Here is a 56,347-nt window from a genome sequence, read left to right on the forward strand (position 1 = left end):
ACGACCTGTTCGCGGTGAACGGCATCCTGTTCAACCACGAGTCCCCGCGCCGCGGCGAAGCCCCCCAGCGACCACGGGCCGGGTACGGAATGGGGGGAGCGGTTGCAATCGGGTGGGTGCCCGGGAGTTGCCCGTGCCCGGTCGCGCTAGCCGACGCCCGCCCGGCGAGGCCACCCGCGCTGGCCGACGCCCACCAAGCCCCGCCCCGCACACCGCATATCGTGGAGGGCATGGCCGAAGACATCACGCCCCCCGCCGTCCAGGCCCGCGGCCTGTGGAAGCGCTACGGCGACCAGATCGCCGTGGCGGGCGTGGAGTTCGACCTGCCCGCCGGGCGCTTCATCGGGCTCGTGGGCCCCAACGGCGCGGGGAAGACGACGACCCTGTCCATGGTGACCGGGCTGCTGCGCCCCGACGCCGGCACCGTGACGATCGGCGGGGCCGACGTGTGGGCGGACCCGGTGGCCGTGAAGCCGAGGATCGGCGTACTCCCCGAAGGGCTAAGGCTGTTCGAGCGGCTCAGCGGACGCGAGCTGCTGGCGTACCTGGGACGCCTGCGCGGACTGCCCGGCGCCGAGGTCGACAAGCGCGCCGGTCAGCTGCTCGACGTACTCGACCTGGCCGGTGCGCAGCACAAGCTCGTCGTCGACTACTCCACCGGTATGCGCAAGAAGATCGGCCTCGCGGCAGCGCTCCTGCACAACCCCGAGGTCCTCTTCCTCGACGAACCCTTCGAGGGCGTCGACCCCGTCTCCGCACAGACGATCCGCCAGGTGCTGGAGCGCTACACCGCGTCCGGCGCCACCGTCGTCTTCTCCAGCCATGTGATGGAGCTGGTGGAGTCGCTCTGCGACTGGGTCGCGGTGATGAACGCCGGCCGTATCCGCGCCCACGGCCCGCTGGCCGACGTACGCGGATCCGCTCCCACGCTGCAGGACGCCTTCCTCGCCCTCGTGGGCGCGAACGGCCGCGACGCCGGCCGGAGTCTGGACTGGCTGGGCGGGTCGCCGCGATGACCGCCCTGACCGGGACACCGCGATGACGACGGCCGCCCTGACCGGGACCTTCGCGTCCCTGAAGCTCGCGCTGCTGCGCAACGGGCTGAAGCAGTCGACGGGCCGCCTCGTGCTGTTCGTGCTGAGCGCCGCCCTCGTGGCCCTCTTCGCCGCCGCCCAGCTCCTCGGCCTCGTCCTGCTCCGCGGGAACGCGCACGCCGGCGCCCTCGCCGTCTGCCTGGTCGCGCTGCTCGCGCTGGGCTGGGCGTTCCTGCCGCTGTTCTTCCCGTCCGGCGACGAGACCCTCGACCCGACGCGCCTGGTGATGCTCCCCCTGCGCCCGCGCCCCCTGGTCGTCGCGCTGCTGCTGACGTCCGTGATCGGCATCGGGCCCCTGTTCACGACGACGCTCGTCGCCGGTTCGGTGATCGCCGCCGGCGAGGGCGCCGCGGCGACGGGCGTCTCGGTGCTCGCGGGCGTCCTCGCGCTGCTGGTCTGCCTGGCGCTCGCGCGGGCCGTGGCCACCGCCAACGTGCGCCTGCTGACCAGCCGCAGGGGCCGGGACCTGGCCCTGCTCAGCGGGCTGGTCGTGGCGGTGGGCATCCAGGCCGTCAACCTCGGCATCCAGAAGCTGAGCGCACCGGGAGCCGGCCTCGGCGAACTCGAGCCCGTGGCACGGGTGCTGCGCTGGGTGCCGCCCGCGTCGGCCGTGGACGCGGTCCGCGCCGCGCAGGACGGCCAGTGGGGGCGTACGGCAGTGGGGCTGGCGCTGACGGCCGCGGCGCTCGCGCTGCTCCTGTGGTGGTGGGAGCGCGGCCTGACGCGGCTGATGACGTCGCCGGACTCCTCCACGATCCAGGCCGCGGCACCCGCGACGGCACGGCGCCGCGCGTCCGTCCTCACCCGCTTCCTGCCCGCGGGCCGCGCGGGCGTCGTCGCCGAGCGCACGCTGCGCTACGCCTGGCGCGACCCGAAGACGCGCATCGCCTGGGCGACGGCGATCGGCGTCGGCCTGCTCATCCCCGTCGTGGCGGCGGCGCAGGGGCACGGGAACATCTATCTGTCCTGCTGGGCGGCCGGGATGCTGGGCCTGCAGATGTACAACCAGTTCGGCCAGGACTACTCGGCCTTCTGGATGGTCGCCCAGACCCTCTCGAGCCGCGCGGACGCCGACGCGGAGCTGCGCGGCCGGTCGCGGGCGCTGCTGCTGGTGGCGCTGCCGTACGTCACGCTCGTCGTGCTGGGCTCGGCGGCGCTGTTCGACGACTGGGGGGCGCTCGCGGAGGCGCTCGGCATCTCCTTCGCGCTGCTGGGAGCGCTGGTGGGGACGGGCGCGGTGGCGTCGGTGCTGGTGCCGTACTCCATCCCGGCGGACAACGGCTTCAAGAACGTGGCCCCCGGCCAGGGCATGGTCGCGAGCCTCAGCATCTTCGGCGGCATGCTGCTGGGCGCGGCCCTGTGCGCGCCGCTGCTGGCGCTCACGATCTGGCTGCACGTGGCCGGACCGCACGGCTGGCTGTGGCTCGTCCTCCCGGTCGGCGCGCTCTACGGATACGCGCTGATCGACGCGGGTGTGCGCATCGGGGCGCCGAGGCTGGCGCGCCGTCTGCCGGAGATCCTCACGGCGGTCAGCCGGGGCTGACCGCGCGCGACGGAGCCGCACCCCGCTGGATGGGGCGCGGCCCGCCGCGGGGACCGGTGAGCGGCGGGTCAGCTCACCAGTCGCACCAGGGCACCCAGTCCACGTTCTTGACGTAGCGCGCCGTGACGTAGTCGCCGTCGCGCAGCTTGTACCAGATGCCGTTGCCCATCACGTCGTCGCCGCACTTCTTGCAGACGAGGTCGATGATCGTGCCGCGCCCGATGTTGCCGCGCCACGCCCCGTTCACATGGCTCGGAGCGGAACGGATGTTGACGCCGCCCTGCGCGATGACCACGCCCCGCGGGAAGTCGTCGTCCCACGTCTTCACGGACGCCGGCTGCGCGGCCTCGGCCGCCGGCGCCACACCGAGCATGCCGCCGAGGACCATGGCGCTCGCGGAGGCGGCCACCAGCACTTTCTTACGTTTGAACACAGTTGCCCCTTGACAGTCCAGCAGACGGGATCGTTCACCCCGCCCGGTTTGTATGACTATCTGACCGATGGACACTGTTTTCCTCGCCAGGAGCGACTGTTTCCCTCGTTCGGCAGACCGGCATCACACGTCTGGCAGCGTGTCGCGTCCGGTGCGTCCGAGGGCTGACGGACGCTCAGCCCACCGGGTGCAGGACCTCGTTCAGGAACGGTTCGATCGCGTGGCGCCAGCCCGCCGGGGAGTCGTAGTGCACGAGGTGGCCGGCGTCGGGGATCTCCGCGTACTGGCCGCGGGGGAGGACGCGGACCATCTCCATGGCCTCCGCGCGGCCCAGTTCGCCGTCGAGGCCGCGGACCACCAGCGTCGGGCACTGGACCTGCGCCAGCTCCTCCCAGTGCGCGTCGTGCACCCAGGTCTCGCGGGCGACCAGCATCTGGCGGCGGGAGAAGACCGGACGCCAGCCGTCCGAGCGCTCCGTCATCACCTCGGCGTAGAAGGCGCCGCGCTCGACGCGGGGGCGCTCCAGCGTGGGATCGTCCTCGGCGAACCACTTGCGGACGTCGGCGAGGGTGGCGAACGGCAGCGGCCAGGAGCGGAACCACGCCTCCCACTCCCGCTGGGACTGCGCGCCCAGCGCGGACGCCTTCATATCGCAGATCACCAGGGCGTTGACCAGGTCGGGGCGGCGGGCGGCCAACTGCCAGGCGGTGAGGGCGCCCATGGAATGGCCGACGAGGGCGACGGGCGCCAGGTCCAGCTGTTCGATGACGGCCTCGGCATCGGCGACGAAGGCGTCCCGGTCGTACGGCCCGTCGGCGGGTTTGTCGCTGCGGCCGTGGCCGCGCTGGTCGACGGCGATGGCGCGGTAGCGCTCGGCGAGCCAGCGGGCGGTGGGGGCCCAATGGGAGGCGCGGCCCATCAGGCCGTGCAGTAACAGCACACCGGGCCGCGCGGAGCCGCCCGGACCCGGATCGGGATCGGGCTCGGCCTGGCGGGGCCCCGGCAGGCCCTTGGGCGGATCGCCGTACTCCCAGGCGGCAAGGCGGACTCCGCCTGCTCCCGTGACATCGATGCGACGCACCATCTGTGCCGGCACCCCCATTCTCCTCGTCTCAAGCTGCCTCAAGCCGGACGTATGCATCCGGCATATCCGCGGATCGGGATCCGGACAAGCCTCAGGCTATCGAAACTTCATTCGAACAACCGTCCCTGGAGCCCATAACCCCACTTTCGAGTGACCACGCCACAGGGTTCACCGGACCCTTCGTGGGGATTGATGAAACCGGGAGGCGGACCGAGGGGAGGCCGCCGTGGGGGACGACCCTGGGAGCTCGGGGCTCCGGGTCGGCACAGGGGAGGCGGGGCCCCGGCGACGCCAGGCGCCGGGGCTCCCGTTATCGGTACGCCGCATCTGCCTGCCCCTTTCCCTGGCCCGGGAGGAGGGCTTGGCCCGCACATGGCCGGCCCGGGCCGGAAGACGTCAGCGAACAGGGTCGCACGGCTCGGCCCCACCCGCTGCCCCTTCCGCCGGGATTCCGGACGGATTGACCCAACCTCTTCGTCTCTTCACCGCTTCGCCCGGGGCCGAGGCCGGGCCCGGGGGCCGGGGGCCCGCGCCGCCCCGGGGCGCGGCGGATGCCTAGCGCTTCGCCACGAAGACGTGCGAGGCGATCTCCGCGTCCAGCTCGGCGGCCTCGCCGCCACTGCCCACCAGTACCCCGCCGGCGGCGGACGTCACGCTCACCACGGCGCCCGGCTGCACGCCGGCCCGCCGCAGGGTGTACATCAGCTGCGCGTCGGTCTGGATCGGCTCGCCGATCCGGCGGACGACCACGGTCTTGCCGTCCGTGCCCGGTTCGAGCTCGGTCAGGCTGACCATGCCCTCGTCCAGGAACGGGTCGGCGGCGTACTTCTCGCCCAGCTCCTCCAGCCCGGGGATCGGGTTGCCGTACGGCGACTCCGTCGGGTGCCGCAGCAGCTCCAGCACCCGGCGCTCGACCGCCTCGCTCATCACGTGCTCCCAGCGGCAGGCCTCGGCGTGCACCTGCTCCCACTCCAGGCCGATCACGTCGACCAGCAGGCACTCGGCCAGCCGGTGCTTGCGCATCACGCGTGTCGCGAGCCTGCGGCCCTCGTCGGTCAGCTCCAGATGGCGGTCCCCCGCGACCTGGACGAGACCGTCCCGCTCCATGCGCGCGACGGTCTGGCTGACGGTCGGACCACTCTGGTCGAGCCGCTCCGCGATCCTCGCGCGCATGGGGACGACGCCCTCTTCCTCGAGCTCGAGGATGGTACGGAGATACATCTCCGTGGTGTCGATCAATCCGGACATGCGTGCCCCTCGAATATGTCGTGCGGTGGCCCTGCCTCCCAATTCTTGCGCATCCCGCTGACAATCCGTCGTCGCCGGAGCGAATGCGGAGGCGCACCCGGCCGCACCCGACAGCGCGACGAGGCGACGAACAGCCCGCCGGAGCGAGTGCGGAGATACGCCCGGACGGCACGACCAGGCGACGTGGGGGGCCGCCGCGGCGCAAGACAGGGGGCTGCGATGCCCCTGCCTTGCAGCGTACCGGGCACCGGGGTCACGGGCGATGGTGTTGACTGCGGCCCATGACTTCCAGCGTGGACGATCTCTCCGGTCGGTACTTCGACGCCGCGATCGAGCGGCTGCGGCAGGTCAGGGACGAGGAGTCCGGCGCGGTCCGGGCGGCCGGCTCGATGCTCGCGGACGCCGTCGAGTCCGGCGGCCGGCTCTGGGCGTACGGGGCGGGGCACTCGGCGCTGCCCGCGCAGGATCTCGTCTACCGGGCCGGCGGTCTGGCGCTGGTCAACCTGCTCACCGTGCCGGGTGCGGCGGCGGACGTGGTGCCGGCGACGCTGGGCAGCGCGCTGGAGCGGGTCGAGGGGCTGGCGTCGGTGGTGCTGCGCACGAACGGCATCCGGGCGGGCGACGTGGTGATCGTCATCTCGCTCTCCGGCCGCCAGACTCTGCCCGTGGAGATGGCGCGCGGCGCCCGCGACCTGGGCGCGAAGGTGATCGGCGTCACCTCCGTGCGCTACGCCGCCCACACGGCGCCGGCGCACGCGAGCGGCACGTTCCTGAAGGACAACTGCGACCTGGTGATCGACAACAAGATCCCGCTGGGCGACGCGGAGCTGGACCTCCCCGACATCGCCCCGGCCCCCTTCGCCCCCGCCTCGACGGTCGTGATCAGCGCGATCCTCCAGGCGGTGACGGCGGAGGCCTCCGGCGCCCTGTCCGCCCGCGGCATCCGCCCCCCGGTCCTGCGCAGCGGCAACGTCGACGGCGGCCTGGAGTGGAACGACCAGGTCTTCACCGAGTACGCCGACCGCATCTTCTACGTCCGGTAGCGGCGGCCGCCCGATGCGCCTCGTGATCGACACGGCCCGCAGACAGGACGCCCCGGCCCTCGCGCACGCGCTGCTGGCCGCCTGGCTGGAGACGTATCCGCGCCCGTCCGCGGGGATCGACGAGGCGTGGATCCGGGAGCACCGCGGTGACGCGGTCGACGATGACGGCATCGCCCAGTGGGAACGGTTCGTCGAGGACACCGGCCGGCGCCCCGCTCACAGCTTCTGCCGCGTCGTGCGCCGCGGGGACGCGATCGTCGGCTTCCTGTGCGGCCGCCGGGACGAAGAGACCACCCTCGGGCCGATGTACCTGCTCCGGCAGGCGCAGGGCCAGGGCATCGGGCACCAGTTGATGGCGGCCTTCCTCGACTGGGCCGGGGACGCGCCCGTCCGGCTGTGGGTCACGGCCTACAACGAGCGCGCCGTCGGCTTCTACCGGCGGTACGGCTTCGAGGACACCGGCGAGCGGCACCTGTGGCGGGACCGGCTGCCGAACATCCGTATGTGCCGGCCGGGCGGCCCGTCCTGAGGGCCGCCCCCGCCCTCACCCCAGCAGCTCCGCCAGGTCCAGTGCCGACGCGACGCGGACCGCGACGTCCTCCGCGTACTCCGCGTCGCGGCGGGTGAAGGGGCGGCGGGTGGGGCCGCGGAGGAAGGTGGCTACGCCCAGGGTGCGGCCGCGGCTGCGGAGGACCGTGCACAGGGCGTGGGTCGTGCCCGGGGGCCATTTGCGGGCCACCGCCCAGCCCTCCGCCACCGCCGGGTCCGCGCCGGAGCAGCTGGCGCGTACCGAGCAGCCGCGGTCGACGGCCTGCGGGGCGGGGTGGCCCGCCGGGTAGCGCAGGGGGAAGCCGTGCGGGCCCGTGGGCAGGCAGGGGCCCGGGCCCTCGGCCGGGGTCGCCGCGGCGCGGACCAGTCGGCGCTGCGGCGTGTCCGGCTCGCCGCCGCCCTCACCCGGCGGCACGAGGTCGATCAGCGCGTGGTCCGCGAAGCCCGCGAGTGCGAAGTCGAGGTAGACCGTCGCCGCCTCCATCGGGTCCACGCACTCCGCCGCGGCCCGCGCCGCCCGGTGCAGCTGGTGGTCGCGGAAGCGGGCCACCGACGCCTCCTGCTCGGCGGTCTTCGCCTCCGTGACGTCGTGGAACAGCCACCCCACGCCCAGCGGCACGGCCTGCTCGGCGAGCGGCGAGGCCAGGCGTACGAACGCGCTGCGCCAGCACCGCCGCCGCGGTCCGGCGTCCCCCTCCCCCCGCACCACGATCCACAGATCGGCCGGCGCCGGCGACGCGCCCTGCGCCAGCACGTGCTGCAGCGCGGACTCCAGCTCCTCCGTGCCCTGCTCCAGCAGCTCGCCGAAGGGCCGTCCGAGCAGCGCCGAGCGCCCCATCCGCAGCGCCCGCGCCGCCTGCCCGTTGGCGACGGCCGGCCGCAGGTCCACGTCCACGAGCACGACGCCCCAGGCCGCGTCCTCGAACAGCGCCTCGCTCAGCGCGATCGACCGCTCCAGGTCGATCTGCGCGTGCACCTCGCTGAACGCGCAGTACACCCCCGCCGGCTGCCCGCCCGGCGTCGTCACGGCGGCGGCCTGCACCCGCACCAGCACCCGCCGCCCGTCCTTGGTCAGCAGCGCGAACTCGAGCACCTGCCGGCCCGGTGCCGCCATCACGCCCAGCAGCCGCCCCTGCACCTCCTCCGCGTCCCCGGGGCGCACCGCCCAGCCGTCCAGCCCCCTGCGGCCCACGGCCTCGGCGGCCGTCCAGCCCAGCAGGTGCTCCGCCTCGCGGTTCCAGTGGGTGACGACGCCGTTCGCGTCGAAGGCGCACAGGGCGGCGTCCATGCCGTTGAGGAGGGCGGACAGCAGATCAGGGGTGTCGGCGGACGGCGCGGCGCCGGGCTGCGCGGGCCGGGACGGCTGGGAAGGCTGTTCACCGGTGCGGTTCGGTTGGCGCGTTGCACTCATCCGTCACCCCCACGTGACACGTCTGCCTACGATCATTCAAACGGAAGGTGACGTGGACCACACCCCGTTCGCCCAAATGTTTAATCGGTTGAGACCCCCCGGAGCCGTGCCTAGTGTGTGGGGCACACGAGAAGGGAGGTGGTTCGGCGAATGTTTGATTACCGGACGCGTGAGGTGACTGCGGGCTAGCGTCCGCCGTCGCGAGAAGTACGCGCAACGCCGGACAGGGACGCGAGACATGCGTCCAGCCGGCCCAATCCCAAGCAGTTCACCGGCCCGCGGCCCCAGCCGATTCGTCCGATCGGCGCCCCCGTCCCTAGGCGGGGAAGGGTCCGCGGGCTTCTGCGTGCCGGCGCGTCACGGGCAGAGCCGCTCCACCCGCCACCCGTCGTCCTCGCGGACGTACCGCAGCCGGTCGTGCAGCCGGTTCTCCCGGCCCTGCCAGAACTCCACGGTCTCGGGTACGACCCGGAAGCCGCCCCACTCCGGAGGCGCCGGCACCTGCTCGCCCTCCGGATAGCGCTCGTCCAACTCCGCGTACAGCCGGTCCAGTTCCTCGCGCGAGGCGACCACCGACGACTGCCTGCTCGCCCACGCCCCGAGCTGCGAGCCGTGCGGCCGGCCGCGGAAGTAGGCGACCGTCTCGTGCCGGGGGGTGCGCTCCGCCCTGCCGGAGACGATCACCTGACGGGCGATCGGATGCCAGGGGAAGAGGAGCGAGAGGTACGGGTTGGCGGCCAGCTCCCGGCCCTTGCGGGAGGTGTAGTTGGTGAAGAACACGAAGCCCGCCCGGTCGTACTGCTTCAGCAGCACCGTCCGCGAGCTGGGCCGGCCGGCCGCGTCCGCCGTGGAGACGATCATCGCGTTGGGTTCGAACACCCCGCCGTCCACGGCCTCCTTGAACCACCGGTCGAACTGCCCGACCGGCTCGGCCGCGAGCTCCGCCTCCAGCAGCCCCGCCGTTCGGTACTGCTCGCGCATCGAGGCGGGGTCGTGGGCAGGCCCGGCGTCGGCAGGATCGGGGACGGGTCCGGAATCAAGGTGTCGCACGCCGCATATCTTGCCGTACGAACGCCACTGACCACACAGGGCGATGGGCGAGTCTGCCCACTTGGCGCCCGTGGTAACCCTGCGTGCGGAAAGCCGGACAGTGTGCCTCATGTCACGGCGACACGCATGTGTGCAACTCACCAAAATCCGACGGCGTGACTCTGTGAAGTCCGGACATGGCCGGGATATCGTTGCCAGGCCCGTGCGTGGGTGATGTCTGTTCGCACGGGGCAAGAGCCGGTTGTACGGCGGGCGGGAACGCGAGCGCACACAAGCCGCGGAATCCCGGGTCCCGCCGGCCATACAGACGTGACCATCACAAGGGGAGCCGCCTGATGTCCGACTTCGTACCCGGACTCGAGGGAGTAGTCGCGTTCGAGACGGAGATCGCCGAGCCCGACAAGGAGGGCGGGGCGCTCCGCTACCGCGGTGTCGATATCGAGGACCTCGTGGGCCATGTGTCCTTCGGGAACGTCTGGGGCCTGCTGGTCGACGGCGCCTTCAACCCCGGTCTGCCGCCGGCCGAGCCGTTCCCGATCCCGGTGCACTCCGGCGACATCCGGGTGGACGTCCAGTCGGCGCTGGCGATGCTCGCCCCGGTGTGGGGCCTGAAGCCGCTGCTGGACATCGACGAGGCGCAGGCCCGGGACGATCTGGCGCGGGCGGCCGTCATGGCCCTGTCGTACGTCGCGCAGTCGGCGCGCGGGCAGGGGCTGCCGATGGTGCCGCAGAAGGAGATCGACAAGGCGCGGACGATCGTCGAGCGGTTCATGATCCGGTGGCGGGGCGAGCCGGACCCGAAGCACGTGGCGGCGGTCGACGCGTACTGGACCTCCGCCGCCGAGCACGGCATGAACGCCTCCACCTTCACCGCCCGCGTCATCGCCTCCACCGGTGCGGACGTCGCCGCCTCGCTGAGCGGGGCCGTGGGAGCCATGTCGGGGCCGCTGCACGGTGGTGCACCCTCCCGTGTGCTCGGGATGATCGAGGAGATCGAGCGCACGGGGGACGCCGAGGCGTACGTGAAGGGCGCGCTGGACCGCGGCGAGCGGCTGATGGGCTTCGGGCACCGCGTGTACCGCGCGGAGGACCCGCGCGCCCGTGTGCTGCGCCGCACCGCCCGCGAGCTGGGCGCGCCGCGCTTCGAGGTCGCCGAGGCGCTGGAGAAGGCGGCGCTGGAGGAGCTGCACGCGCGGCGCCCGGACCGGGTGCTGGCGACGAACGTGGAGTTCTGGGCGGCGATCGTGCTGGACTTCGCGCAGGTCCCGGCACACATGTTCACGTCCATGTTCACCTGCGCCCGTACGGCGGGCTGGTCGGCGCACATCCTGGAGCAGAAGCGCACCGGCCGGCTCGTCCGCCCGTCGGCGCGGTACGTGGGCCCGGGGTCGCGCTCGCCGCGCGACATCGAGGGCTTCGAGGACATCGCGAACTGACGCGCGTCGCGGCCCGCGGCCCCCGGCCCCCCGCGGGGTCGGGGGCCGCGGCGCGCTGGCTAGCATTGCGGTCCATGACGCCTCTGGATCCCGCCCGTTCGGCCCTCGTCCTCGTCGACCTGATGGAGCGCATCGTCGCCCTCGACCTGCACCCGCGGCCGGGCACGGACGTCGTGGCCGCGTCGTGCGCGCTGGCCAAGGCGTTCAAGTCCGCGGGAGCGCCGGTCGTGGCCGTCCGGGTGGAGCGGCCCGGGGTCGCGACGCAGCCGCCCGGTTCGGACCTGGTCGCGGAGGTCGCCGAACTCGCGGACGCGGTCGTGGTGAAGCACACCATCGGCGGCTTCCACGACACGGACCTGGACGCCGTCCTGCGCCGGCACGGCGCCCGCACCCTCGTCTTCGCGGGGATCGCGACGAACCTCGGCGTCGAGTCGACGGCCCGCGCGGCCTCGGACCACGGCTACGACCTCGTCTTCGCCGAGGACGCGATGGCGGCGCTGACGGCCGCCGAGCACGACGCGGCGGTCCGCTACAGCCTGCCGCGCTTCGGCACGGTGGCTCCTTCGGAGAACGTGCGGCTCGGCTGAGGCCGGATCACAGCTTGCCCCACACCACGCGTATCCGGTGGCCGATGACGCCGGCGACCTGCTCTACGAACTCCGGTCGCAGTGGCGGCCAGTTCCAGAACTCCAGGCCCAGGTAGGCGAAGGCATGGTAGTCGTCCGCCCATTCCCATTCGGCCAGCGGGACCGGGCGGGCGCACGCCGGGCACGTCACCTCGGCCGCGCCTGTGGCGTGCCAGGTGTCTACGGCCTGGGTGAACGGGACCTGGGCGCCGTCGATCTCCTCCCACTCGTCCGTGTAGAAGAGGGTCTCCGCCGCACACCGCGGGCAGGTCACCGACTCAGCGTCGCCCTGCCCGCCGTGGAAGACGGTCCGTCCGGTGTGGACGGCGAGCCCGTCCGAGGGGTTCCTGTCCTCGTCCTCCTCCTCGACCGCCTTGGCCCAGTGCGGTCCGGGCGGGTGGCCGAGCGGCTGCCCCAGCACGCAGTCGGTCTGCCCGGCCGCCACGACGCCCTCGCCAACCAGCCACGCCACGGCCCGCGCCGCGAGTGCGTCGGCCTCGGCGGCTGTCGCGTCCAGATCGACGATCGTCTGGAAGTAGTCGCCCATCGGTCCCTCCCCAGGAGTGCGTGCACAGAACGCTAGGGGATGCCACCGACAACCCGGCGCCTCACCCCGCCCGCAGCACGTCCTCCAGCAGCCGCGCCCACTGGGCCACCACCCGGTCCCGCCGCGCCGAGTCGTCCGACAGCAGCGTCGCCAGGCCCAGGCCCCGGGCCAGGTCCAGGAAGCCCTGGATCGTCTCGCGGACGCCCGGGACGGACTCGTCCGCGCCCAGCAGCTCCACCGCCATGCGGTGGGACTCGCGCCCCACCCGGGCCTCCAGGGCCGTGACGCGGGGGCGGAGCTGGTCCTCGTTCGCCGCGGCCACCCAGAGCTGGAGGGCGGCGCGGAAGAGCGGTCCCGTGTAGAGGGTGACGATCGCCCGTACCGCCTCGTGGACGGTGGAGCCGCCGACCACGCCGCGCAGGGCCACGGAGCGTTCCGCGGCGACGTGCTCGACCGCCGCCGTGAACAGGTCCTCCCGGGTGGGGAAATGGTGCTGGGCCGCGCCGCGCGAGACGCCCGCCCGTTCCGCGACGACCGTGACCGTGGAGCCCGTCCAGCCGTACTCGGCGAGGCACGCCACCGCCGCCTCCAGCAGCCGCTGCCGGGTCGCGCGGCTGCGGTCCTGCTTCGGGGCGTTCGCCGTACGGGCCGTCACCGCGCCCACGCCGGGTCCCGTCGCTCCAGGAACGCCGTCATGCCCTCCCGGGCCTCCGCCGAGGCGAAGAGGCGGGCGGACAGCTCCGCCAGGTCCTTCGTGTCGCGGTCGAAGGCGCGCAGCACGTCCGCCGTCGTCAGCCGCTTGGACTCCGCCAGCCCCTGCGGGGAGGCCCGGCGGATGCCGTCCAGCACGGGCGCGAGGACCTCCGCCGGATCGCCCGCCAGGGTCACCAGGCCCGTACGGGCGGCCTCCGCCGCGTCGAACCGCTCACCGGTCAGGTAGTAACGGGCCGCCGCCCGCGCGTCCATCCGCGCCAGCACCGGCATCGAGATCACCGCCGGCGCCAGCCCCAGCCGCGCCTCCGTGAACGCGAAGGACGAGCCCGGCCCCGCGGCCGAGACGTCGCACGCCGCCAGCAGCCCGAGACCCCCCGCCCGTACGTGCCCGGACACCGCCGCGACCACCGGCTTCGGCAGCTCGACGATCGTGCGCAGCAGCCCGGCCAGCCCCAAGGGGCCGGCCGTCGCGCCACCGGAGACGGCCTCCGACAGGTCCGCCCCCGCGCAGAACGTCCCCCCGGTGTGGGTAAGCAGCACGGCCCGTACGGCGTCGTCCTCCGCGGCCGCCGCCAGCGCCTCGTACAGCTCCGACACCAGCCGCGCCGACAGCGCGTTGCGGTTGTGGGGCGAATCGAGCGTGACCACCGCGACACCGCGGTCGTCGCCCACCCGCACCAGGAGGTTCGCCGACGTCATGACTTACTGCCGCTCCTTTCGCGGGCGCGGAGTTCGCGCCGCAGAATCTTGCCGCTGATGGCGCGCGGGATCGCGTCCACGAACTCCACCCGCCGCACCTTCTTGTACGGGGCGACCTGTCCGGCCACGTATTGGACCACATCGTCCGCGGTGAGCCGGTGGCCCGGCTGCGGGACCACGAACGCCTTCGGCACCTCGGTGCCGTCCTCGTCGTACACGCCGATGACCGCCGCGTCCGCGATCCGCGGGTCGGTGAGCAGGACGGCCTCCAGCTCGGCGGGCGGGACCTGGTAGCCCTTGTACTTGATGAGCTCCTTGACCCGGTCGACAACGAACAGCCAGCCGTTCTCGTCGACCCGGCCGATGTCGCCGGTGTGCAGCCAGCCCTCCTTGTCGATCATCGCGTCGGTCTCCTCGGGCCGGCCGAAGTAGCCCTTCATCACCTGCGGACCGCGGAACCACAGCTCGCCGTCCTCGTCCGGCCCCAGGTCCTCCTCCGTCTCCAGGCTGACGACGCGCATCTCCGTCGACGGCAGCAGCTTGCCGACCGCCCCGGCCGGGAAGTCCTCGCTGTGGCGCGGCACGTTGTGGGTGCCGGGCGACAGCTCGGTCATCCCGTACGCCTGGAGGACCGGCGGCACCCCGAGCCGGGCCGAGCACGCCTTGGCCAGTTCGGCGTCCAGCGGGGCGGCGGCGGACAGGATGAACTCCAGCGCGCTGAGGTCGTGCCGGTCGACCGCCGGGTGCTTGGCGAGCGCCAGGATGATGGGCGGTACGGCGTACAGGCCCTGGATCCTGTACTTCTCCAGCGCCCCGAGGAACGTCTCCAGCTCGAAGCGCGGCAGGACGACCACCGTGGCGCCCTTGCGCAGGGGGCCGTTCATCAGGGCGGTCAGCCCGTAGATGTGGAAGAACGGCAGGACGGCGAGGATCCGGTCGCCCGGATCGGCCGGCATCGTCGGGTCGAGCTGGACGAGGTTCGTGGCGATGTTGCGGTGGGTCAGCATCACGCCCTTGGGCGTGCCGGTGGTGCCCGAGGAGTACGGCAGGACGGCGATGTCCTGCGCGGGATCGATCTCCACGACCGGCTCGGGCGCCGTGGAGCCGAGCATCTCCAGCACCGAGCGGTGGCCTGTCGAAGGATCAGCCTGGTCGCAGACGAAGATCTCCGCGATGCCCCCGGCCTGTTCGGCGGCCGTCCGCGCGGTCTCCAGCAGCGGCGAGACGGTGACGATCCACCGGGCGCCCGAGTCCCGCAGCTGCTTGGCGAACTCGGCGGCGGTGGCGAGCGGGTGCACGGTGGTGACCGAGGCGCCGGCGCGGGTCGCCCCGTAGAAGACGGCCGGGTAGGCGATGGTGTTGGGGCTGTGCAGGGCCAGCACGTCGCCCTTGCGCAGCCCGGTCTCGGCGAGGGCGGCGGCGATCCGGCGGGTGAAGCCGTCGAGCTGGGCGTAGCTGACGGTGGTGCCCGCGACGCCGTCGATCAGCGCCGGGATGTCGCCGAACTCGGCGGCCCGGCCGAGCACGGCGTCGTGGATGGGCAGGTCGACGGGGGCCACGGGGTCGTACTCACTGCGGAAGATCCTCATTGTTCTCCCTCTCCTCAGCCGCGCCATGTGCGGTGGTGTGCCGAAGCATGGCCGACTTCAGTACGACTTGGGCAGCCCCAGGGTCTGGTGGGACACGTAGTTCAGGATCATTTCCCGGCTGACCGGCGCGATCCGCGCCACCCGCGAGGCGGTGAGCATCTGGGCGAGCCCGAACTCGGACGTCAGGCCGTTGCCGCCGAGGGTGTGCACGGCCTGGTCGACGGCCCTCGCCGCGGCCTCGGCGGCGGCGTACTTGGCCATGTTGGCGGCCTCGCCGGCGCCGACGTCGTCGCCCACGTCGTACAGGTGCGCCGCCTTCTGCGTCATCAGCCGCGCCAGCTCCAGCTCGATGTGCGCCTGGGCGAGGGGGTGGGCGATCGCCTGGTGTACGCCGATGGGCCCGCCCTTCCACACCTGGCGGGTGCGGGCGTACTCCACCGCCTTCGCGAGGGCGTTGCGGCCGAGGCCGAGGGCGAAGGCGGCGGTCATGACGCGCTCGGGGTTGAGTCCGGCGAAGAGCTGCAGCAGGCCCGCGTCCTCGTCGCCGACGAGGGCGTCGGCGGGCAGCCGTACGTCGTCCAGGGTGAGCTCGAACTGCTTCTCCGGGGCGTGCAGTTCCATGGGTATCTGCGAGCGGTGGAAGCCCTCCGCGTCGCGCGGGACGATGAACAGGCAGGGCTTGAGCCTGCCGGTGCGGGCGTCTTCCGTCCGGCCGACGATGAGGGTGGCGTCGGCCATGTCGACGCCGGAGATGAAGACCTTGCGGCCGGAGAGCAGCCAGTCGTCGCCGTCCCTGCGCGCGGTCGTGGTGATGCGGTGCGAGTTGGAGCCGGCCTCGGGTTCGGTGATGCCGAAGGCCATCTTGCGCGTGCCGTCGGCCAGGCCCGGCAGCCACTGCCGCTTCTGGGCCCCGGTGCCGAAGCGGGCGATGACGGTGCCGCAGATGGCGGGCGAGACGACGAGCATGAGCAGGGGGCAGCCGGCGGCGCCCAGCTCCTCCAGCACGATGGCCAGCTCGGCGATGCCGCCGCCCCCGCCGCCGTACTCCTCGGGGAGGTTGACGCCGAGGTAGCCGAGCTTGGCGGCCTCGGCCCACAGCTCGTCGGTGTGCGCGCCCTCACGGGTGACGCGGACGAAGTACTCGCGCCCGTAGCGTGCGCCGAGGGAGGCGACGGCGGCGCGGAGGTCCTGGTGCTCCTGGGATTCGATCACGGGGGTCATGGCTGCGGCTCCTCGGTACGGAGAGAGGCTTCCTCGGTGACTACGGCGAGCAGGGCACCCGGCTCCACCTGCTGCCCGATCCGGGCGTGCAGGGCGGTGAGGGTGCCGGACGCCGGGGCTGCGATCCGGTGTTCCATCTTCATCGCCTCCAGCCAGAGCAGGGCCTGGCCCCGCGTGACCGGGGCGCCGGGCGCCACGCCCTCGGCGATCCGTACGACGGTCCCCGGCATCGGCGCCAGCAGCGATCCCGGCGCCGTCTGCGCGGACGGGTCCGGGAAGCGGGGTTCGGCGCGCAGGGCGACCGCGCCGAGCGGGGAGTCGACGTGCACCAGGCCGTCGGGGTACGCCGCCACGTCGAAGGGGCGGGCGACGCCGTCGGCCTCCAGGACCACGCGGCCGGCCGTGGCGTCCAGCAGCCGCACGCCGTCGTGGCCCTCGGCGTCCAGGCCCGCGCGGGTGAGCCGGTAGCGGACGTCCACCACCTCGTCGCCTGCGCGGTACGCCTTGCACTGCGGCTGCGAGGGGACGTTGCGGAAGCCACCGAGCCGGGCGGGCAGCGGACCGGCCGCGGTACGGGCGGCCCCGTCGGCCAGCGCGGCGGCGAGGGCGGCCACCGGTACGTGGGTGTCGCCGGGGCGGGTCAGGTCCGCGAGGTGCCGGTCGTAGAAGCCGGTGTCCATCGCCGCGGCGGCGAACTCCGGGTGCAGCAGGGAGCGTACGAGGAGGTCCCGGTTGGTGCGCGGGCCGTGGACGCGGGCACGGCGCAGGGCCTGCGCCAGCTTGCGCACCGCCGCGGCGCGCGTGGGGGCGTGGGCGACGGCCTTGGCGAGCATCGCGTCGTAGTACGGGGTGATCGTGTCGCCGGCGCCGTAACCGGAGTCCAGGCGCACGTCGCCGGGGACGTCCAGGCGGTGCAGCACACCCGTCTGCGGGGCGAAGTCCCGCGCCGGGTCCTCCGCGTACAGCCGGGCCTCGACGGCGTGGCCGCGCGGCTCCGGCGGCGCACCGGCGAGGCGTTCGCCCTCGGCGACGCGGATCTGCAGGGCGACCAGGTCCACCCCGTACACCAGCTCGGTGACCGGATGCTCGACCTGCAGCCGGGTGTTCATCTCCAGGAACTGCGCCGGGCCTTCGCGCGGGACGAGGAACTCCACCGTCCCGGCCCCGGTGTAGCCGATGGTCTTGGCGATGGCGGCGGACTGCTCGTACAGCTCGTCCCAGGGGCCGCCCGGAGCGGGTGCCTCCTCGACGACCTTCTGGTGGCGGCGCTGGAGGGAGCAGTCGCGGGTGCCGAGGGTCCAGACGGTGCCGTGGGCGTCGGCGAGGACCTGGACTTCCACGTGCCGGCCGCCCTCGACGTACGGCTCGACGAACACCTCGCCGTCGCCGAAGGCGCTCGCCGCCTCCGCGGAGGCGGCGGCCATCGCGGCGGCCAGAGCGCCGAGTTCGCGTACGACGCGCATGCCGCGGCCGCCGCCGCCCGCCGCGGCCTTGACGATGACCGGCAGGTCGGCGGGCGTCAGCGCGGCCGGGTCCAGGGGCGCGATGCCCAGGACCTCCTTCGCCCGGGTCTTGGAGGCCATGGCCTCGATCGCCTCCGGCGGCGGGCCGATCCACGTCAGCCCGGCCCCGGCGACCTGGCGCGCGAAGTCCGCGCTCTCGGAGAGGAACCCGTAACCGGGGTGGACGGCGTCGGCGCCCGCGGCCAGGGCGGCCTTCATGGTCAGGTCACCGCGCAGATACGTGTCCGCGGGCGCGTCGCCCGGGAGCCGTACCGCCGCGTCGGCCTCGCGTACGTGCGCGGCGCCCGCGTCCGCGTCGGAGTGGACGGCGACCGTGGCGATGCCGAGCTCGCGGCAGGTACGGAAGACGCGGCGGGCGATCTCGCCGCGGTTGGCGACCAGCAGGGTCCGGATCATCTGGGGGCTCACTCCTGCGGATGTCAGAGTCGGAAGACGCCGTAGCCGTCACGCACACCCCGGTAGGGCGCGTTGTGGATGGCGGACAGGCACAGGCCGAGGACGGTGCGGGTGTCGCGGGGGTCGATGACGCCGTCGTCGTACAGCCGTCCCGAGAGGAACAGCGGCAGCGACTCGGACTCGATCTGCTGCTCCACCATCTGCCGCAGCGCGGCGTCCGCGTCGTCGTCGTACGGCTGTCCCTTGGCCAGCGCGGAGGCGCGGGCGACGATCGACAGCACGCCGGCGAGCTGCTGCGGGCCCATGACCGCGGACTTCGCGCTGGGCCAGGCGAAGAGGAAGCGCGGGTCGTAGGCGCGGCCGCACATGCCGTAGTGGCCGGCGCCGTAGGAGGCGCCCATCAGGACCGACAGGTGCGGGACGGTGGAGTTGGAGACCGCGTTGATCATCTGCGCGCCGTGTTTGATGATGCCGCCCTGCTCGTACTCCCTGCCGACCATGTAGCCCGTCGTGTTGTGGAGGAAGAGCAGGGGGATGTCGCGCTGGTTGGCGAGCTGGATGAACTGGGCGGCCTTCTGGGACTCCGCGCTGAAGAGCACGCCCTGGGCGTTGGCCAGGATGCCGACGGGGTAGCCGTGCAGACGCGCCCAGCCGGTGGCGAGGCTGGTGCCGTACAGCGGTTTGAACTCGTCGAAGTCGGAGCCGTCCACGATCCGCGCGACGACCTCGCGGGGGTCGAAGGGGATCTTGAGGTCGCCGGGGACGATGCCGAGCAGCTCGTCCTCGTCGTACTTCGGCGGCTCGGCGGGGCCGGGGTCGGCGTACGCCTTCCGCCAGTTGAGGCGCCTGACCACCTGGCGGGCCTGGCGGATCGCGTCCGGTTCGTCCACGGCGAAGTAGTCCGCCAGACCGCTGGTCCGCGCGTGCATCTCCGCGCCGCCGAGGGACTCGTCGTCGGACTCCTCGCCGGTGGCCATCTTCACCAGGGGCGGGCCGCCGAGGAAGACCTTGGCGCGCTCCTTGACCATGATCACGTGGTCGCACATGCCGGGGACGTACGCACCGCCGGCGGTGGAGTTGCCGAAGACGACGGCGAGGGTGGGGATGCCGGCGGCGGAGGACCGGGTGAGGTGCTTGAAGAGGGCCCCGCCCGGGATGAAGATCTCCTTCTGCGACGGCAGGTCGGCGCCGCCGGACTCCACGAGGTGGATGGAGGGGAGGCGGTTGGCGTGGCCGATCTCGTGGGCGCGGAAAGCCTTCTTCAGGGTCCACGGGTTGGAGGCGCCGCCGCGCACGGTGGGGTCGTTGGCGGTGATGAGGCATTCGACGCCCTCGACGGTGCCGATGCCGGTGACCATCGAGGCGCCGACGGGGTAGTCGCTGCCCCAGGCGGCGAGCGGAGAGAGCTCCAGGAAGGGCGTGTCGGGGTCGAGCAGCAGCTCGATGCGCTCGCGGGCTAGGAGCTTGCCCCGCTTGCGGTGCCGTGCCACGTACTTCTCACCGCCGCCGGCGAGGGCCTTGGCGTGCTCTTGCTGGAGCTCGTCGAGCTTGGCGAGCATGGCGGCGCGGTTCGCGGCGTACTCGGCGCCCGAGGGGTCGAGGGCGGTGGGCAGGACGGTCACAGCAGCTCCTCCGGGATCTCCACGTACCGGCACCGCAGCCACTCCCCGAGCGCCTTCGCCTGGGGGTCGAAGCGGGCCTGGGACGCGACGCCCTCGCCGAGCAGGCCCTCGACGGTGAAGTTCAGCGCGCGCAGGTTCGGCAGCACCTGTCGTACGACGGTGAGCGCGGCGGTCTCCGGGAGGAGTTCGCGCAGCCGGCCGACGGTCAGCTCGTGGGCCAGCCACCGCCACGCCGCCTCGTTCCGCGCCCACACCCCGAGGTTCGCGTCGCCGCCCTTGTCGCCGCTGCGGGCGCCGGCGACGGCGCCGAGCGGGGCGCGTCGCGTCGGGCCCGGCGGCAGCGGCTCGGGCAGCGCGGGCTCGGGGGCGGGCTCCGGATCGCGGTAGACCCCCGGCGGGGGTACGGCGACACGGCGGCCGTCCGGCAGTACGGCGAGGTGCGGGACGTCCGCCTGCGGGACGTACGCCGCCTCGAACACGCCGTACGGGCTCGCCTTTCCCGGCGGGGCGGTCACATGGAAGCCGGGGTAGCTGGCCAGCGCCAGCTCGATGCCCGCGCCGCTGAACACCCGCCCCACGGCGTCGGCGTCGGGATCGCGGACCGCCAGCCGCAGCAGGGCGCTCGCCTCCTCCTGTACGGGCGCGTCGGCGTGGTCGGTACGGGCGAGGGTCCAGCGGACGTCCTTCACCCGCGCCAGGGCGGGGGCGAGTTGCTCCTTGACCAGGGCGGCCTTGGCGTCGATGTCGAGGCCGGTGAGGACGAAGACCGTCTCGTTGCGCCAGCCGCCCAGCCGGCTCAGGCCCGCCTTCAGCGTGGGCGGCGGGGCCTCGCCGCGTACGCCGTCGATGCGGACCCGGTCCGGTCCGTCCTGCGTCAGCCGTACGGTGTCGAGCCTGGCCGTGACGTCGGGGCCGAGGTAGCGGGCGGGGCCCGTCTCGTACAGCAGCTGGGCGGTGACCGTGCCGACGGTGACGGCGCCGCCGGTGCCGGGGTGCTTGGTGATGACGCTGGAGCCGTCGGCGGCGATCTCGGCGAGCGGGAAGCCGGGGCGGGTCACGTCGTGCTCGGTGAAGAAGGCGTAGTTGCCGCCGGTCGCCTGGGTGCCGCACTCCAGCACGTGCCCGGCGACCACCGCCCCCGCGAGGGCGTCGTGGTCGTCCGGGGCCCAGCCGAAGTGCGCGGCGGCGGCACCGGTGACGAGGGCGGCGTCGGTGACCCGTCCGGTGACGACGACGTCGGCGCCCGCGCGCAGGCAGGCGGTGATGCCGGCGCCGCCGAGGTACGCGTTGGCGGCGAGGACGCCGGGGTAGCGGGCGGTGAGGTCGTCGCCCTCGACGTGGGCGACGCGGGCGGGGACGCCTAGGCGGTCGGCGAGTTCGCGGACCGCGTCCGCGAGGCCGGCCGGGTTCAGGCCGCCGGCGTTGGCGACGAGCTTGACGCCGCGGTCGTGGGCGAGGCCGAGGCAGTCCTCCAGCTGGCGCAGATAGGTCCTGGCGTAGCCCAGGCGCGGGTCCTTCAGGCGGTCGCGGCCGAGGATGAGCATGGTGAGCTCGGCGAGGTAGTCGCCGGTGAGGACGTCGAGTCCGCCGCCGGTGAGCATCTCGCGCATCGCGGTGAGGCGGTCGCCGTAGAACCCGGAGGCGTTGCCGACGCGCAGCGGTGCCGCGGTCATCCGCGCGGCTCCCGGCCGGTGCCGGACGGGCCGACGAACGCCTGCACGATCTCCAGCCACCGGTCGGCGTCGGCGCCCTCGGCCACCAGCGCGGTGTCGTCCCGGTGCACCCGTCGTACGGCCAGCAGGCAGAAGTCCAGCGCGGGCCCGGTGACGCGCTGCGGCGCGTCCTCGGGTCCGTACGCCCAGACGTCGCCGCTGCCGTCGGCGGCGGTCAGTTCGACGCGGAACGGCTCCCCGGGCGGCGTCAGCCCGTGGGTGCGGAACGCGTTGTCGCGGGCCCGTACGCCGATCCACGCCACGTGGCGCAGCCGCGCGGTGGGCGCGCGCTCCACGCCGAGCGCGTCGGCGACGTCCAGCCCGTGGGCCCAGGTCTCCATCAGCCGGGCGGTCGCCATCGAGGCGGCGCTCATCGGCGGCCCGAACCAGGGGATCCGGGAGCCGGCCGGCGTCGCGGCCAGGGCGTCGGCGAGCGCGCGCCGCCCCGCGCGCCACCGGGCCAGCAGCGCGGCGGGCTCCTCCCGGGCCCCGGCCTCCGCGCCCTCGTCGACGAACGTGTCGAACCGGGCCACGGCCGCCTCGACGACCTCGGCGAAGCCCTCGGGGTCGGTGGCGGCGGTCAGCGACTGCGCGTCGGTCCAGGCGAGATGGGCGATCTGGTGGGCGATGGTCCAGCCCGCGGCGGGGGTGGGCGCGGCCCACGCGGCGGCGTCCAGGGGGCCGACGAGGGCGTCCAACTCGTCGCCTTCGGCGCGCAGTTCGTCGAGCAGGGCGTGCGGGTCGGCCATGGTGTGCTCCCGGTCGTCGGCTGGTCCTGAGCGTGGCAGGGTCGAGAGAAACAATCAAGCGTGCTTGCATTGTTTGTGACGAGCCGGGTGCGGGGGCAGGGACGCGGCCGTAGTGTGACCGGGTGCCCGACCTTCCGGCGTCCCCCTTCGCGGCCTTCGACCCGCGCCCGGCCGTCCGCCCCCAACCCGCCCGGGGGGCGACGTTGCACGACGCGGTGCCACAGGACGCCGCGCCGCTGGGGGCCCTCCAGGCACAGGTGCGCGGCGGTGACGCCGGCCGGTGGGAGGGGAAGATCGCCGCCCTGATCCAGGAGCCGCGCGGCACGGTGGTCGTGGCCCGCGCCGAGGGCTCGCTCCTGGGCTTCGCCAACGCCGAGTACCTCCCCGCGCACCCCGACGACGGCGCCCCCGCCGGCTACTACCTCACCGGCGTCACGGTAGCGCCGCAGTGGCGGCGGCGCGGCTTGGGCAGACTGCTCACCCGGCGCCGGATGGAGTGGGCGTGGTGGCACGCACCCGACGCGCGCGGCGAGGTGTGGTGCTTCGTCTCCTCGGCCAACCCCGCCTCACTGGCCCTGCACCACGCCCTCGGCTTCGTCGCCGTACGCTCCGGCCCCGCGTTCCAGGGCATCCCGTTCACCAGCGGGGACGGCACCCTCCTGCGTGCCCGCCCGAAGCCGGCGGAGAACGACGACTCCCGCCTCGCACAGCCCGGATGAACCGGCCACGAAGGCAGCGCCTGTCAACGGCAGGCCGTACCGTCGGCCCATGCCATCGCCCCGGACCGTCCCCGGCGCCCTCGCCGAGGTGGCCGACGCCGCCACGGCCATGCGCTTCGTCACCTGGTTCGCCCGGGAGTGGCTCACCCCGCTCGCCCCGGGCGACGGCTGCCCGCGGGCGGAACTCGGGGACGCCGAGGAGCGGCTGGGGGTGCGGCTGCCGGCGGCGATGGCCGCCTGTTACGGGCTGCTGGGCCGCCGGCCCGACCTCACCAGCATGCAGGACCAGTTGCTGCGCCCTGCCAACTGACCCTGGAGGACGACGCCCTCGCCTCCCTGGACGCCCGTTTCGCGCGGCTGCCGTTCCCCGGCTGTCCGCTCTGGACCGGCCGCGGCGCGATCCTGCGCTGGTACGCCACCGACACCGTCCTGCTCCGGTGCGATGCCGGCACCTGGCTCTGGGCCCTCGCCCGCGACGCCGCGGACCTCGACGTCGTACGGAGAGCCCTTCCCGGTGACTGGCAGGACCTGCAAGGGAATTGAGATGCGGGCGGGGGCTCCGCGACGGAGGATGGTCGCGTGATCAAGGTGCCGGACGGTGTCGTCCCCTCCCGTCGCGTCCTCGACGCCTTCGGCGTCGGAGGCGACCCCGTGCCGCTCCCCGGCGGGCAGGGGCGGAGCGTGCGCGTCGGAGGGTTCGTGTTCAAGCCCGCCGAGGAGAGCGCGGACGAGGTCGAGTGGGGCGTCCGGCTGCGCGAGGCGCTCGCACCCGGCCACGGGTTCCGGGTGGCGCGGCCGTTGCGGGCCGCCGACGGGCGCTGCGTCGTGGACGGGTGGACCGCGGATGCGTTCCTGGCCGGAGAGACCGGGCCCCGGGGGCGCTGGGCGGACGTGATCGGCGCCGGGCGGGCCTTCCACGCGGCGGTGCGGGGCGCGCCCCGGCCCGCGTTCCTCGACCGCCGCGCCCATCCGTGGGCCGTGGCCGACCGCGTCGCCTGGGGGGAGCAGGAGGTGACGGTCGCCGAGGGGCTCGCCGACCCGTTCGCGGCGCTGCTGGAGCTCCGGCGCCCCGTACGGCAGGACGACGCGCAGCTCGTCCACGGCGATCTCACCGGCAACGTGCTCTTCGCCCCGGGCGAAGCCCCCGCGGTCATCGACCTCTCGCCGTACTGGCGGCCTCCCCTCTTCGCGGAGGCGGTCGTGATCGCGGACGGGCTGCTGTGGTTCGGCCTCGGGGCCGGGCCGCTGACGGCCGGCGACGGCCGTCCCGACTGGCGGCAGATGCTGTTCCGCGCGCTGATCTTCCGGCTCGTCGCCTAGAGCCGCAACACGGGGCCGGCGCCCGCGTCGGGCGAGGCGGACCGGTATCTCCGGGCGATCGACGCCGCGTTGGGGCGGGGACACGCCTCCCACGGGTAGCCCCGGCCGCCACCGACGGCTCTGCGACGCTCCCGTGACACAAGCGCCACATGATCTGTACGCAACTCCCTTTAACGTATAGCCTGTTAACGCGGTTCACACGAATGAACCGTGAAGTCAGCGGCTACACAGGCAACGACACAAGGGGGATCAGGTGTCCCGTCACCTGCTCACGTTCCGCACCACCCACCGCGGCCACCGCCCACACCGCGCGCTCGCCACCACCGCGATCGCCGTGGCCCTCGCCGCCGGGACCGCCACCGCGCTGCCCGTCACCGCGGCGCACGCCGCGGACGCGGCCGAGGTGCTCATACCCGCGCCCGCCGTCTACTCCGACGGCCCCGAGACCCTCCTGGCCACCGGCGGCGACGGCGTACTGCACCGCGAGGGCGGGCAGTACCTGTGGACCACGACGTACAACCGCACCACCAAGACGGTCTGGGGCCTGAGCGGGCTGTCGGAGGACGCGATCGTCCCGCAGCACGACGCGTCCAACCGCATCACCTACACCAAGCCCCGCGCGGACGGCGGGACCGACGTCATCGCGTTCAACGCCGAGACCCCCCAGCCGAACCTCACGGTCACCGTGCCGCCGGAGTTCCTCAACCCCGTGGTCGCCGGCGGCTGGGCCCTGGCCACCGTCGACTCCGACGGTGACGGCGTATACGAGATGGCGGGCTTCCGGCCCAACAGCAGCCTGGCGTGGGTGCAGCTCCCGCCCGGCGCCACCACCGGCGCCAAGCCCCTCACCTACGGCGGCGCGGAGGGCAGGGCCCTCATCGGCTACACCAACGCCGACGGCACTCCCGGCTACGGCGTCGTCACCGCGCCGTTCGGTGTGGTGACCCCGCTGCCGGTCGAGGGCACGCCGAGCAGCATGCGCATCACGTCGCAGGAGGTCAGCTGGTTCTCCCGCGAGGGCGGGCCCGCCGTGCACATCCAGAAGCTCGGCAGCACCGCCCCGCCGCGCGTCGTCCCGCTCGACGTCCAGTCCCCCGACAGCAAGGTCCAGGCCTTCCTCGTCAGCGACAACGTCCTGTGGTACGAGGAGGGCGTCGGCACCCTGCACCTCACCCCGTACGCCGGGAACGACACGGCCCGCGACCTGCTCACGGACGTCGAGACCGCCGTCCAGGGGTACGAGGGCCGGGGCGAGCTGACCGTCCTCGCCAAGGACGCGGAAGGGCTGCGCGGCATCCACAACTTCAGCATCGACGGCCTCGGCCTCGTGTGGGACCTGCCGATGCGCCAGGCCCCGCGGGTGCAGACCGGCAGCGGCTCCGTCGAGGCGCTGTCCCTCGCGGGCGGCAGGTTGCGCCACGCCACCGCGCTCTCCGGTACGACGACCCTGCACGGCAAGGACATCGGCACCGGCGCCGACCCTGTCGACGGCCCGAAGCTCCCGGACTTCGGCGGGCAGGCGGCGGGACGGTTCGCGGACGGCGGCGACGAGGGGCTGGCCCGGCTGGTGGCGGACCCCGGCACCGGCAAGGACGTGCTGGTGAGCGGCGACGACCCGGAGGACCCGGTGGACAGCCAGCCGCTGCCCGGCGCGGACGGCCGGATCCTGGACGTGTCACCGGAGTTCGTCCTCTACCGGGCCGCCGACCGCACCTACGTCGTCGACACCGCCCGCGACCGGATCGTGCGCGAGGCGCCCGGGGCGGCGACCCTGGAGCACGACACGCTGCTCGTCCCGTCGCAGAAGAAGCCCGGCAGCGTCGACACCGTCGACCTGCGCACCGGCGAGGTCACCGGCTCCGTGTGGCTGGGCACCGCGTGCGTGCCGAGCGAACTGCAGAGCAGCGGTTCGCTGCTGTACTGGAGCTGCGCCGGGCAGGACACGGCGGGCGTCCGCGACCGGGCGACCGGCCGCGCGTGGCCCGCGCCGGCCACCGGCACGCTGCTGGGCGACCGGTTCCTGGCGGCCCGGAACGCCGGCTCCCTGAAGCTGACCGGCCTGAAGGCCGACGGCACCACGGCCGACCTGGGCACGGTCGACAGCGTCAAGCCCGGGGACCCCGGCCGGACCTGGACCCTGGACCCGGCCGCGGGCAAGCTCGCGTGGGTCGACACGGACGACACGATCCACGTCACCGCCCCGCAGCAGGCCGTCTCCCCGCTCACGGTGGCGGACTCGGCCACCCCGGCCACGCTGGAGACGGCCGGCTGGAACGGCGCCTGGTGGCTGTCCAAGCCCGCCGCGTCGTGGACGCTGACGCTCACCAACCGCAGCACCGGCGCCGTGGTGCGCACCTGGACGGGCGAGGCCACGCGCGGCACGGTCAAGGTGACCTGGGACGGCACGTCCGAGTCCGGCACCCGGGTGGAGAACGGCGCCTACACCTGGGACCTGACGGCCACCCCGGCCGACGGCTCGGGCGACGCGGCGACGGCCACGGGCGTCGTCCGCGTCACGGGCTGACACCCACGGCACGCGGGACGGGCTGACCGGCCCCCGCGTTGGAAACCGGCCCTTCCCCTGGCACACACCCCGGGGGAAGGGCCGGAGCCTCGCATGTCGCCGGTCAGTCGCGGTAGTCCGGCGCCACCCGCTCCACCAGCCGCAGCAGCGCCGCCCACGCCAGGTCGTACGCGTCGTCGTCCTGGAAGTCCGCCGCCGCCTCGCCCGCGAGCTGGCGGGCGGTGTACTCGCAGACCTGCGGCGACGGCACGGTCAGCGGGACGCCGCCGGCCTGCGCGGTCACCTGGATCTCGCAGGCCCGCTCCAGGTAGTGCATCCGCAGGAACGCCTGGGCCGCGCTCTCGCCGACGGTCAGCAGTCCGTGGTTGCGCAGGATCAGCGCCGGGTGCTGCCCGATGTCGGCGACCAGCCGGCGCTGTTCGTCGAGGTTGAGCGCCACGCCCTCGTAGTCGTGGTAGCCGACGCGGTCGTAGAACTCCATCGACATCTGGTTCAGCGGGAGCAGTCCGCCCTGCTGGGCCGCCACCGCGCACCCCGCCTTCGTGTGCGTGTGCAGCACGCAGTGGGCGTCGGGGCGGGCGGCGTGGATCGCGCTGTGGATGACGAAGCCCGCCGGGTTGACCGGGTACGGGGTCGGCTCGACGGGGTTGCCGGCGAGGTCGATCTTCACCAGGTTCGAGGCGGTGATCTCCTCGAAGAGCAGCCCGTACGGATTGATCAGGAAGTGGTGGTCGGGGCCCGGCAGCCGCAGGGAGATATGGGTGAAGATCAGGTCCGTCATCCGGAAGTGCGCCACCAGCCGGTAGACGGCCGCGAGTTCGCGGCGCAGCCGCAGCTCCTCGGCGGCGGGGTCGGCGGCCGGGGCGTTCGGGGCGGGGACGAGTTGATCGGTCACGGGAAGCTCCTCAGAGGACGGGCGCCACGACCGGCGTCGTGGCGGGACGGCCGGTGCGGTGCCAGGCGATGACGTTCTCGGCGGGAACGCACACGTACGCCCGGCGCGAGACGTCGGACAGGTAGGCGCTGTGCGGAGACAGCTGGATCCGCGGGTGGGAGCGCAGCGGATCGCCGGCGGGCGGCGGTTCGACGGGGAAGACGTCGAGCGCGGCCCCGGCGAGGCGGCCGGAGTCGAGGGCGGCCAGCAGGGCGCCGGGGTCGACGAGTTCGCCGCGCGCGACGTTGACCAGGTACGAGCCGGGGCGCAGCCGGGACAGCAGCGCCCCGTCCACCAGGCCGCGGGTGCCGGGTGTCAGCGGGGTGTGCAGGGACAGCACGTCGGCCGTGGCGACGAGTTCGCCGAGCGGGAGCGGGCCGACCCCGGCCGGCCAGTCCGTCGTGCGCGCGTGCGGGTCGTGGGCGGTGATCCGGCCGAAGACGGGGGCGGCGATCCGGGCCAGCTCGCGGGCGATGCGGCCCATGCCGACCAGGGCGAGGGTCAGCTCGCTCGCGCGCCGCGGCACGTCGGCGAGGTCGGCGCTCCAGCCACCGCCCCGGACCGCCGCGTCGGCCTGGGGCAGTCGGCGGACCAGCGAGAGCGCCGAGGCGAGGGCGTGGACGGCGACGTCCTCGGTGGCCACGGACGGCAGGTTCGTCACCCACAGGCCGCGTCGGCGGGCGGCCTCGACGTCGACCATGTCGTAGCCGGCGGACATCGTCGCGACGATGCCGAGGCCGGGGAGGCGGTCCAGCAGCGGGGCGTCGATCCGCGCGTAGCCGACGATCAGCGCACACGCGTCCCGGGCGGCCTCGGCGATGCGCTCCGGATCGCGGCTGCCCACGACCCGCGCCTCGAAGCCCGCCTCGGTCAGCAGGCGCACGGCGGGGGCGGGGTCGAGCTCTTCCGTGTCCGTGAACACGGCCACCGGCTGACCCATGGCACCCTCCGTGAATGATTCGATCGAATCGACCGACTAGAACTTACGATTCGACTGAGAGAATGTCTATCGACAGACTTCTCGATCGCCTGTGACACCTGTCACCCGCCGCGGCGGGCCCGGGCTGCCCGAGAATGTCACCCATCCGGTCCACCCACGGCCGGAACACCCACGAAGCCGAGGGGAACACCAGGTGGATCTGGACCACACCGATCTGGCGATCGTCCGGGAGCTGCAGACCGACGGGCGCCTGACGTACGAGACCCTGGCCCAGCGCGTGGGGCTGTCCCGGCCGGCGACCCGGATGCGCGTGCAGCGGCTGCTCGACTCCGGCGCCGTACGGGTCGTGGCGATCGTGCATCCGGCCGTCCGCGGGCTCACCGCCACCGCCCACCTGGCGATCGGCACCCGCGGCGAGGCGGCCCCCGTGGCCCGCGAGATCGCCGCCATGCCGCAGGCGCCGTTCGTCACCCTGACCGGCGGGCAGCGGCCGGTGATGGCCGAGCTGCGCACGGCGGGCTTCTCCGAACTGGACCGCGCCATCGAGCGGATCCGCTCCCTGCCGGGCGTGCGCTCCGTCGACCCGCTGATCACCACCCGGCATCTGAAGGACCCGTACCTGCTGACGGACGAGCCGGCCGTCGACCACCTCGACGACGTGGACGAGAAGATCCTCGACGAGCTGGAGCGCGACGGCCGGCTGCCCTTCGCCGAGCTGGCCGAGCGGGCGGGGCTGTCGGCGGGCGCCACCCGCGCCCGCACCCTGCGGCTGCTGGAGGGCGGGGTGGCCAAGGTGGTCGCCCTGGTCCGCCCGGACGTGCTCGGCATCGGCTTCCTGTGCGGGTTCGCCGTACGCCTGCAGGGGCCCACGGACGACGTGGCCGCGCGGCTCGCGTCCTGGGAGCGGGTGTCGTACCTGTCCACCTGCATCGGCCGGGCGGAGCTGGTCGGCACGATCAGCGCCGGGTCGCTCGGGTCCGTACTGGCCACGCTCGAGGAGATGCGGGCGTGCGCGGAGGTGCGCGAGGTGGAGAGCTGGCTGCATCTGGAGCTGGTGAAGGAGCGGTACGACCTGGGGGCGGCGCACTCCTGACCGGCCATTGCAGACGATGCGGAGGTACACACCCCTGATGACTTAACAAAAATTTCTACCAGCACGGTCTAGCGATTCAGTCGTTCGCTGCTTATCGTTCTCACGACCGAATCCGCAGTCGGCTATCGCTGGCGTTTCCTTGGTCGAAAGCAGGCCCCCCATGCACCACCCCCTCGACGCCAGTGACCGCACCCTGCTGGTCACCGGCGCTCCCGTAGCCGCCGCGGGCACCTCCGCCCGCGCCGAGGCCCTCGCGATACGCGGCGACCGCATCGTGCACGTCGGCTCCGCCGACGACGCCCGTGCCGCCCTCGGCCGCGTCGACGAGCACCTGGAGCTCGACGGCGGCCTCGTCCACCCGGGCTTCGTCGACGCCCACTGCCACCCCGTGATGTACGGGCAGGCGCTGGCCTGGGTCGACTGCCGCCCGGAGCGCGTGCCGGACATCGACACCCTCGTCGAGGTGCTGCGCGAGGCCGCCCGCGACCTGCCGGCCGGCGTGCCGGTGCGCGGCTTCGGCTACGAGCACCGCCGCCTCGCCGAGCGCCGCCACCCCACCTGCCACGACCTGGACCGCGTCGCGGACGACCGCGAGGTGTACGTGATGAACGCCTCCGGCCACGGCGGCGTCGTCAACTCCCACACCCTGCGCGGCTGCGGCATCACCGCCGGGACCCCGTCCCCCGAGGGCGGCTCCATCGGCCACTTCGCCAGCGGCGAGCCCGACGGGCAGCTCTGGGACGCGGCGTGCGACCTGCTCACCGGCCCCGCCGGGGTGAAGATCGGCAACCACGGGCCGAACTTCCACCTCTCCGAGCCGGACGCCATCATGGCCGACCATCTGCTGCGCGCCCAGGAGGTGTTCCTGGCGGCCGGCGTCACCACCGTCGGCGACGCGCAGGTCTCGCGCCGCGAGATGGAGACGTATCTGCGGGCGCGCGCCGACGGCTCGCTGCGCATGCGGGTCTCCGCCTACCTCACCTCGGCGCTGCTGGACACCGCCCTCGACCTCGGCGTGGTGCGCGGCTTCGGCGACGACACCTTCCGGGTGCAGGGCGTGAAGTTCTACGCCGACGGCACGCTCGGCGGCTGGACGGCGTACTTCCCCGAGGGCTACGCCGCCGACTGCTGCCACCACGGCCAGCTCTACCACTCCGCCGAGGAGTACGCGGAGATCGTCCGCCGGGCGCACGCCGCCGGGCTGCAGACCGCCACGCACGCGCAGTCGCCGTTCGCCATCGGCATGGTGCTGGACGCCGTGGAGAAGGCGCAGGCCGACCGCCCGCGCCGCGATATGCGCCACCGCATCGAGCACTGCGGTCTGCCCGCCGACGAGCAGATCACGCGGATGGCCGCGCTGGGCGTCGTGCCGGTGATGCAGCCGCAGCACCACCTCCGTACCGGCGACGGCACGCTCACCGCCGTCGGCGAACTCGGCCACCGCTACAACCCGGCCGGGCTGTGCGCGGACGCCGGCGTGCCGGTCGTCTTCTCCTCCGACGCCCCGGTCGCCCCGCCCGCACCCCTCGAGGCCGTCACGGCCGCCGCGACCCGGCGCACCGTGCTCGGCACCGTCCTCGGCGACGAGTCGCTGCGCCTGCCGGTCGCGGCCGGTCTGCACGCGCACACCGGCGCCGCGGCCCGGGCCCTGCACCGCGAGCACGCGGTGGGGGCGCTCGCGCCCGGCATGCTCGCCGACTTCACGGTCCTGGACGCCGACCCGCTGCACGTACCCGTGGACGCGCTGGCGTCCGTCGCGGTGCGCGAGACGTGGATCGGCGGCACCCGCGCCTGGGCCGCTCCCGGCCGCTGACGTCCGCGCCCGGGGCCCTCCCCTCCCCGGGCGAACCCGCTGTCCCCTCCACTCCGGCGTGCCGCACCACACCACTCGGCGCGGCACGCCCGTACAACCCGCTCCCCGTCCCCACGTTCCCAGCCGGAGGTCCCGCATGACGGACCGCACCACCCCCGAGAACGCCCCGCAGAACCCGCGCCGGGCGGCCCTGGCCGCCCTGGCCGGCACGTCCATCGAGTGGTACGACTTCTACGCCTTCGCCACCGCGGCGGCGATCGTCTTCAACGACGTGTTCTTCCCCGAGGACATGCCGACCGCCCTGAAGACCATCTCCTCCTTCGGCACCTTCGCCGTCGGCTTCCTGCTGCGGCCCCTCGGCGGCATCGTCTTCGGTCATATCGGTGACCGGGTCGGCCGTAAGAAGACCCTGGTCATCACGCTGCTGATCATGGGCATCGCCTCCTTCTCCATCGGTCTGCTGCCGACGTACGCGCAGGTGGGCGTGCTCGCGCCGATCCTGCTGATCGTGCTGCGGCTCGTGCAGGGCATCGCGATCGGCGGGGAGTGGGGCGGCGCGGTGCTCATCGCGGTGGAGAACGCGCCCAAGGGCAAGGCCACGTTCTTCGGCTCCTTCGCCCAGCTCGGGTCGTCCGTGGGCGCGCTGCTGTCCACGGGCGCCTTCAGCCTGATGAACCTCTTCGGCGACGACGCGTTCAACTCCTGGGGCTGGCGGGTGCCGTTCCTCGCCTCCGCGGTCCTCGTGATCATCGGCCTGGTCATCCGGATCAAGCTGGAGGACTCCCCGGTGATGGAGGACATCCAGGCCGGGCGTACGAAGGTCTCCGCCAAGCCCGACCGGCTGCCCGTCACGGAGGTCGTGCAGACGGCCTGGCGCACGGTCCTCGCGGGCATCTTCGCGCTGGCCACGGCGACCGGCGGCTACTACGTGGTGACCAGCTACCTCCTGTCGTACGGCACGGACGAGCTCCACCTCTCGGAGTCGATGCTGCTCAACGGCCTCACCCTGGCGGCGTTCCTCGAACTCGTCGTCACACCCTGGCTGTCGTGGCTGGGCGACCGGGTCGGGGCGCACAAGGTCGTCATCGCGGGCCTCGCGGGTGTGGTGCTGCTGGCGATCCCGCAGTTCCTGGTCATGGACACGGGCAGCGTGGTGCTGATCTACGCGCTGATGCTGGCGATGCGGTTCGTGATGTCGGCGCTGTACGGGCCGATCGCGGCGATCCTCGCCGAGGGCTTCGACCCGCACGTGCGGTACACGGGCATCTCGCTGTCGTACCAGATCTGCAACATGATCTTCGGCGGCTTCGCCCCGGTGGTGGCGGTGACGCTGTCGGAGGCGGCCGACGGGGCGTACTGGCCGCCGGCGGTCCTGCTGATGGCGATCTCGGTGATCGGCATCTGGTGCACGACCCTCCTCCACAAGGCGCGAGTGCGCCGCGAGGCGCTCACCCCCCTCGCCCACAAGGAGCGCGCCACGGCCGCAGTCTGACCGGCCCACCCCGTGCCCGGCACCGCGGACGTCGATCCGCGGCGCCGGGCACGGCCGTGTCGTCGGCGACCACCCGACGGGCATCCGTGATGTCAGCGCCCCGTGACAGGCTTCCGCCCACCGCGGACGACGCCGCATGGGCCGGGGCGACGCCGGAGCAGGTTCGCGCGGCGTCGGAGTCGGACGAGTACCTCTCCGTGGTCTTCGTCGCCGACGCGCACACCATGGCGTCGGGGGCGCACGCGCTGCTCGCGCTCGACCTGGGCGAGGAGGAGGACAAGCCCGAGGACCTCGACCCGAAGTACTACGCGGATCTGATCCTGCAGCTCACCGAGTCCCCCGCCGCACGCGAGTTCCGGACCACGCCCGCCGCGCTCCACGACGTCTTCGCGAACCTGCAGATCGCCAACCTGGACTTCGACGACTTCGCACAGGAGGCCGCCACGGACCCCGACGGGGTCCTGCGCCCGGTGTGAATCCTGGGCGCGTCAGGCGTCCTCCCGCGCCGTCGCCCGTGCGGCCAGCGTGCGCAGGGCCGCCGCCGACGCGGAGCCCTCCTCCACGGTGTGGGCCACCAGGGCCTGGTCCGGGTCGTCCGGGAGGCGGAGGGTTTCGAAGCCGAGGTCCAGTTCGCCGGCCAGCGGGTGGCGGTAGACGTAGCGGCCGTGGGTCTTGTCCCGCAGCCGGTGCTCCGCCCACAGCGTGCGGAACTCCGCGCTGCGCTCGCCCAGTTCCCCGATCAGCGCCGCCGTCGACGGATCGCCGGGGTGGCGGCCCGCGTCGTAGCGGAGGTAGGCGACGACGTCCGACGCCTTGCCCGGCCAGTCGGCGTACAGCTCCCGCATCGCGGGGTCGAGGAAGACCAGCCGGGCGAGGTTGCGCTCGCGCGGCGGCAGCGCGCCGAAGTCCGCGATGAGCGCCGCCGCCAGGGGGTTCCAGGCGAGGACGGACACGTTGCGGCCCACGACGTACGCCGGGACGTCGTCCATCGACGACAGGAGGCGCAGCAGCCCGGGGCGTACGACCTGCAGGCCGGCCGCGGCAGCGCCGGCCTTTCCCGGCAGCGCCAGCCGGCGCAGATGCGCCCGCTCCGTCGCGTCCAGCCGCAGCACGCCCGCCACCGCGTCCAGTACGGACTCCGAGAACTGCAGGTCCCGCCCCTGCTCCAGCCGTACGTAGTGGTCGACGCTCACCCCCGCCAGCAGCGCCAGCTCCTCCCGGCGCAGCCCCGGCACCCGGCGTCTGCCCCCGCTGGGCAGCCCGACCTCCTCGGGGCTCAGCCGGGCCCGCCGGGACCGCAGGAACTCCCCCAACTCCGCGCGCCGGTTCATCGTCATGACCGCCAGTCTGCCGCACCCGGCCGCCCGCACCCTGGTCACGCCGAGCCCAGGCTCCGGATGGATCTGGGTAACTCCCGACGGCGGGCGCACGCTGGGATCACCGCGGCAGAAGTCGCGGGGGACGACCCACGTCACAGGAGTAGCACGATGAGCATCGACACCACCCGCACCCTCGGCGCCCGCTCCGGGCTGGAGATCTCGACCGCCGGCCTCGGCGCCTGGGCGATGGGCGGCGGCGACTGGGGGTTCGCCTGGGGTCCGCAGGACGACGCGGACTCCGTCGCCACGGTCCACGCCGCCGTCGGGGCGGGCGTCAACTGGATCGACACCGCCGCGGCGTACGGCCTCGGCCACTCCGAGGAGGTGATCGGCAAGGCCCTCGCCGCGCTGCCGGCCGGCGACCGTCCGTACCTCTTCACCAAGACCGGACTGGTCTGGGACGACCCCGCCGACCGCACCGCGCCGCCGCGCAAGGTGATGACCCCGGCCGCGGTACGGCGCGAGCTGGAGGAGTCGCTGCGCCGCCTCGGCACCGACCACGTCGACCTCTACCAGGTGCACTGGCCGGGCGACGGCAAGCTGCTCACCTGGGGCACGGAGGGCACCGACGAGGCGGTCGGCGCCACCCCGCTGGAGGAGTACTGGCAGACCATGGCCGACCTCCGCCAGGAGGGTAAGGTCCGCGCGATCGGCCTGTGCAACCACAGCGTCGAGGAGCTGGAGCGCGCCGCGGCCGTCGCCCACATCGACGCGATCCAGCCGCAGTTCTCGGCCCTCACCCGGCTCACCGCCGACGAGATCCGCTGGGCGGAGGAGCACGGCACCGGCGTCATCGTCTACCAGCCGATGCACTCCGGCCTGCTCACCGGCACCTTCGACGCGGCCCGCGTGGCCGCACTCCCGGCGAACGACTGGCGGCGCACGCACCCGGACTTCACCACCCACCTCGCCCCCAACCTCCGCGTCGCCGACGCCCTGCGCGCCGTGGCCGAACGCCGCGGCACCACCGTCGCCGCCGTCGCGGTGGCCTGGGCACTGGCCTGGCCCGGCGTGACCGGCGCGATCGTCGGCGCCCGCCGCCCCGGCCAGATCGCGGGCTGGGCACCGGGCGCGGACCTCGTCCTGACGGACGCCGACCTGGACGGGATCGCCGCCGCGATCACCGCGTCCGGCGCCGGTACGGGCCCGGCGCGTCCGTGACATGGGCGGCCGGATCACCGTCGTGGCCGAACTCCAGGCCCTCCGGGGCCTGGAGGACCGGCTGCGCACCGCGCTCGAGGCGATGATCGAGCCGTCGCTGGGAGAGCGGGGCTGCCTGTCGTACGGGGTGTACGCCGACCTCAACCGGCCGGGGCGGATGACCGTGGTGACCGAGTGGTCCGACGCGGCCGCCCTCGCGGCGCACGAGGCGGGCCCGCACACCCGCCATCTGCGACAGGTACTGGACCGGGTGCTCACCGATCCGGCCCTGGTACGGCGGCTGGTGGCGGCCCCGGAGCCGGACGGGGCGAGCGCGTGAGCCCTCAGCCCTCAGCCAGCCCCTCCGCGAGCACCTCCGCCAGATGGCGCGCGTCCCCCCGCCCCGCGAGCTGTGCGATCTGGGTGCGGCACGAGTAGCCGTCCGCCACGATCGCCGTCTCCGGGGCGGCCCCGCGTACGGCCGGCAGCAGGTGCTCCTCCGCGCACGCCACCGACACGTCGTAATGGCCTTGCTCGAAGCCGAAGTTCCCCGCCAGACCGCAGCAGCCGCCCACCAGGCCGCCGGTCAGTCCCGCCCGTTCCATCAGCCGCCGTTCGGCCTCGTCGCCGAGGACCGCGTGCTGGTGGCAGTGCAGCTGGCCGGTCACGGGGCGGTCGAGGCGCGGGGGCTGCCAGCCGAGGTCCTCCAGGCGCTGGGCGAAGGTGCGGACGTTCGCCGCGAGGCGGGCCGCGCGCGGGTCGTCCGGCAGCAACTCGGGCAGGTCCGTGCGCAGCGTCGCCGCGCACGACGGCTCCAGGACCGTGACCGGTTCGTCGAGGTACTGCGGGTCGAGCAGGTCCAGGGTCCGGCGCAGCACCCCGCGGGCCTTGTCCAGCTGGCCGGTGGAGACGTAGGTGAGCCCGCAGCACACCCCGGCCGGGGTCCCGGTGACGGTCGGCCCGGCCGCCTCCAGCACCCGGACGGCCGCCGCGCCGCGCTCCGGCGCCAGGTACTCGGTGAAGGTGTCCCGCCACAGCAGGGAGTGCCGGTCGCCGGACACGATGACGGTCCCCCGGTCGCCCCAGTCCCGCCGCAGCCACCGCCCGAAGGTCTCCACCGCGAGCGGCGGGAACGCCCGCTCGGGCGCGATGCCCCCGAGACGCCGTGCCAGGGCCGCCAACACCCGCCTGTGCAGCGCCCAGTTCGCCGCCCGGGCCAGCCGCAGCCGCGCGGCCCACCGCAGCCACTGCGGCAGCCGCCCCAGCGCGTAGTGCGAGCGCGGACGCAGCCGCCGGCGGTAGTGGTGGTGCAGGAACTCCGCCTTGTACGTCGCCATGTCCACCCCGACCGGGCAGTCGCTGCGGCACCCCTTGCACGACAGGCACAGGTCCAGCGCGTCCCGTACCTCCTCCGAACGCCAGCCGCCGCGCACCACGTCGCCCGCGAGCATCTCGTGCAGCAGCCGCGCCCGGCCGCGCGTCGAGTGCTTCTCCTCGCCCGTCGCCCGGTACGACGGGCACATCACGCCCGCCGACCCGGCGGGCTGGCGGCATTTGGCGACACCCACGCACCGCCGTACCGCGCCCGCGAAGTCCCCGCCGTCCGCCGGGTACGCGAACTCCACCGGCACCGGCCGCGACGGCAGCACCTCGAACCGCAGCCCCGAGTCCAGCGGCTCGGGCCGGGCGAGGATGCCCGGGTTGAGCCCGCCGTCCGGATCCCACAGGTCCTTGAACCGGTGGAAGAGGGCGACCAGTTCGGTCCCGTACATGCGCGGCAGCAGCTCGGCCCGCGCCTTGCCGTCGCCGTGCTCCCCGGAGAGCGAGCCGCCGTGCGCGACGACCAGGGCGGCCTGGGCGTAGGAGAACTCGCGGAAGCGGGCGACGCCCTTCGGGGTCAGCAGGTCGAAGTCGATCCGCACATGGATGCAGCCGTCGCCGAAGTGCCCGTACGGCGTGCCGCGCAGCCCGTACTCCCGCAGCAGCGCGCGGAACTCGCGCAGATACGGGCCGAGCCGCTCCGGCGGCACCGCGCAGTCCTCCCACCCGGGCCACGCCTCCGCGCCGTCCGGCAGCCGCGTCGCCGTGCCGGAGGCGTCCTCGCGGATCCGCCACAGCGCCCGCTGCCCGGCCGGATCGGCGACGACGGTGTGGTCGAGGGCGTCCGCCGCGCGGCACAGCTCCCCGGCCCTGGCCCACGCCTCGGCGGGCGTGTCCCCGCCGGCCTCCGCGAACAGCCAGGCCCCGCCGCGCGGCAGCCCCCCGCTCCCGCGTACGAGGTCGGCGGCCATCCCCTCGACGGTGAGCGGGGAGTACGGCAGCAGCCCGGGCGCCGCCTCGGCCGCCGCGCTCTCGTCGGCGTACCCGAGGACGGCCAGGGCACGGGCCTTCGGCGACTCGACCAGCCCCACGGTGGCCTCGGTGAGCAGCGCCAGCGTGCCCTCGCTGCCGCAGTGGGCGCGGGCGCCGTCGGCGCCGTTCTCGGGGAGCAGGGCGTCCAGGGCGTAACCGGAGATGCGGCGCGGCATGCGCTGCGGGTAGCCGGTGCGCAGCAGGGCGAGATGGCCGCCGACGAGCCGGTCCAGCCCGGCCGGGGCGTCCAGCCCCCGGCCGAGGCGCATCCGCTGCCCGCGGTACGTCAGGACCGACAGCTCACGGACGTTGTCGGCGGTCGTGCCCCAGGCGACGGAGTGCGAGCCGCAGGAGTTGTTGCCGATCATGCCGCCGAGCGTGCACCGGCTGTGGGTGGAGGGGTCGGGCCCGAAGCGCAGCCCGTGCGCGGCGGCCCGCGCGTTGAGCGCGTCGAGGACGGCACCGGGCTGGACGACCGCGGTACGGGCGTCGGGGTCGACGGACACGACGGCGTTCATGTGCCGGGTGAAGTCAAGCACCACACCGGTGCCGGTGGCCTGCCCGGCGATGGACGTGCCCCCGCCGCGCGCCACGACGGGCACCCCGTGCTCCCGGCACACCCGCAGCACGGCCTCGACGTCGTCCGCGTCGCGCGGGGCGACGACACCGAGGGGGACGCGGCGGTAGTTGGAGGCGTCCATCGTCGTCAGGGCGCGGCTCTGGGCGTCGAAGGAGACCTCCCCGCCGACGACGGCCCGCAGCGCGCCTTCCAGACCGGTCATCCCCCCACCCTGCCCTATCCGGGGCCGGGGACGCGGGTACGCCGGGGCGGGTCACGGACCCGGGGCGAACAGCACACGCACACCAGCGCCGCACAGGTGCGCCATTTCCCGCACACAGGGTGGACATCCGCGTCTCAGCCGGTGGACTGGCCTCTCAACAGGCGGTCCGCAGCGATTACGCTGCCGCCGTGGCTGAGATCCAGATTCCCGCTGACATCAAGCCCGCCGACGGCCGGTTCGGTTCGGGTCCCTCCAAGGTGCGTGTCGAGGCCGTCCAGGCCCTGGCCGCCACCGGTACCTCCCTGCTCGGCACCTCCCACCGCCAGGCCCCGGTGAAGAACCTGGTCGGGCGCGTGCGTGAGGGCGTCTCCGAGCTGTTCTCCCTGCCCGAGGGGTACGAGGTCGTCCTCGGCAACGGCGGTTCCACGGCGTTCTGGGACATCGCCACGCACGGTCTGATCGAGCGCCGGTCCCAGCACCTGAACTTCGGCGAGTTCTCGTCGAAGTTCGCCAAGGCCGCCAAGCTGGCGCCGTGGCTGGAGGAGCCGTCGGTCATCGCCTCCGACCCGGGGACCCACCCGGAGCCGGTCGCCGAGGCGGGCGTGGACGTCTACGCCCTCACCCACAACGAGACCTCCACCGGTGTCGCCCTGCCCGTGCAGCGGGTCGAGGGCGCGGACGCCGGGTCCCTGGTGGTCGTGGACGCCACCTCCGGCGCGGGCGGTCTGCCCGTCGACATCGCCCAGACGGACGTCTACTACTTCGCCCCGCAGAAGTCCTTCGCCGCCGACGGCGGGCTGTGGCTGGGCGTCTTCTCCCCCGCGGCGCTGGAGCGGGCCGAGTCCGTGCACGCCTCCGGCCGGCACATCCCGGAGTTCTTCTCGCTGCCCACGGCGATCGACAACTCCCGTAAGAACCAGACGTACAACACGCCGGCCCTCGCCACGCTCTTCCTGCTCGCCGAGCAACTGGACTGGATCAACGGCCAGGGCGGGCTGAAGTGGGCCGTCGAGCGGACGGCCGACTCCTCGTCGCGGCTGTACGGGTGGGCGGAGCGGTCGTCGTACGCGACGCCGTTCGTCTCCGACCCGGGCAAGCGGTCGCAGGTCGTCGGAACGATCGACTTCGCGTCGGGCGTTGACGCGGCGGCTGTCGCCAAGGTGCTGCGGGCCAACGGGATCGTCGATACGGAGCCGTATCGGAAGCTCGGGCGCAACCAGCTGCGCGTGGCGATGTTCCCGGCCATCGAGCCGGCGGACGTCGAGGCGCTCACCGCGTGCGTCGACTTCGTCGTCGAGCGGCTCTGATCCCGGGTTCCGGTCGGGCGGGTGGCCCGGGGGCTCTGCCCCCGGACCCCCGTCGCGGCCTTCGGCCGCATCGCGCCTGGACGGCGCTCGTCCTCAAACGCCGGACGGGCTGGTTTTACCGTGACAGCCTCTGAAATCTCCGCACCGCCAGCGGCAGGAACACCGCTGTGATCGCCAGCGGCCACAGCACTGCCATCAGCAGCGCGTGCTGTTCCACCCATGAGTCCCCGAGCTGTACCGGGTTCCCGTACAGGTCGCGGACCGCGTTCGCCGTCGAGGACACCGGGTTCCACTGGGCGATCGCGCCCAGCCACGACGGCATGTCCGACGGGGCGGCGAAGACGCTGGAGATCATCCCGAAGGGGAACGCGATCGCGAACAGGTTCCCCGCGGCCTCCTGGTTCGGCACCAGGAGCCCCAGCACCACGCCCACCCAGATCAGCGAGAACCGCAGCAGGAGCAGCAGCCCGAACGCCGCCGCCGTCGCCGCGGGGCCCCCGTCCGAACGCCAGCCGACCGCCAGGGCGATCGCGGCCAGGACCGCCAGGTCCACCGAGGCGCCGATCAGGTCCGAGACGCCGCGGCCGCCGACCACCGCCGACGGCGCCATCGGCATCGAACGGAACCGGTCCATCAGGCCCTTGTCCTTGTCGATGGACATCAGCATCGCGGTGTTCATGAAGCCGAAGGCCATCGTCATCGCGAACATCCCCGGCATGGCGTACGACTTGTAGGCGTCCAGGTCCATCTTCATGCCGCTGCCGAAGACGTACACGAACAAGAGCACCGAGACGACCGGGAAGCCCAGCTGCCAGGCGATGTTGGACGGCTGGCGCCGGTAGTGCAGCAGGCCGCGGCGGACGATCGTCCAGCAGTCCGCCAGCGCCCAGCGCAGCCGGGACTCCGGGGCGGTCTCCTCCAGGGTCACGCTCATGCGGCCACCTCCACGTCGTCACCGGCCGAAGAGCCGGTCAGCTGCAGGAACACGTCGTCCAGCGTCGGCCTGCGCAGGCCGATGTCCTCCACCGCGACACCCTCGTCCTGCAGGGTCCTGGCCACCTCCGTCAGCGCCGCCACGCGGTCCCGCACCGGCGCGTGCACCCGTGCGCCGGCCAGGTCGACGGCCGGCTCGGCGTCCGTCACCTTGGCGATGGCCCGCATCGCGTCGGGGATGGCCGACGCCTGCGCGACGACGACCTCGATCCGGTCGCCGCCGACGCGGTTCTTCAGCGCCTCCGGGGTGTCGTCGGCGATGGTGCGGCCGGCGTCGATGACCGCGATACGCGAGGCCAGCTTGTCGGCCTCCTCCAGGTACTGGGTGGTGAGCAGCACCGTGGTGCCCTGCGCCACCAGCGCGCGCACCGAGTCCCAGACCTCGCCGCGGCATGGGGGTACCCCCTGCTCGAACGGAGCGAAGCGGAGTTGAGAGCTTGGGGGAGGGTCGAGGCCGGTCGTCGGCTCGTCGAGGAAGAGCACGCGGGGCCGGAGGATCATGCTCGCCGCGAGGTCCAGACGGCGGCGCATACCGCCGCTGTACTCCTTGGCGCCCTTGTCCGCGGCCTCGACCAGGTCGAACTGCTCCAGCAGTTCCACGGCGCGGGCGCGCGCCCGGCGCGCCCCGAGGTGGAACAGGCGGCCGAACATCTCCAGGTTCTGCCGGCCGGTGAGGATCTCGTCCACCGCCGCGTACTGCCCGGTGAGCCCGATCAGCCGGGGCACCCGGCGGGCCTCGCGCACCACGTCGTGCCCGCCGACCGCCGCGCGCCCGCCGTCGAGCGCAAGCAGCGTGGACAGGATCCGCACCGCCGTGGTCTTCCCGGCGCCGTTGGGGCCCAGCAGCCCGTACACCGTGCCGTAGGGCACGGCCAGGTCGAAGCCGTCGAGGGCGCGCTTCTCCCCGTATCGCTTGTGCAGTCCCTCGGCCAGGACCGCCGTCTCCGTCGTCAAGGTCTCTTCCTCCCCGGTGTCCCGGGTATCCCCGGTCGTCATCTGAGTACGCCGTACGCGTCGATGCGTACACTGTACTCACATAAGCGTACGCCATACGCAGATTCAGGGGCAGCGGCTACCATGGACACCGCCATGACGACGACCGAACACAGCGGAAGCGGAGACCTCAGCCGCAGCATGGCGCTGCTCTGGGACATCAACGACCGCCCCAGCCGCGGCCCCCGACCGGCCCTCACCCTCGACCGGATCGTCGGCGCCGCCATCGCCGTCGCCGACGCCGAGGGGCTGGAGGCCGTGTCCATGCGCCGGCTCGCCGGCGATCTGGGCGTGGGGACCATGTCCCTCTACCGCTACGTCCCGGGCAAGGGCGAGCTGCTCGACCTGATGCTGGACCGGGTCAGCGCGGTCGACCCGGAGCGGGTCGGGACGCTCGACGACGACTGGCGCGAGGCCCTGCGGCAGCTGGCGCGGGGCATGTGGGAGCTGTACGTCGGCCATCCCTGGCTGCTGCACGTCGACCAGGCCCGCCCGGTCCTCGGCCCGAACGGGCTGAAGGGCTTCGAGATCGCGCTCACCGGACTGGACGGCACCCCGCTCGGCGGCCGCGAGAAGACCAACGTGGTCACGATCGTCGAGGCCCTGGTCAGCAGCATCGCCCGCACCCACGTCAACGCCGCGCAGGCGGAGGCCCGTACGGGCATCAGCGACGCGGAGTTCTGGGAGGCCCAGATGCCGGCGCTGTCGAAGGCGATGCAGTCCGGCGCCTATCCGCACATCGCGGCGCTGGAACCGGACGCCTTCAGCACCCCCGGCGACGCGGTGGTGGCCTTCGCGATGGAGCGGCTGATCGACGGCTTCGAGGTGTTCTTCGCCGGCCGCGACGGCCCGCCTCCGCCCGGGGCCACCTGCGACTGATCATTACGAGGCGGTCAGCGCCTGCGGAACACCCGCCGCAGCAGCGTGACCGCCGCCGTCGCGCCGGCGAAGACCAGGACGCCCAGGAAGAGGTTGCGCTCACCGTCGTCCGAGCCCGCGAAGCCGCCGCCCGCGCCGCCCGTCGCGCTGCCGCCCGAGGAGCCCTTGCCGCTGTCGGACGCGCCCGCGTCCTGTTCGTCGCGGTCCACGGCGACACGTTCGACGTCGCTGCCGGCGCCCTCCGAGCCGTACATCAGGGCCCGCCCGTCGGTGGTGTAAGTCATCGACTCGCCCTGCCGCTGCAGCGGCACCCGCAGCGAGCCGTCCTCGGCGGGCCTGCCGCCCTTCCACATGTACATCCGCCCGCCCAGATAGCTGCGCAGCGCCAGATGCCCGCCGCCGGGCGAGAACGCGCCGTCGGTGACCCAGAGGTCTATGGGCGCGACCTTCCTGAAGACGTTCATCCCCGTCGGCTTGAGCTTCGCCGGGCCCTCGTAGAGCGCGCCGCCGCCCTCGATCTTGCTGGCGATGTACGCCCGGCCGCTCTTCGGGTGGATCATCAGCGCCTCGGCGTCCCGGGCCCCGTCCTCGTACCGCACGTTGTACTGGACGGCCCGGACCGTCGCGTCGCGCAGCACCTTCGGCTCGGGGAAGCGGTAGATCCAGACGTGGTCCCAGCCGCCCTTGAGGTTGTCGCCGATGTCGCCTACGTAGAGCTGGTTGCCCGGGCCGAGGGAGATCGCCTCCACGTCGCGCGGCTCGCCGACGCCCTTCAGGGTGATCGTCGCGACCGTCTTGCCCGTCGAGCTGTCGACGGCGTAGACGTACGGGCCGTCGTCGCTGTCGTTGTGCGTCCAGTAGATCCCGGGGTGCTGACGGCTCGCGGCCAGCCCGCTGGACTCGGTGATCCTGGGGTCCTGGAGGCGGAAGTCCCCGTCGTCGGCGGACGCGCTCGCGGCGCCGGACAGGACCAGCAGGGCGGCGACGAGGGCGGCGAGGGCTTTCGGCATGACCCAAGCCTGCCACGGGTGTCCGATGTCACGCCGCCACGGCCCTCGGCGTGCGGCGGGCGTGGCCGATGATGTGGCGATGCGGATCATGTTCGTCGGTGACTCCATGACGATCGGCGGGGCCGGCGAGCACACCTGGCGCTTTCGGATGTGGCAGCACCTGGACCGGACCCACGACGGCCCGTTCACGGTGGTGGGCCCGCGCGACGGGCTGTACGACCCGGCCACCGGCGGCTGCGACGCCCAGAGCTACGCCGACCCCGGCTTCCCCCGGGCCCACCTCGCGGGGTGGGGCGAGGGCTGGCTGCACATGGCGCCGCTGATCGGCCCGGCGGTACGGGAGCACCGCGCGGACACGCTGCTCGTCTCCCTCGGGCTGATCGACCTGGGCTTCTACACCAACGCCGGGCAGACGCTGGACAACGTGCACCGGTTCGTCGCGGCGGCGCGCGGGGCCGAGCCGCACGTGCGGATCGTGGTGCTGCCGGTGCTGAGCAACGTCAAGGCGGTGGACGACCCGCCGTTCGGCGCGGAGTGCGAGCGTTTCAACGAACTCCTCGCGAAGGCCGTCGCCGAACTCTCCACCCCGGCCTCGCCCCTGCTGCTGGCGTCCCCGCCGGACCCGTGGGACCTGGCCGCGGCCACGCACGACGGCACGCACCCCTCCCTCGCCGGCGAGCACCAGCTGGCGGCGGCGTTCGCGGACGCGCTGCACCAGGGGTGGGGCGTGGGCGGCCGGTACAGGCTCACATAGCCCGTACCGGCCGCCGGTTCAGCACCGGGTCGCGAGGCTCACCAGGCGAACGCCTCCGGCGACGGGCCCGGGCCGGGGAAGATCTCGTCCAGGGCCGTCAGCACCTCCTCGCCCAGCTCCAGCTCCAGCGCCCGCAGCGCGCTCTCCAACTGCCCGGCGGTGCGCGGACCGACGATCGGGCCGGTCACGCCCGGCCGGGTCAGCAGCCAGGCCAGGGCCGCCTCGCCCGGCTCCAGCCCGTGCTTGTCGAGCAGGTCCTCGTACGCCTGCACCTGCTCGCGTACGGAGGTGTCGGCCAGGGCGTCGGCCGAGCGGCCGGAGGCGCGGCGGCCACCCTCGGCCTGCTTCTTGATGACGCCGCCCAGCAGACCGCCGTGCAGCGGCGACCAGGGGATCACGCCGAGCCCGTACTCCTGGGCGGCCGGGATGACCTCCATCTCGGCGCGCCGTTCGGCGAGGTTGTACAGGCACTGCTCGCTGACCAGGCCGACCGCGCCGCGGCGGGCGGCGGCCTCGTTGGCCTGGGCGATCTTGTAGCCGGGGAAGTTCGAGGATCCGGCGTAGAGGATCTTGCCCTGCTGGATCAGGACGTCGATCGCCTGCCAGATCTCCTCGAACGGCGTGGAGCGGTCGATGTGGTGGAACTGGTACACGTCGATGTAGTCGGTCCGCAGCCGGCGCAGGCTGGCCTCGACACCGCGCCGGATGTTCACCGCCGACAGCTTGTCGTGGTTGGGCCAGGCGTCCCCGTCGGGGGCCATGTTGCCGTACACCTTGGTGGCCAGGACCACCTTGTCGCGGCGGTCGCCGCCCTGGGCGAACCAGTTGCCGATGATCTCCTCGGTGCGGCCCTTGTTCTCGCCCCAGCCGTAGACGTTGGCCGTGTCGAAGAAGTTCAGGCCCGCGTCGAGGGCGCTGTCCATGATCGCGTGGCTGGCCGCCTCGTCCGTCTGGGGGCCGAAGTTCATCGTGCCGAGGACGAGCCGGCTGACCTTGAGTCCTGTGCGTCCGAGCTGTGTGTACTTCATGCACCACAGCCAACTGCCTGGAGTCCGCTCCAGGCAAGCCCGGCCCGCACCGGCGGGTGCGGGCCGGGCCCGAACAGGTCGAGCCCGTCGTGTAGGTGCCGTCCATGCCCGGCTGGGGCAGGACCTCGTACCTGGTCTGCCGGAACGCGCCGGAGCCCACGGTGTTCTCGCGCTTCTCCGTCTCGCCCCGGAACGGGGCGGTGATCCAGGAGACGCAGGGATCTCGAACGCGGTTTTCGCGTCCGGTCACGAAGAGGGCTCGGCCGGTGGCGCGGGGCGACGTCGGCGCGTCAGCGGCCGAGTGCCGCCGCCACCGCCACGATCACGAACATCAGCACGAGCGCGCCGCTCACCACACGCATACGGGTCTTGGCATTCACGCCTTCGAGACTAACCGGACCCGCCGAGTGCCCAGCCACCGACCACCTCGTAGCGGGGCTGCTCGCCGGGAACGCCGCTGTGCGGCAGATGGCTGCGTACGAGACTCAGCTCACCGGCGGTCCAGTTCCGGCCGGCGAACGCGGCGAGCGCGTCGGTGTAGGCGGCGAGCCGGGTCTCGCCCGTCCTGCCCTGCCGGGCGAGCGTGAGGTGCGGGTGGTACGGGCGGTGCTCGTTGCGCGGGGCCAGCCCGGCCTTGCGGGCGGCGGCCTCCGCCGCTCCGGCGAGGTGCCGCAGTTCACGTGTGTCCCCGCTCACCCCGGCCCACAGCGTGCGGTCCCCGAACCGGCCGGCGTGCTCGATGCGCAGCCCCATCGCCGCACGGTGCGACGCGGCCCGCTCCAGCCGGCGCTCCAGCTCCGGTACGTCGTCCTCGGCGACCTCGCCGTAGAACGCGAGGGTGATGTGCCATCCGTCGCGGCCGGTCCAGCGCAGCGCGTCGGCGCCGGCCAGGTCCCGCAGGGGCGCGCACGCGCCCGCGAGCTCGTCCAGCACGGCCGGGGGCGGGATGACCGCCGCGAAGAGCCTCATGGGCCCAGTGTGCGGCAGCGGGGCCCCGGGGGCGCGAGGCCCCCGGGAACCGGGCTGTGCGGTACTACGCGGCCGCCGCGAACTCGCGCGGGACCAGCCGCAGGTGCTGGTGGCCGCGCCGCAGGTCCAGCCGGATGCGGACGCCGCCCGCGCGGGCCAGCATCAGGCCGACGAACACCGCCGCCGCGGCGGAGATCAGGCCGCACGCGACGAATCCGATCCGCGCCCCGTAGGTGTCCGTGACCCAGCCGACGACCGGTCCGCCGACCGGCGTACCGCCGACGAACACCATCATGAACAGGCTCATCACCCGTCCCCGCATCGCCTCGTCCGTGCGCATCTGGACGTTGGAGTTGGCGGTGACGTTGAAGAGCAGCCCGAACATCCCCGCGGGGACCAGCAGCACCGCGAAGAGCCACAGCGACGGCGAGAGCGCCGTGACGGCCTCGAGCAGGCCGAAGGCGAGCGCCGCGCCGATGGTGACCCGCAGCAGCGAGACCCCCCGCTTGGCCGCGAAGAGCGCGCCGGCCAGCGAGCCGGCCGCGAGCAGCGAGTTCAGCACGCCGTACAGGCCCGCGTCGCCGTGGAAGACGTCGTCGACGTACGCCGTGAGCCAGATCGGGAAGTTGAAGCCGAAGGTGCCGATGAAGAAGACGAGCACGATCGGCCAGATCAGGTCTGGGCGTCCCGCGACGTAGCGCAGCCCCTCCCGCAGCTGCCCCTTGCCGCGCGGCGCGCGCTCCACGGGGTGGAGTTCGGCCGTACGCATCAGGGCGAGACCGGCGAGCGGTGCGATGAAGGAGAGCCCGTTCAGCAGGAAGGCCCACCCGGAGCCCACCGCGCTGATCAGGATGCCCGCCACCGCGGGGCCGACGAGCCGGGCGGTCTGGAAGTTCGCGGCGTTCAGCGAGACCGCGTTGCGCAGCTGCGCGGGGCCGACCAGCTCGGAGACGAAGACCTGGCGGGTCGGGTTGTCGACCACCGTGGCCATGCCGAGCAGGAAGGCCATGACGTACACGTGCCAGACCTGGACCACGCCGCCGAGCGTGAGCGCGGCGAGGGCGAGGCCGGTGAGGCCCATGAACGCCTGGGTGACGAAGAGGAGGCGGCGCTTGTCGAAGCGGTCGGCGATCACACCGCCGTACAGGCCGAAGAGCAGCATCGGCAGGAACTGCATCGCGACGGTGATACCGACGGCGGCGGCGGAGCCGGTGAGGCTGAGGACGAGCCAGTCCTGGGCGATGCGCTGCATCCAGGTGCCGGTGTTGGACACCATCTGGCCGGTCGCGAAGAGCCGGTAGTTCCTGATCCTGAGGGAGCTGAAGGTGGTGGTAGTGGCGGTCGGTGCGGGTGCGGAGTCTGCTCCGGGTCCCGTACTCAAAAGCTTCGCCTCCTCGGCGGTCGGTCTGCGGCCGTGACGGCCGCCTTACAGGTGTGCGAGCTTCTCCAGCACGGGTGCGGCCGCCCGCAGGGCGGCCCACTCGTCCTCGTCCAGCGCCCCGGCCAGCTCGGCCAGGAAGACGTTGCGCCGGCGGCGCGCCTCCTCGAGCAGGCCCTGGGCCTGTTCGGTCTGGCTCACCACCTTCTGCCGCCGGTCGTCCGGATGGGCGTCCAGCCGCACCAGTCCCTTGGACTCGAGCATCGCGACGATGCGCGTCATGGACGGCGGCTGCACGTGCTCCTTGCGCGCCAGCTCGCTGGGCGTGCAGGGGCCGCACCGGAACAGCGTGCCGAGCACGGACATCTCTGTCGGGCTCAGCGACTCGTCGGTCCGGTGATGGCGGATACGGCGGGAGAGCCGCATCACGGCGGAGCGCAGAGCGTTGATCGCGGCCGCGTCTTCGGGGCTGGACAGCTCAGGCATGTTCTTAGGGTATCTCATTACCTTGACTAAGGAAAGCGCGTGTATGGCGCAAGCACCCACGGAAGGTTACGGGCGCGATCGGGAAGCCACCCGAACGGGTGAGGTTGCGCGGGATTCTGACACGTGCAGACGTGCGAGACGTCAGCCTGACGGTCATGGGGACAGAGGTGCTCAGCCTGCGAATCGACGGCGCACTCCTCGACCGTCTGCGGAGTCACGCGGCAAGGCGGGGGATGAGCGTCCAGGACTATGTGGTCCGTACGCTCGTCCGCGACGACTTCGACGAGCGGTTCAAGACGGCGGTGGACGAGTCGGAACGGCTCAGCGACTGGGCCGGGGGGCTCGCCGGCCCCCCGGCGGGGCGCCACCGCGCGTCGGCGCTGGGGGCGTAGCGCGAAGGGGGTCAGGGGGCGCGAACCACCCGTGGGGCGCGCCGCTCGCGCGCCCGGCCCGGACGGGTCGGGCGCGAACGACGGAAGCCCGGGGGCTCGCCCCCGGGCTTCCGTCGCGGTCCGCCCCGGCGGCGGGCCCGCAGCTGCCTACTTGATGCCCAGCACCTGCTCGATGGGGTTGAGCAGGAAGTAGAGCAGGAAGAACAGACCGACCACGTTCAGCGGCCAGGCGACCTCGCGGAAGCGCCCCGTCGCGGCCCTGAGCAGGATGAACGCCAGGACGCCGATGCCGATGCCGTTCGTGATGCTGTACGTGAACGGCATCATCAGCATCGTCAGGAACGCGGGCACCGCGATCGTGGCGTCCGTCCAGTCGATGCTGGTGATGTTCGACGCCATGATCATGAAGCCCACGACGACCAGCGCCGGGGTGGCGGCCTGCGAGGGCACGATGGTCAGCAGCGGCGTGAAGACCAGGGCCAGCAGGAACAGTCCGCCGGTGACGAGATTGGCGAAGCCGGTCCGCGCGCCCTCGCCCACACCGGCCGTCGACTCGGCGAACGCCGTGTTCGCGGACGCGGAGCCCGCGCCGCCCAGGGCGACGGCGGCGCCGTCGACCATGAGCACCTGGCCCATGTTCGGCAGCTTGCCGTCCTCGTCCAGCAGCCCCGCCTCGTCGCTGACGCCCATGATCGTGCCCATGGCGTCGAAGAAGCCGGAGAGCAGCACGGTGAAGACGAAGAGGCACCCGGTGAGCAGCCCCGCCTCGTGGAAGCCGCCGAAGAGGCTGACGTCGCCGATGAGTCCGAAGTCGGGGGACGCGACGAGCTTGTCCGGCACCTGCGGGACGGTGAGGCCCCAGCCCAGCGCCGGGATGTCGGCGATCGAGTTGATGACCACGGCCAGCACGGTCATCGCGACGATGCTGATGAGGATCGCGCCGGTGGTCTTCCGTACGACGAGCACGAAGGTCAGCGCCAGACCCAACACGAAGATCAGCACGGGCCACCCGGTGAGCTGACCGCCGGTGCCGAGCCCGAGCGGGACGGTGGTGTGCGCGGCGTCCGGGTTGCGGGTGACGAACCCGGCGTCGACGAGCCCGATCAGGGCGATGAAGAGCCCGATGCCGATGGCGATGGCCTTGCGCAGCCCGCCGGGGATCGCGTTCATCACGCGTTCGCGCATGCCCGTCGCGACCAGGACCATGATGATCAGCCCCGCCAGCACCACCATGCCCATCGCGTCGGCCCAGCTCATCTTGGGCGCGAGCTGCAGCGAGACGACGGCGTTGATGCCGAGGCCGGCGGCCATGGCGATCGGCACGTTGCCGATGACGCCCATCAGCAGGGTGGTGAGCCCCGCGACGAGCGCGGTGGCGGTGACGAGCTGGGCCCCGTCGAGCTGGTGCCCGAACTTGTCCGTGCCGGATCCGAGGATGATCGGGTTCAGCACGAGGATGTAGGCCATGGCGAAGAAGGTGGCCAGACCGCCGCGGATCTCGCGGGGGATGGAGGAGCCCCGCTCGCTGATCTTGAAATAACGGTCAAGGCCGTTGGCGGCGGAGCGGGCGGCGGGTGGGGCTTCGACCGGCATTTGTAGGACCTTACGAAGGAGCGGTAGGGCGACGTGTACCTATGTACGAAGGTTAAGTATCGGTCATGTGAACGAGTGGTCTGACCGCCCGCCCGACGGCCCCCGCCTCCCGGACGTCCGCCGCCGCCGCAAATCCCCTCGATCGCCGCACCCGCCGGGCGTACCCTGACACCCGCTTACGACGAGGGGGATCATGCAGACCCGCAGCCTGACCCGTATCGAAGCCGAGCGCCGCGCCGCGCTGCTGGCCGTCGAGCGGTACGACATCGAGATCGATCTCACCGCCCTGCCCGACGGCCCCGAGGTGCGGTGCGTGTCGACCGTCACCTTCACCTGCCGCGAGCCGGGCGCCGCGACCTTCGTGGACTGTGCGGCCCGGGTGCTGACCGCCACGCTGAACGGCGCCCCGCTCCCGCCCGCCGCCGACGGCCGGATCCCGCTGCCCGCCCTCGCCGGGCACAACGTGCTGCGCGTGGAGAGCGTCCAGGACGACACCACCACCGGCGAGGGGGTGCACAAGGCCGTCGACCCCGCGGACGGCGAGGTCTATGTGTGGACGAGCTTCGAGCCGGACGAGGCCCGGTTCGTCTGGGCCTGCTTCGACCAGCCCGACCTCAGGGCCCCGCACGCCTTCACCGTCACCGCCCCGGCCGCCTGGACCGTCACCAGCAACTCCGGGAACGCCCGGATCGAGGACGCGGGCGCGGCCCGCCGCTGGACCTTCCCGGACACCCCGTCGCTGGCCGTGTACAACACCGTGGTCAACGCCGGGCCCTTCCACGAGATCCGCCGCGAGGCCGACGGCTACGACCTCGGCCTGTACGCCCGCCGCTCGCTCGCCGCGGTCCTCGAGCGCGACGCCGACGAGATCTTCACCGTCACCCGGCAGGGACTCGCCTTCTACGGCGACGTCTTCGCGATGCCGTTCCCGCAGCGCCGCTACGACCAGGTGTTCATGCCCGAGTTCGGCGGGGCGATGGAGAACTACGGCTGCGTGACCTGGTCCGACGCCTTCCTGCGGCGGACGGAGCCGACGCCGGCCGAGCGCGAGCTCCTCGCGCTGGTGCTGCTGCACGAGATGGCGCACATGTGGTTCGGCAACATCGTCACCATGCGCTGGTGGGACGACCTCTGGCTGAACGAGGCGTTCGCGGAGTTCGCCTGCCACTGGGCCGCCGAACGCGCCACCCGGTACACGGACGCCTGGGCCGGCCACCTCGCGGGCGAGAAGCTGCGGGCCTACCTGTGCGACCAGGGGCCCGCCTCGCACCCGATCCACCAGCCCATCCACGACGTCGCGCAGGCCGCGTCGATCTTCGACAGCATCACGTACCCCAAGGGCGCCTCGGTCCTGCAGCAGCTCATGACGTACGTCGGCGAGGAGCGCTTCAGGGCCGGCATGAGCGCGTACTTCGCCCGGCACGCCTGGGGCAACACCACGCTCCAGGACCTGATCGACGCACTCTCCGAGGCCGGCGGCCGGGATCTGGACACCTGGCGCACGGCATGGCTGGCGGCGGCGGGCACCGACCGCTTCTCGCTGGAGCGGGACGGGGCCGGCGTCACGCTCGTGGCGACCGCTCCCCCGCGGCCGCAGGTGCTGGCGGTCGGCGCGTACGAGCGCGACGGCGGGGCGCTGAAGCGCACCGCGCTGGTCCGGGTCGAGGTGGGGGCGGGGCAGACCCGCACGGCGGTCACGGGCCTGCCGCCCACGGCCGACCTGCTGCTCGTCAACGACGACGACCTCACCTTCGCCACGGCCCGCCCGGACGCCGCCTCCCGGGACACCCTCTTCCGCACGGCGGCCGAACTCCCCACGGCGATCTCCCGCGGCGTGGCCGCGGCCACCGTGTGGGACATGCTGACCAACGGCGAGGCCACGGCGGCGGAGGCCGGACAGACCCTCACCGCCCTGCTGGCCGCCGAGACGTCCGACGCCGTGATCGAGCCCTGTCTGGCGCTCGCCGCCGACACCGCCGAGCTCTGGGCGCCGGACGGCGAGCGGGCCGGGCTGACGGCCGGCGTCGCCGCGGCCTGCCGGCGGCTGGCGGCGGACCCCGGCCGGCGCCGCGTCGCGCTGCGCGGTCTGGCCCGCACCGCGACGGACGCGGCGGACCTGGCGTGGCTGCGCGAACAGGCCGGCGACGACGTGGACCTGCGGTGGCGGGCGCTGGTCCGGGAGGCCGAGCTGGGCGGCGAGGTAGCGGCCGAGACGGCCCGGCTGCTCGACCGGGACCCGGACCCCGACGCCTGGGTGCGGGCCCTGACCGTACGGGCCGCGCTGCCCGACGACGCCGCGAAGGCCGAGGTCTGGCAGCAGGTCGCGGTGGACCGCCGGGTCCCGGTCAGCTCGGTCGGCCAGGTGGCGGCCGCCTTCTGGCGTCCCGGCCAGGACGCCGTACTGGCCCCGTACGCCGAGCGCTACCTCGACCTGCTCCCCAAGCTGCACGAGGGCGGCATGATCCCGGCCATGGTCTACACGAACCGGCTCTTCCCGCCGTACGCCATCGACCCCGCGTACATCGAGCGGGCCCGGGAGGCCTCCCACGAGGCCGCCCCGGTGGTGCGCCGCGCGCTGCTGGAGCGCTCGGACACGGTCCGCCGGATGCTCACCGCCCGCGGCGGCAGGCCCTGACCTCCGTCGCCCCGCCGGAGGACCCGGCCTCCCGTACGGCGTCCACCGCCGTGCCGGGAGGCCGGGCCCCCGTCGTACAGTGATCCTCATGCAGAAGTGGACCCCGAAGCACGAAGCCCCCGCCCCCCTGGAGGGGAACCCCGTGGCGGTGGTGACGGGCGGGACGATCCTGTGGGCGGCCCTGTTCGTCGTGCAGGTGCCCTTCTACTCCTGGTTCGACGACCACGGCCACACCTGGTGGCTGTGGACCTGCCTCACGGGGGCCGGCCTCGGCCTGTTCGGGATCTGGTTCTGCCGCCGGCGTGAGGCCGCCATCGCACGGTCGAAGGCCGCGCGGGCCGACGCGGCGGACGACGCCGCCGAGTAGGCAGCGCACGGCTCAACCCGGGGGGGCACCCGCGCATATCGCCCGCCGACAACGTACGGTCTGACTCATGGAGCAGCGGGTGGAGACCGACGTCGACGGGGTGCGGCAGCCGGGGCACGGGGGCGGCGCGCCCCCCGTGCCACGCGGGGCCCAGGGGCTGACCTCCGCCGAGGTCGCGGAGCGCGTCGCACGCGGGGAGGTCAACGACGTACCGGTCCGCAGCAGCCGCTCCACGGCCGACATCGTCCGGGCCAACGTCTTCACCCGGTTCAACGCCATCATCGGCGTCCTCTTCCTGGTCATCCTCGTCGTCGGGCCCATCCAGGACGGCCTCTTCGGCTTCGTGATCATCGCGAACACCGCGATCGGCATCATCCAGGAGCTGCGCGCCAAGAAGACCCTGGACAGCCTGGCCGTGATCGGCGAGGCCAGGCCGACCGTCCGCCGGGACGGCGGGAGCCGGGAGATCGGCACCTCGGAGATCGTGCTGGGCGACCTGGTCGAGCTGGGTCCCGGCGACAAGGCGGTCGTGGACGGCGAGGTCGTGGAGGCCGACAACCTCGAGGTCGACGAGTCGCTCCTCACCGGCGAGGCCGACCCCGTACTGAAGCACCCCGGCGACAAGGTCCTCTCCGGCAGCTTCGTGGTCGCGGGCGGCGGCGCCTTCACCGCGACGCGGGTCGGGCGCGAGGCGTACGCGGCGCAGCTCGCCGAGGAGGCGTCGCGCTTCACGCTCGTGCACTCCGAGCTGCGCAGCGGCATCAGCACGATCCTCAAGTACGTGACGTACATGATGATCCCGGCGGCGATCGGCCTCATCACGTCGTCCCTGCTGCGCGAGAACAAGGACTCCTCAGAGGCGATCCGCCGCACGGTGGCCGGCATCGTGCCGATGGTGCCCGAGGGCCTGGTGCTGCTGACCTCCGTCGCCTTCGCGATCGGTGTGGTCCGGCTCGGGCGCAAGCAGTGCCTCGTCCAGGAGCTGCCCGCGATCGAGGGGCTGGCCCGGGTGGACGTGGTGTGCCTGGACAAGACCGGCACGCTGACCGAGGGTGGCATGGACGTCACCGAGCTGCGGCTGCTGGACGGCGCCGACGAGGCGGAGGTGCGGCGGGTGCTGGGGGCCCTCGGCGAGTCCGATCCGCGGCCGAACGCCAGTCTGCAGGCCATCATCGAGAAGTACCCGGACACGGAGGAGCTGCGCTGCACGGAGTCGCTGCCGTTCTCCTCCGCCCGCAAGTACAGCGGCGCCGCGTTCAACGACGCGATGGGCGAGTCCGGCACCTGGCTGCTCGGCGCCCCGGACGTGCTGCTCCCGCACGGCGACCCGAACCTCGGCCTGATCGACGACCTCAACGCCCGCGGCCTGCGCGTCCTGCTGCTGGCGCGGGCGGCCACGGAGCTCGGCGATCCGGCGATCACCGAGGAGCTGAAGCCCGCCGCGATGGTGGTGCTGGAGCAGCGGCTGCGGCCGGACGCGGCGGACACGCTGCGGTACTTCGCCGACGAGAACGTCGAAACGAAGATCATCTCTGGCGACAACGCGGTGTCCGTCGGCGCGGTCGCCGCGAAGCTGGGCCTCGCCGGGGCGGAGCGCACCGTCGACGCGCGCACCCTGCCCGCGGACAGGGAGGAGATGGCCAAGGTCCTGGAGGAGAACACGGTCTTCGGCCGCGTCTCCCCGCAGCAGAAGCGGGACATGGTCGCCGCGCTGCAGTCCCGCGGGCACGACGTGGCGATGACGGGCGACGGCGTCAACGACGTACTGGCCCTGAAGGACGCCGACATCGGCGTCTCCATGGGCTCCGGGTCGGAGGCGACCCGGGCGGTGGCGCAGATCGTGCTGCTCAACAACAGCTTCGCCACGCTGCCTTCGGTGGTCGCGGAGGGCCGCCGGGTCATCGGCAACATCGAGCGGGTCGCGACGCTGTTCCTGACCAAGACCGTCTACTCGGTGCTGCTGGCGCTGCTGGTGGTCGTCAGCCAGGTCCCGTACCCCTTCCTCCCCCGGCACCTCACGCTGCTCTCGACGCTGACGATCGGCGTCCCGGCGTTCTTCCTGGCCCTCGCGCCCAACAAGGAGCGGGCGAAGCCGCACTTCGTCCGCCGGGTGATGAAGTACGCGGTCCCGGCCGGCCTCATCGCGGGCGCGGCGACCTTCGCCACGTACCTCCTGGCCCGCTCCTACTACACCGGCCCGGACGCGCTGGACGCGGAGACGTCGGCGGCGACGCTGACCCTGTTCCTGATCGCGATGTGGGTGCTGGCGATCGTCGCCCGCCCGTACACGTGGTGGCGCGTGCTGCTGGTCGGCGCGATGGCCCTGGGCTTCGTCATCGTCCTGATCACACCGTGGCTGCAGGACTTCTTCGCCCTGAAGCTGGTCGGCACGACGATGCCGTGGACGGCGGTGGGCGTCGCGGTGGCGTCGGCGGCGGCGCTGGAACTGGCGTGGAAGTGGGTCGTACGGCGGTACCCGGACTGAGGTCCGGGCACGGTCCGGCACTCCGGGCACGCGAAAGGGCCGCCGGTCGGTGACCGGCGGCCCTTTGTCACGTCGGGAGGACTCCCTGGGGAGTGTCCTTAGCGGACGTCGACGTAGTCACCGCCGGCCGCGGCCGCGGACGTCGGGGTGTTGCCCTTGTAGTAGTAGCGCCAGTAGCCGTCCGCGTACGCGGTGGCGTAGCCCTTCAGGTAGCCCGTCGAGCTGGACTGGACGCCCTTGACTTTGGCGTACGAGCCGCCGGACTTGCGGTAGTCCAGCGAGACCCACTGGCCGCCGTAGC

At 73.3% G+C, this 56,347-nt stretch carries 50 protein-coding genes (1 of these 50 cut by a window edge); 23 read left to right on the forward strand and 27 right to left on the reverse strand.

The genetic code is table 11. The features are described from left to right. Positions 1 to 230: 230 nt before the first annotated feature. Together AB0M28_RS18820 and AB0M28_RS18825 are read left to right on the forward strand one after the other, a co-directional pair. Positions 231 to 1,016: an ABC transporter ATP-binding protein gene (locus AB0M28_RS18820; protein WP_365405638.1), complete on the forward strand. Its 786-nt coding sequence runs from the start codon at positions 231 to 233 to the stop codon at positions 1,014 to 1,016. A gap of 22 nt (positions 1,017 to 1,038) precedes the next feature. Next, entirely contained in the window at positions 1,039 to 2,637 is a 1,599-nt protein-coding gene (locus tag AB0M28_RS18825; RefSeq protein WP_365405641.1) for a transporter, read from the forward strand. A 73-nt stretch (positions 2,638 to 2,710) separates the two neighbouring features. Here AB0M28_RS18825 and AB0M28_RS18830 read toward each other — a convergent pair whose 3' ends face one another. From AB0M28_RS18830 to AB0M28_RS18840, 3 genes are all read right to left on the reverse strand, one after another. Then, positions 2,711 to 3,070, reverse strand: coding sequence for an SH3 domain-containing protein (locus tag AB0M28_RS18830; protein WP_365405644.1), 360 nt, complete (start codon positions 3,068 to 3,070; stop codon positions 2,711 to 2,713). A gap of 175 nt (positions 3,071 to 3,245) precedes the next feature. Continuing rightward, positions 3,246 to 4,154 (reverse strand): alpha/beta hydrolase, encoded by a 909-nt coding sequence (locus AB0M28_RS18835; protein WP_365405778.1) that lies wholly within the window; start codon positions 4,152 to 4,154, stop codon positions 3,246 to 3,248. Between the two features lie 555 nt (positions 4,155 to 4,709). Further along, the gene (locus tag AB0M28_RS18840; RefSeq protein WP_365405646.1) at positions 4,710 to 5,402 is read right to left on the reverse strand and encodes a metal-dependent transcriptional regulator; all 693 of its coding nucleotides are present in this window, start codon (positions 5,400 to 5,402) and stop codon (positions 4,710 to 4,712) included. A 281-nt stretch (positions 5,403 to 5,683) separates the two neighbouring features. On the opposite strand from AB0M28_RS18840, the gene AB0M28_RS18845 reads away from it, so the two are divergent. Both AB0M28_RS18845 and AB0M28_RS18850 read left to right on the forward strand, forming a co-directional pair. Beyond that, on the forward strand, positions 5,684 to 6,445 hold the full coding sequence (locus AB0M28_RS18845) for an SIS domain-containing protein (protein ID WP_365405649.1): 762 nt from the start codon (positions 5,684 to 5,686) through the stop codon (positions 6,443 to 6,445). Positions 6,446 to 6,458: 13 nt separating this feature from the next. Continuing rightward, positions 6,459 to 6,974 (forward strand): GNAT family N-acetyltransferase, encoded by a 516-nt coding sequence (locus AB0M28_RS18850; RefSeq protein ID WP_365405651.1) that lies wholly within the window; start codon positions 6,459 to 6,461, stop codon positions 6,972 to 6,974. Positions 6,975 to 6,989: 15 nt separating this feature from the next. Here the strand turns inward: AB0M28_RS18850 and AB0M28_RS18855 are convergent, their stop codons facing one another. Continuing rightward, on the reverse strand, positions 6,990 to 8,405 hold the full coding sequence (locus tag AB0M28_RS18855) for a PAS domain-containing protein (protein WP_365405654.1): 1,416 nt from the start codon (positions 8,403 to 8,405) through the stop codon (positions 6,990 to 6,992). 357 nt (positions 8,406 to 8,762) lie between these two features. After that, on the reverse strand, positions 8,763 to 9,386 hold the full coding sequence (gene pdxH, locus AB0M28_RS18860) for a pyridoxamine 5'-phosphate oxidase (protein WP_365405781.1): 624 nt from the start codon (positions 9,384 to 9,386) through the stop codon (positions 8,763 to 8,765). A 404-nt stretch (positions 9,387 to 9,790) separates the two neighbouring features. On the opposite strand from pdxH, the gene AB0M28_RS18865 reads away from it, so the two are divergent. Both AB0M28_RS18865 and AB0M28_RS18870 read left to right on the forward strand, forming a co-directional pair. Then, positions 9,791 to 10,891 (forward strand): citrate synthase 2, encoded by a 1,101-nt coding sequence (locus tag AB0M28_RS18865; protein ID WP_365405657.1) that lies wholly within the window; start codon positions 9,791 to 9,793, stop codon positions 10,889 to 10,891. 74 nt (positions 10,892 to 10,965) lie between these two features. Beyond that, positions 10,966 to 11,478 (forward strand): isochorismatase family protein, encoded by a 513-nt coding sequence (locus AB0M28_RS18870; protein ID WP_365405660.1) that lies wholly within the window; start codon positions 10,966 to 10,968, stop codon positions 11,476 to 11,478. Positions 11,479 to 11,485: 7 nt separating this feature from the next. Here AB0M28_RS18870 and AB0M28_RS18875 read toward each other — a convergent pair whose 3' ends face one another. The 9 genes from AB0M28_RS18875 to AB0M28_RS18915 form a co-directional block, all read right to left on the reverse strand. After that, complete coding sequence (locus tag AB0M28_RS18875) at positions 11,486 to 12,064, reverse strand: hypothetical protein (RefSeq protein WP_365405663.1); 579 nt, start codon at positions 12,062 to 12,064, stop codon at positions 11,486 to 11,488. A 61-nt stretch (positions 12,065 to 12,125) separates the two neighbouring features. Further along, positions 12,126 to 12,728, reverse strand: coding sequence for a TetR/AcrR family transcriptional regulator (locus AB0M28_RS18880; protein ID WP_365405665.1), 603 nt, complete (start codon positions 12,726 to 12,728; stop codon positions 12,126 to 12,128). Further along, positions 12,716 to 13,477 carry an enoyl-CoA hydratase family protein gene (locus AB0M28_RS18885; protein ID WP_365405668.1) on the reverse strand — a complete coding sequence of 254 codons (762 nt, stop codon included), beginning with the start codon at positions 13,475 to 13,477 and terminating at the stop codon, positions 12,716 to 12,718. Before AB0M28_RS18885 ends, AB0M28_RS18880 begins: the two co-directional genes overlap by 13 nt. Then, entirely contained in the window at positions 13,474 to 15,066 is a 1,593-nt protein-coding gene (locus AB0M28_RS18890; RefSeq protein WP_365405671.1) for a 4-coumarate--CoA ligase family protein, read from the reverse strand. Before AB0M28_RS18890 ends, AB0M28_RS18885 begins: the two co-directional genes overlap by 4 nt. A 57-nt stretch (positions 15,067 to 15,123) precedes the next feature. Beyond that, entirely contained in the window at positions 15,124 to 16,287 is a 1,164-nt protein-coding gene (locus tag AB0M28_RS18895) for an acyl-CoA dehydrogenase family protein (protein WP_365405674.1), read from the reverse strand. Then, positions 16,284 to 18,206: a biotin carboxylase N-terminal domain-containing protein gene (locus AB0M28_RS18900; protein ID WP_365405677.1), complete on the reverse strand. Its 1,923-nt coding sequence runs from the start codon at positions 18,204 to 18,206 to the stop codon at positions 16,284 to 16,286. The genes AB0M28_RS18895 and AB0M28_RS18900 overlap by 4 nt, the downstream gene beginning before the upstream one ends. A 23-nt stretch (positions 18,207 to 18,229) precedes the next feature. After that, positions 18,230 to 19,828, reverse strand: coding sequence for a carboxyl transferase domain-containing protein (locus tag AB0M28_RS18905; RefSeq protein ID WP_365405680.1), 1,599 nt, complete (start codon positions 19,826 to 19,828; stop codon positions 18,230 to 18,232). Continuing rightward, positions 19,825 to 21,501, reverse strand: coding sequence for an acyclic terpene utilization AtuA family protein (locus AB0M28_RS18910; protein WP_365405683.1), 1,677 nt, complete (start codon positions 21,499 to 21,501; stop codon positions 19,825 to 19,827). The genes AB0M28_RS18905 and AB0M28_RS18910 overlap by 4 nt, the downstream gene beginning before the upstream one ends. After that, positions 21,498 to 22,289: a TIGR03084 family metal-binding protein gene (locus tag AB0M28_RS18915; RefSeq protein ID WP_365405685.1), complete on the reverse strand. Its 792-nt coding sequence runs from the start codon at positions 22,287 to 22,289 to the stop codon at positions 21,498 to 21,500. Before AB0M28_RS18915 ends, AB0M28_RS18910 begins: the two co-directional genes overlap by 4 nt. Positions 22,290 to 22,411: 122 nt before the next feature. Between AB0M28_RS18915 and AB0M28_RS18920 the strand changes: the two genes are divergently transcribed. From AB0M28_RS18920 to AB0M28_RS18935, 4 genes are all read left to right on the forward strand, one after another. Continuing rightward, entirely contained in the window at positions 22,412 to 23,008 is a 597-nt protein-coding gene (locus tag AB0M28_RS18920; protein ID WP_365405688.1) for a GNAT family N-acetyltransferase, read from the forward strand. A gap of 49 nt (positions 23,009 to 23,057) precedes the next feature. Further along, a complete protein-coding gene (locus AB0M28_RS18925; RefSeq protein WP_365405691.1) occupies positions 23,058 to 23,318 on the forward strand; it encodes a hypothetical protein in 261 nt (86 codons plus the stop codon). A 269-nt stretch (positions 23,319 to 23,587) separates the two neighbouring features. Further along, positions 23,588 to 24,328, forward strand: coding sequence for an aminoglycoside phosphotransferase (locus AB0M28_RS18930; protein ID WP_365405694.1), 741 nt, complete (start codon positions 23,588 to 23,590; stop codon positions 24,326 to 24,328). 253 nt (positions 24,329 to 24,581) lie between these two features. Continuing rightward, positions 24,582 to 26,852 carry a FlgD immunoglobulin-like domain containing protein gene (locus AB0M28_RS18935; protein WP_365405697.1) on the forward strand — a complete coding sequence of 757 codons (2,271 nt, stop codon included), beginning with the start codon at positions 24,582 to 24,584 and terminating at the stop codon, positions 26,850 to 26,852. A 103-nt stretch (positions 26,853 to 26,955) separates the two neighbouring features. Here the strand turns inward: AB0M28_RS18935 and AB0M28_RS18940 are convergent, their stop codons facing one another. Then, positions 26,956 to 27,747 carry a class II aldolase/adducin family protein gene (locus AB0M28_RS18940; protein ID WP_365405700.1) on the reverse strand — a complete coding sequence of 264 codons (792 nt, stop codon included), beginning with the start codon at positions 27,745 to 27,747 and terminating at the stop codon, positions 26,956 to 26,958. Between the two features lie 10 nt (positions 27,748 to 27,757). Then, positions 27,758 to 28,726: a C-terminal binding protein gene (locus AB0M28_RS18945; RefSeq protein WP_365405702.1), complete on the reverse strand. Its 969-nt coding sequence runs from the start codon at positions 28,724 to 28,726 to the stop codon at positions 27,758 to 27,760. A gap of 193 nt (positions 28,727 to 28,919) precedes the next feature. Here AB0M28_RS18945 and AB0M28_RS18950 point away from each other — a divergent pair, with 193 nt between their 5' ends. The 4 genes from AB0M28_RS18950 (at position 28,920) to AB0M28_RS18965 (ending at position 33,600) form a co-directional block, all read left to right on the forward strand. Further along, positions 28,920 to 29,819: an Lrp/AsnC family transcriptional regulator gene (locus AB0M28_RS18950; protein ID WP_365405705.1), complete on the forward strand. Its 900-nt coding sequence runs from the start codon at positions 28,920 to 28,922 to the stop codon at positions 29,817 to 29,819. Between the two features lie 160 nt (positions 29,820 to 29,979). Beyond that, positions 29,980 to 31,632: an amidohydrolase gene (locus AB0M28_RS18955; protein WP_365405708.1), complete on the forward strand. Its 1,653-nt coding sequence runs from the start codon at positions 29,980 to 29,982 to the stop codon at positions 31,630 to 31,632. Between the two features lie 136 nt (positions 31,633 to 31,768). After that, a complete protein-coding gene (locus tag AB0M28_RS18960; protein WP_365405711.1) occupies positions 31,769 to 33,124 on the forward strand; it encodes an MFS transporter in 1,356 nt (451 codons plus the stop codon). A gap of 89 nt (positions 33,125 to 33,213) precedes the next feature. Continuing rightward, a complete protein-coding gene (locus AB0M28_RS18965) occupies positions 33,214 to 33,600 on the forward strand; it encodes a hypothetical protein (protein WP_365405714.1) in 387 nt (128 codons plus the stop codon). A gap of 12 nt (positions 33,601 to 33,612) precedes the next feature. Here AB0M28_RS18965 and AB0M28_RS18970 read toward each other — a convergent pair whose 3' ends face one another. Further along, on the reverse strand, positions 33,613 to 34,461 hold the full coding sequence (locus AB0M28_RS18970; protein WP_365405716.1) for a helix-turn-helix transcriptional regulator: 849 nt from the start codon (positions 34,459 to 34,461) through the stop codon (positions 33,613 to 33,615). A 150-nt stretch (positions 34,462 to 34,611) separates the two neighbouring features. Here AB0M28_RS18970 and AB0M28_RS18975 point away from each other — a divergent pair, with 150 nt between their 5' ends. Beyond that, the gene (locus AB0M28_RS18975) at positions 34,612 to 35,664 is read left to right on the forward strand and encodes an aldo/keto reductase (RefSeq protein WP_365405719.1); all 1,053 of its coding nucleotides are present in this window, start codon (positions 34,612 to 34,614) and stop codon (positions 35,662 to 35,664) included. Between the two features lies 1 nt (position 35,665). Further along, the gene (locus tag AB0M28_RS18980) at positions 35,666 to 35,983 is read left to right on the forward strand and encodes an antibiotic biosynthesis monooxygenase (protein WP_365405722.1); all 318 of its coding nucleotides are present in this window, start codon (positions 35,666 to 35,668) and stop codon (positions 35,981 to 35,983) included. 4 nt (positions 35,984 to 35,987) lie between these two features. Here the strand turns inward: AB0M28_RS18980 and AB0M28_RS18985 are convergent, their stop codons facing one another. Further along, entirely contained in the window at positions 35,988 to 38,777 is a 2,790-nt protein-coding gene (locus tag AB0M28_RS18985; protein ID WP_365405724.1) for an FAD-binding and (Fe-S)-binding domain-containing protein, read from the reverse strand. Between the two features lie 188 nt (positions 38,778 to 38,965). On the opposite strand from AB0M28_RS18985, the gene serC reads away from it, so the two are divergent. Then, positions 38,966 to 40,084, forward strand: a complete 1,119-nt coding sequence (gene serC, locus AB0M28_RS18990) for a phosphoserine transaminase (protein WP_365405727.1) — start codon at positions 38,966 to 38,968, stop codon at positions 40,082 to 40,084. A gap of 115 nt (positions 40,085 to 40,199) precedes the next feature. Here serC and AB0M28_RS18995 read toward each other — a convergent pair whose 3' ends face one another. Further along, complete coding sequence (locus AB0M28_RS18995; protein ID WP_365405730.1) at positions 40,200 to 41,018, reverse strand: ABC transporter permease; 819 nt, start codon at positions 41,016 to 41,018, stop codon at positions 40,200 to 40,202. Then, positions 41,015 to 42,031: an ATP-binding cassette domain-containing protein gene (locus AB0M28_RS19000; protein ID WP_365405733.1), complete on the reverse strand. Its 1,017-nt coding sequence runs from the start codon at positions 42,029 to 42,031 to the stop codon at positions 41,015 to 41,017. Before AB0M28_RS19000 ends, AB0M28_RS18995 begins: the two co-directional genes overlap by 4 nt. 135 nt (positions 42,032 to 42,166) lie before the next feature. Between AB0M28_RS19000 and AB0M28_RS19005 the strand changes: the two genes are divergently transcribed. Continuing rightward, entirely contained in the window at positions 42,167 to 42,949 is a 783-nt protein-coding gene (locus AB0M28_RS19005) for a TetR/AcrR family transcriptional regulator (protein ID WP_365405736.1), read from the forward strand. Positions 42,950 to 42,963: 14 nt separating this feature from the next. On the opposite strand, the gene AB0M28_RS19010 is transcribed toward AB0M28_RS19005, so the two are convergent. Next, a complete protein-coding gene (locus AB0M28_RS19010; protein WP_365405739.1) occupies positions 42,964 to 43,959 on the reverse strand; it encodes a hypothetical protein in 996 nt (331 codons plus the stop codon). A 79-nt stretch (positions 43,960 to 44,038) separates the two neighbouring features. Between AB0M28_RS19010 and AB0M28_RS19015 the strand changes: the two genes are divergently transcribed. Next, positions 44,039 to 44,713 carry a GDSL-type esterase/lipase family protein gene (locus tag AB0M28_RS19015; protein WP_365405741.1) on the forward strand — a complete coding sequence of 225 codons (675 nt, stop codon included), beginning with the start codon at positions 44,039 to 44,041 and terminating at the stop codon, positions 44,711 to 44,713. Between the two features lie 38 nt (positions 44,714 to 44,751). Here AB0M28_RS19015 and AB0M28_RS19020 read toward each other — a convergent pair whose 3' ends face one another. From AB0M28_RS19020 to AB0M28_RS19035, 4 genes are all read right to left on the reverse strand, one after another. Beyond that, a complete protein-coding gene (locus AB0M28_RS19020) occupies positions 44,752 to 45,741 on the reverse strand; it encodes an aldo/keto reductase (RefSeq protein ID WP_365405744.1) in 990 nt (329 codons plus the stop codon). A 390-nt stretch (positions 45,742 to 46,131) separates the two neighbouring features. Further along, a complete protein-coding gene (thpR, locus tag AB0M28_RS19025) occupies positions 46,132 to 46,710 on the reverse strand; it encodes an RNA 2',3'-cyclic phosphodiesterase (protein WP_365405747.1) in 579 nt (192 codons plus the stop codon). Between the two features lie 64 nt (positions 46,711 to 46,774). Continuing rightward, complete coding sequence (locus tag AB0M28_RS19030) at positions 46,775 to 48,091, reverse strand: MFS transporter (protein WP_365405750.1); 1,317 nt, start codon at positions 48,089 to 48,091, stop codon at positions 46,775 to 46,777. Between the two features lie 45 nt (positions 48,092 to 48,136). Further along, complete coding sequence (locus tag AB0M28_RS19035; protein WP_365405753.1) at positions 48,137 to 48,574, reverse strand: MarR family transcriptional regulator; 438 nt, start codon at positions 48,572 to 48,574, stop codon at positions 48,137 to 48,139. Positions 48,575 to 48,729: 155 nt separating this feature from the next. On the opposite strand from AB0M28_RS19035, the gene AB0M28_RS19040 reads away from it, so the two are divergent. Then, a complete protein-coding gene (locus AB0M28_RS19040; protein ID WP_365405756.1) occupies positions 48,730 to 48,966 on the forward strand; it encodes a hypothetical protein in 237 nt (78 codons plus the stop codon). Positions 48,967 to 49,113: 147 nt separating this feature from the next. Here AB0M28_RS19040 and AB0M28_RS19045 read toward each other — a convergent pair whose 3' ends face one another. After that, positions 49,114 to 50,559 carry an NCS2 family permease gene (locus AB0M28_RS19045; protein WP_365405759.1) on the reverse strand — a complete coding sequence of 482 codons (1,446 nt, stop codon included), beginning with the start codon at positions 50,557 to 50,559 and terminating at the stop codon, positions 49,114 to 49,116. Positions 50,560 to 50,752: 193 nt separating this feature from the next. Here AB0M28_RS19045 and pepN point away from each other — a divergent pair, with 193 nt between their 5' ends. From pepN to AB0M28_RS19060, 3 genes are all read left to right on the forward strand, one after another. After that, positions 50,753 to 53,194 (forward strand): aminopeptidase N, encoded by a 2,442-nt coding sequence (gene pepN / locus AB0M28_RS19050; RefSeq protein WP_365405762.1) that lies wholly within the window; start codon positions 50,753 to 50,755, stop codon positions 53,192 to 53,194. 88 nt (positions 53,195 to 53,282) lie between these two features. Next, a complete protein-coding gene (locus AB0M28_RS19055; protein ID WP_365405764.1) occupies positions 53,283 to 53,561 on the forward strand; it encodes a DUF2530 domain-containing protein in 279 nt (92 codons plus the stop codon). Between the two features lie 67 nt (positions 53,562 to 53,628). Continuing rightward, the gene (locus AB0M28_RS19060; RefSeq protein ID WP_365405766.1) at positions 53,629 to 56,046 is read left to right on the forward strand and encodes a cation-translocating P-type ATPase; all 2,418 of its coding nucleotides are present in this window, start codon (positions 53,629 to 53,631) and stop codon (positions 56,044 to 56,046) included. Positions 56,047 to 56,144: 98 nt separating this feature from the next. On the opposite strand, the gene AB0M28_RS19065 is transcribed toward AB0M28_RS19060, so the two are convergent. Continuing rightward, positions 56,145 to 56,347 carry the end of a calcium-binding protein gene (locus tag AB0M28_RS19065; RefSeq protein ID WP_365405769.1) on the reverse strand. It continues 688 nt past the right edge of the window, so the window shows 203 of its 891 coding nt (coding positions 689-891); its start codon lies beyond the right edge, outside the window; it ends in the stop codon at positions 56,145 to 56,147.

The organism is Streptomyces sp. NPDC051940, from assembly GCF_040680895.1.
GTDB lineage: Bacteria > Actinomycetota > Actinomycetes > Streptomycetales > Streptomycetaceae > Streptomyces.

What these genes read in the sequence shown, in the direction of transcription:
- AB0M28_RS19040 (WP_365405756.1), top strand. Translation starts at nt 48,730, where the DNA reads ATGGGGACAGAGGTGCTCAGCCTGCGAATCGACGGCGCACTCCTCGAC.
- AB0M28_RS18955 (WP_365405708.1), top strand. Translation starts at nt 29,980, where the DNA reads ATGCACCACCCCCTCGACGCCAGTGACCGCACCCTGCTGGTCACCGGC.
- pepN (WP_365405762.1), top strand. Translation starts at nt 50,753, where the DNA reads ATGCAGACCCGCAGCCTGACCCGTATCGAAGCCGAGCGCCGCGCCGCG.
- AB0M28_RS18970 (WP_365405716.1), bottom strand. Translation starts at nt 34,461, where the DNA reads ATGACGATGAACCGGCGCGCGGAGTTGGGGGAGTTCCTGCGGTCCCGG.
- AB0M28_RS18885 (WP_365405668.1), bottom strand. Translation starts at nt 13,477, where the DNA reads ATGACGTCGGCGAACCTCCTGGTGCGGGTGGGCGACGACCGCGGTGTC.
- AB0M28_RS18915 (WP_365405685.1), bottom strand. Translation starts at nt 22,289, where the DNA reads ATGGCCGACCCGCACGCCCTGCTCGACGAACTGCGCGCCGAAGGCGAC.
- AB0M28_RS18995 (WP_365405730.1), bottom strand. Translation starts at nt 41,018, where the DNA reads ATGAGCGTGACCCTGGAGGAGACCGCCCCGGAGTCCCGGCTGCGCTGG.
- AB0M28_RS18945 (WP_365405702.1), bottom strand. Translation starts at nt 28,726, where the DNA reads ATGGGTCAGCCGGTGGCCGTGTTCACGGACACGGAAGAGCTCGACCCC.
- AB0M28_RS18835 (WP_365405778.1), bottom strand. Translation starts at nt 4,154, where the DNA reads ATGGTGCGTCGCATCGATGTCACGGGAGCAGGCGGAGTCCGCCTTGCC.
- AB0M28_RS19015 (WP_365405741.1), top strand. Translation starts at nt 44,039, where the DNA reads ATGCGGATCATGTTCGTCGGTGACTCCATGACGATCGGCGGGGCCGGC.
- AB0M28_RS18825 (WP_365405641.1), top strand. Translation starts at nt 1,039, where the DNA reads ATGACGACGGCCGCCCTGACCGGGACCTTCGCGTCCCTGAAGCTCGCG.
- AB0M28_RS18965 (WP_365405714.1), top strand. Translation starts at nt 33,214, where the DNA reads ATGTCAGCGCCCCGTGACAGGCTTCCGCCCACCGCGGACGACGCCGCA.
- pdxH (WP_365405781.1), bottom strand. Translation starts at nt 9,386, where the DNA reads ATGCGCGAGCAGTACCGAACGGCGGGGCTGCTGGAGGCGGAGCTCGCG.
- AB0M28_RS19005 (WP_365405736.1), top strand. Translation starts at nt 42,167, where the DNA reads ATGACGACGACCGAACACAGCGGAAGCGGAGACCTCAGCCGCAGCATG.
- AB0M28_RS19010 (WP_365405739.1), bottom strand. Translation starts at nt 43,959, where the DNA reads ATGCCGAAAGCCCTCGCCGCCCTCGTCGCCGCCCTGCTGGTCCTGTCC.
- AB0M28_RS18855 (WP_365405654.1), bottom strand. Translation starts at nt 8,405, where the DNA reads ATGAGTGCAACGCGCCAACCGAACCGCACCGGTGAACAGCCTTCCCAG.
- AB0M28_RS18820 (WP_365405638.1), top strand. Translation starts at nt 231, where the DNA reads ATGGCCGAAGACATCACGCCCCCCGCCGTCCAGGCCCGCGGCCTGTGG.
- thpR (WP_365405747.1), bottom strand. Translation starts at nt 46,710, where the DNA reads ATGAGGCTCTTCGCGGCGGTCATCCCGCCCCCGGCCGTGCTGGACGAG.
- AB0M28_RS18840 (WP_365405646.1), bottom strand. Translation starts at nt 5,402, where the DNA reads ATGTCCGGATTGATCGACACCACGGAGATGTATCTCCGTACCATCCTC.
- AB0M28_RS18960 (WP_365405711.1), top strand. Translation starts at nt 31,769, where the DNA reads ATGACGGACCGCACCACCCCCGAGAACGCCCCGCAGAACCCGCGCCGG.
- AB0M28_RS18975 (WP_365405719.1), top strand. Translation starts at nt 34,612, where the DNA reads ATGAGCATCGACACCACCCGCACCCTCGGCGCCCGCTCCGGGCTGGAG.
- AB0M28_RS19055 (WP_365405764.1), top strand. Translation starts at nt 53,283, where the DNA reads ATGCAGAAGTGGACCCCGAAGCACGAAGCCCCCGCCCCCCTGGAGGGG.
- AB0M28_RS18910 (WP_365405683.1), bottom strand. Translation starts at nt 21,501, where the DNA reads ATGACCGCGGCACCGCTGCGCGTCGGCAACGCCTCCGGGTTCTACGGC.
- AB0M28_RS18875 (WP_365405663.1), bottom strand. Translation starts at nt 12,064, where the DNA reads ATGGGCGACTACTTCCAGACGATCGTCGATCTGGACGCGACAGCCGCC.
- AB0M28_RS18925 (WP_365405691.1), top strand. Translation starts at nt 23,058, where the DNA reads ATGCCATCGCCCCGGACCGTCCCCGGCGCCCTCGCCGAGGTGGCCGAC.
- AB0M28_RS18900 (WP_365405677.1), bottom strand. Translation starts at nt 18,206, where the DNA reads ATGATCCGGACCCTGCTGGTCGCCAACCGCGGCGAGATCGCCCGCCGC.
- AB0M28_RS19035 (WP_365405753.1), bottom strand. Translation starts at nt 48,574, where the DNA reads ATGCCTGAGCTGTCCAGCCCCGAAGACGCGGCCGCGATCAACGCTCTG.
- AB0M28_RS18980 (WP_365405722.1), top strand. Translation starts at nt 35,666, where the DNA reads ATGGGCGGCCGGATCACCGTCGTGGCCGAACTCCAGGCCCTCCGGGGC.
- AB0M28_RS18985 (WP_365405724.1), bottom strand. Translation starts at nt 38,777, where the DNA reads ATGACCGGTCTGGAAGGCGCGCTGCGGGCCGTCGTCGGCGGGGAGGTC.
- AB0M28_RS18890 (WP_365405671.1), bottom strand. Translation starts at nt 15,066, where the DNA reads ATGAGGATCTTCCGCAGTGAGTACGACCCCGTGGCCCCCGTCGACCTG.
- AB0M28_RS19060 (WP_365405766.1), top strand. Translation starts at nt 53,629, where the DNA reads ATGGAGCAGCGGGTGGAGACCGACGTCGACGGGGTGCGGCAGCCGGGG.
- AB0M28_RS18845 (WP_365405649.1), top strand. Translation starts at nt 5,684, where the DNA reads ATGACTTCCAGCGTGGACGATCTCTCCGGTCGGTACTTCGACGCCGCG.
- AB0M28_RS18895 (WP_365405674.1), bottom strand. Translation starts at nt 16,287, where the DNA reads ATGACCCCCGTGATCGAATCCCAGGAGCACCAGGACCTCCGCGCCGCC.
- AB0M28_RS18870 (WP_365405660.1), top strand. Translation starts at nt 10,966, where the DNA reads ATGACGCCTCTGGATCCCGCCCGTTCGGCCCTCGTCCTCGTCGACCTG.
- AB0M28_RS18850 (WP_365405651.1), top strand. Translation starts at nt 6,459, where the DNA reads ATGCGCCTCGTGATCGACACGGCCCGCAGACAGGACGCCCCGGCCCTC.
- AB0M28_RS19020 (WP_365405744.1), bottom strand. Translation starts at nt 45,741, where the DNA reads ATGAAGTACACACAGCTCGGACGCACAGGACTCAAGGTCAGCCGGCTC.
- AB0M28_RS18865 (WP_365405657.1), top strand. Translation starts at nt 9,791, where the DNA reads ATGTCCGACTTCGTACCCGGACTCGAGGGAGTAGTCGCGTTCGAGACG.
- AB0M28_RS19045 (WP_365405759.1), bottom strand. Translation starts at nt 50,559, where the DNA reads ATGCCGGTCGAAGCCCCACCCGCCGCCCGCTCCGCCGCCAACGGCCTT.